Origin of the sequence: Zhongshania sp., from assembly GCF_041623545.1 — a bacterium.
Classification (GTDB): Bacteria; Pseudomonadota; Gammaproteobacteria; order Pseudomonadales; family Spongiibacteraceae; genus Spongiibacter.
In genome coordinates, this window is the sequence record NZ_JBFJWS010000006.1 from 1 (window position 1) to 52,960 (window position 52,960).

At 46.0% G+C, this 52,960-nt stretch carries 34 protein-coding genes; 22 read left to right on the forward strand and 12 right to left on the reverse strand.

The window, feature by feature from the left end:
- Positions 1 to 299 precede the first annotated feature (299 nt).
- The 3 genes from umuD (at position 300) to ABYT30_RS01945 (ending at position 3,089) form a co-directional block, all read left to right on the forward strand.
- Positions 300 to 728, forward strand: coding sequence for a translesion error-prone DNA polymerase V autoproteolytic subunit (gene umuD, locus ABYT30_RS01935; RefSeq protein ID WP_373094986.1), 429 nt, complete (start codon positions 300 to 302; stop codon positions 726 to 728).
- Positions 728 to 1,996 (forward strand): translesion error-prone DNA polymerase V subunit UmuC, encoded by a 1,269-nt coding sequence (gene umuC / locus ABYT30_RS01940; RefSeq protein ID WP_373094988.1) that lies wholly within the window; start codon positions 728 to 730, stop codon positions 1,994 to 1,996. The genes umuD and umuC overlap by 1 nt, the downstream gene beginning before the upstream one ends.
- Positions 1,997 to 2,579: 583 nt before the next feature.
- Positions 2,580 to 3,089, forward strand: coding sequence for a transglutaminase-like cysteine peptidase (locus ABYT30_RS01945; RefSeq protein ID WP_373094991.1), 510 nt, complete (start codon positions 2,580 to 2,582; stop codon positions 3,087 to 3,089).
- Here ABYT30_RS01945 and ABYT30_RS01950 read toward each other — a convergent pair.
- From ABYT30_RS01950 to ABYT30_RS01970, 5 genes are all read right to left on the reverse strand, one after another.
- Complete coding sequence (locus tag ABYT30_RS01950) at positions 3,068 to 3,715, reverse strand: hypothetical protein (RefSeq protein WP_373094993.1); 648 nt, start codon at positions 3,713 to 3,715, stop codon at positions 3,068 to 3,070. The genes ABYT30_RS01945 and ABYT30_RS01950 overlap by 22 nt on opposite strands.
- Before the next feature lie 76 nt (positions 3,716 to 3,791).
- Positions 3,792 to 4,526, reverse strand: a complete 735-nt coding sequence (locus ABYT30_RS01955) for a tyrosine-protein phosphatase (RefSeq protein ID WP_373094995.1) — start codon at positions 4,524 to 4,526, stop codon at positions 3,792 to 3,794.
- A 36-nt stretch (positions 4,527 to 4,562) separates the two neighbouring features.
- The gene (locus tag ABYT30_RS01960) at positions 4,563 to 6,737 is read right to left on the reverse strand and encodes a GumC family protein (protein WP_373094998.1); all 2,175 of its coding nucleotides are present in this window, start codon (positions 6,735 to 6,737) and stop codon (positions 4,563 to 4,565) included.
- Positions 6,738 to 6,744: 7 nt separating this feature from the next.
- Positions 6,745 to 7,308: a polysaccharide biosynthesis/export family protein gene (locus ABYT30_RS01965; RefSeq protein WP_373095000.1), complete on the reverse strand. Its 564-nt coding sequence runs from the start codon at positions 7,306 to 7,308 to the stop codon at positions 6,745 to 6,747.
- A 72-nt stretch (positions 7,309 to 7,380) separates the two neighbouring features.
- Positions 7,381 to 8,565 carry an outer membrane beta-barrel protein gene (locus tag ABYT30_RS01970; RefSeq protein WP_373095003.1) on the reverse strand — a complete coding sequence of 395 codons (1,185 nt, stop codon included), beginning with the start codon at positions 8,563 to 8,565 and terminating at the stop codon, positions 7,381 to 7,383.
- A gap of 293 nt (positions 8,566 to 8,858) precedes the next feature.
- Between ABYT30_RS01970 and ABYT30_RS01975 the strand changes: the two genes are divergently transcribed.
- The 16 genes from ABYT30_RS01975 (at position 8,859) to ABYT30_RS02050 (ending at position 27,354) form a co-directional block, all read left to right on the forward strand.
- Positions 8,859 to 9,518: a hypothetical protein gene (locus tag ABYT30_RS01975; protein ID WP_373095006.1), complete on the forward strand. Its 660-nt coding sequence runs from the start codon at positions 8,859 to 8,861 to the stop codon at positions 9,516 to 9,518.
- A 397-nt stretch (positions 9,519 to 9,915) separates the two neighbouring features.
- Complete coding sequence (locus tag ABYT30_RS01980; protein ID WP_373095009.1) at positions 9,916 to 11,031, forward strand: DegT/DnrJ/EryC1/StrS family aminotransferase; 1,116 nt, start codon at positions 9,916 to 9,918, stop codon at positions 11,029 to 11,031.
- The gene (locus ABYT30_RS01985) at positions 11,028 to 11,690 is read left to right on the forward strand and encodes an acetyltransferase (RefSeq protein ID WP_373095011.1); all 663 of its coding nucleotides are present in this window, start codon (positions 11,028 to 11,030) and stop codon (positions 11,688 to 11,690) included. The genes ABYT30_RS01980 and ABYT30_RS01985 overlap by 4 nt, the downstream gene beginning before the upstream one ends.
- Positions 11,691 to 11,863: 173 nt before the next feature.
- On the forward strand, positions 11,864 to 12,508 hold the full coding sequence (locus ABYT30_RS01990; RefSeq protein ID WP_373095014.1) for a class I SAM-dependent methyltransferase: 645 nt from the start codon (positions 11,864 to 11,866) through the stop codon (positions 12,506 to 12,508).
- A 178-nt stretch (positions 12,509 to 12,686) separates the two neighbouring features.
- Entirely contained in the window at positions 12,687 to 14,201 is a 1,515-nt protein-coding gene (locus tag ABYT30_RS01995) for a hypothetical protein (RefSeq protein WP_373095017.1), read from the forward strand.
- Entirely contained in the window at positions 14,194 to 15,132 is a 939-nt protein-coding gene (locus tag ABYT30_RS02000; protein WP_373095020.1) for a glycosyltransferase family 2 protein, read from the forward strand. The genes ABYT30_RS01995 and ABYT30_RS02000 overlap by 8 nt, the downstream gene beginning before the upstream one ends.
- A 234-nt stretch (positions 15,133 to 15,366) precedes the next feature.
- Positions 15,367 to 16,350 (forward strand): Stealth CR1 domain-containing protein, encoded by a 984-nt coding sequence (locus ABYT30_RS02005; protein WP_373095023.1) that lies wholly within the window; start codon positions 15,367 to 15,369, stop codon positions 16,348 to 16,350.
- A gap of 113 nt (positions 16,351 to 16,463) precedes the next feature.
- A complete protein-coding gene (locus ABYT30_RS02010; protein ID WP_373095025.1) occupies positions 16,464 to 17,654 on the forward strand; it encodes a hypothetical protein in 1,191 nt (396 codons plus the stop codon).
- A gap of 105 nt (positions 17,655 to 17,759) precedes the next feature.
- Positions 17,760 to 18,914, forward strand: coding sequence for a glycosyltransferase (locus ABYT30_RS02015; protein WP_373095027.1), 1,155 nt, complete (start codon positions 17,760 to 17,762; stop codon positions 18,912 to 18,914).
- Between the two features lie 10 nt (positions 18,915 to 18,924).
- Positions 18,925 to 19,962: a polysaccharide biosynthesis protein gene (locus tag ABYT30_RS02020; protein ID WP_373095030.1), complete on the forward strand. Its 1,038-nt coding sequence runs from the start codon at positions 18,925 to 18,927 to the stop codon at positions 19,960 to 19,962.
- Between the two features lie 23 nt (positions 19,963 to 19,985).
- Positions 19,986 to 21,104, forward strand: a complete 1,119-nt coding sequence (locus ABYT30_RS02025; RefSeq protein ID WP_373095033.1) for an NAD-dependent epimerase/dehydratase family protein — start codon at positions 19,986 to 19,988, stop codon at positions 21,102 to 21,104.
- A gap of 12 nt (positions 21,105 to 21,116) precedes the next feature.
- On the forward strand, positions 21,117 to 22,247 hold the full coding sequence (gene wecB / locus ABYT30_RS02030; RefSeq protein ID WP_373095036.1) for a non-hydrolyzing UDP-N-acetylglucosamine 2-epimerase: 1,131 nt from the start codon (positions 21,117 to 21,119) through the stop codon (positions 22,245 to 22,247).
- Positions 22,247 to 23,404 carry a hypothetical protein gene (locus ABYT30_RS02035; protein WP_373095038.1) on the forward strand — a complete coding sequence of 386 codons (1,158 nt, stop codon included), beginning with the start codon at positions 22,247 to 22,249 and terminating at the stop codon, positions 23,402 to 23,404. The genes wecB and ABYT30_RS02035 overlap by 1 nt, the downstream gene beginning before the upstream one ends.
- Before the next feature lie 10 nt (positions 23,405 to 23,414).
- Complete coding sequence (locus ABYT30_RS02040) at positions 23,415 to 24,362, forward strand: UDP-glucose 4-epimerase family protein (protein ID WP_373095040.1); 948 nt, start codon at positions 23,415 to 23,417, stop codon at positions 24,360 to 24,362.
- A 16-nt stretch (positions 24,363 to 24,378) separates the two neighbouring features.
- Positions 24,379 to 24,927 carry a sugar transferase gene (locus ABYT30_RS02045; protein ID WP_373095059.1) on the forward strand — a complete coding sequence of 183 codons (549 nt, stop codon included), beginning with the start codon at positions 24,379 to 24,381 and terminating at the stop codon, positions 24,925 to 24,927.
- A gap of 423 nt (positions 24,928 to 25,350) precedes the next feature.
- Positions 25,351 to 27,354 (forward strand): polysaccharide biosynthesis protein, encoded by a 2,004-nt coding sequence (locus ABYT30_RS02050; protein WP_373095043.1) that lies wholly within the window; start codon positions 25,351 to 25,353, stop codon positions 27,352 to 27,354.
- 43 nt (positions 27,355 to 27,397) lie between these two features.
- Here ABYT30_RS02050 and ABYT30_RS02055 read toward each other — a convergent pair whose 3' ends face one another.
- The 5 genes from ABYT30_RS02055 to ABYT30_RS02075 all read right to left on the reverse strand — a co-directional run bounded on the left by ABYT30_RS02055 (position 27,398) and on the right by ABYT30_RS02075 (position 37,540).
- The gene (locus ABYT30_RS02055) at positions 27,398 to 28,549 is read right to left on the reverse strand and encodes an O-antigen ligase family protein (protein ID WP_373095046.1); all 1,152 of its coding nucleotides are present in this window, start codon (positions 28,547 to 28,549) and stop codon (positions 27,398 to 27,400) included.
- Positions 28,550 to 29,806: 1,257 nt separating this feature from the next.
- Positions 29,807 to 34,921 carry a hypothetical protein gene (locus tag ABYT30_RS02060; RefSeq protein WP_373095049.1) on the reverse strand — a complete coding sequence of 1,705 codons (5,115 nt, stop codon included), beginning with the start codon at positions 34,919 to 34,921 and terminating at the stop codon, positions 29,807 to 29,809.
- 384 nt (positions 34,922 to 35,305) lie between these two features.
- The gene (locus ABYT30_RS02065; protein WP_373081396.1) at positions 35,306 to 35,782 is read right to left on the reverse strand and encodes a pyridoxamine 5'-phosphate oxidase family protein; all 477 of its coding nucleotides are present in this window, start codon (positions 35,780 to 35,782) and stop codon (positions 35,306 to 35,308) included.
- Positions 35,775 to 36,491 (reverse strand): heme-binding protein, encoded by a 717-nt coding sequence (locus ABYT30_RS02070; RefSeq protein WP_373081395.1) that lies wholly within the window; start codon positions 36,489 to 36,491, stop codon positions 35,775 to 35,777. The genes ABYT30_RS02065 and ABYT30_RS02070 overlap by 8 nt, the downstream gene beginning before the upstream one ends.
- A 260-nt stretch (positions 36,492 to 36,751) precedes the next feature.
- Positions 36,752 to 37,540, reverse strand: a complete 789-nt coding sequence (locus tag ABYT30_RS02075) for an SDR family NAD(P)-dependent oxidoreductase (RefSeq protein WP_373081394.1) — start codon at positions 37,538 to 37,540, stop codon at positions 36,752 to 36,754.
- Between the two features lie 442 nt (positions 37,541 to 37,982).
- On the opposite strand from ABYT30_RS02075, the gene ABYT30_RS02080 reads away from it, so the two are divergent.
- Positions 37,983 to 40,358 (forward strand): neutral/alkaline non-lysosomal ceramidase N-terminal domain-containing protein, encoded by a 2,376-nt coding sequence (locus ABYT30_RS02080; protein WP_373095052.1) that lies wholly within the window; start codon positions 37,983 to 37,985, stop codon positions 40,356 to 40,358.
- Positions 40,359 to 40,908: 550 nt separating this feature from the next.
- Entirely contained in the window at positions 40,909 to 43,461 is a 2,553-nt protein-coding gene (locus tag ABYT30_RS02085) for a TonB-dependent receptor (protein ID WP_373081388.1), read from the forward strand.
- 281 nt (positions 43,462 to 43,742) lie between these two features.
- Here the strand turns inward: ABYT30_RS02085 and ABYT30_RS02090 are convergent, their stop codons facing one another.
- Entirely contained in the window at positions 43,743 to 44,762 is a 1,020-nt protein-coding gene (locus tag ABYT30_RS02090) for an AraC family transcriptional regulator ligand-binding domain-containing protein (RefSeq protein WP_373081385.1), read from the reverse strand.
- A gap of 115 nt (positions 44,763 to 44,877) precedes the next feature.
- Between ABYT30_RS02090 and ABYT30_RS02095 the strand changes: the two genes are divergently transcribed.
- A complete protein-coding gene (locus ABYT30_RS02095; RefSeq protein ID WP_373095055.1) occupies positions 44,878 to 47,952 on the forward strand; it encodes a parallel beta-helix domain-containing protein in 3,075 nt (1,024 codons plus the stop codon).
- An 88-nt stretch (positions 47,953 to 48,040) separates the two neighbouring features.
- Here ABYT30_RS02095 and ABYT30_RS02100 read toward each other — a convergent pair whose 3' ends face one another.
- On the reverse strand, positions 48,041 to 52,843 hold the full coding sequence (locus ABYT30_RS02100; RefSeq protein ID WP_373095057.1) for an NAD-glutamate dehydrogenase: 4,803 nt from the start codon (positions 52,841 to 52,843) through the stop codon (positions 48,041 to 48,043).
- Between the last annotated feature and the right edge of the window lie 117 nt (positions 52,844 to 52,960).

Consider the following 52,960-nt stretch of genomic DNA (forward strand, 5'->3'; position numbering starts at 1 on the left):
ACTCCGCCAGGGTGTGCGTAGAGCCCCTGGCTAATGAATACCAGAGAGATTGCGGCGACGTTCCTGATAGCTCTTGGCCAATACAGCACTAAATACCTCGATTGATTACAATTTTGTGGGCGGCGCTACAGCTGACTGTAAGTGTTTACTACCACTAACCTTCCTTAAAACATGAACATCCATGTATTGCTAAGCCAGAACCCAATCACGCAGCGGTGATAATTCCGCTGAAGTTACTTGCCTGAATATAGCGATTCATAATACTGTATATATAACCAGTTATGCAATCAGAGGCAACTATGGACGTTTCATTAATTAGCCGGGGCGCTCGATTTAAGCGTCAACTTATCCCCCTATTTCTCGACCGGATTTCAGCTGGATTTCCATCTCCGGCGCAGGATTATATAGAGCGTACGCTCGATCTCAATGAGCTATGTGTAAAACATCCCGCCGCAACATTTTTTGTTCGCGTGCAAGGTGACTCTATGAGTGATGCCGGTATTTACCCGAATGACATACTTGCCGTAGACAGATCTTTAAAGGCAGTTCATGGAGATATCGTTATCGCCTGTCTTGATTCGGAAATGACAGTAAAGGAACTCGCCCTAAAGCCAACGACCAAACTCATTCCGAGAAACGCCGCCTATGAAGCCATAGAAATTGGTTCCGGCAGCGACTTAGAAATCTTTGGCGTGGTAACAAACGTGATTAGGACGATACGTCGCTAATGAGTGGAAGCGTCTTTGCATTAGTAGACTGCAATAATTTCTACGCGTCCTGTGAGACATTATTTCAGCCCAAATACCGTGGATCGCCAATCGTTGTACTCTCGAATAATGATGGCTGCGTTGTCGCTAGGTCTAAAGAGGCAAAACTACTGGGCATTAAAATGGGCGTTCCGTTCCATCAAATATCTGCAATGGTTAAGCAGAAGAAGGTTGTTGTTTTTTCATCGAACTATGCGCTTTATGGCGATCTATCCCATAGGGTGATGTCCGTCCTTGGGGATATAGCCCCAGACGTTGAAGTTTATTCCACCGACGAGGCATTTCTGTCGCTGGCCGGAATGGAGCGAAACATAGATTTAGTCGCGTATGGCCAGGCTATTCGAGAGCGTGTACAGAACTGGACTGGAATTACTGTGTGCGTGGGTATTTCAACGACGAAGACATTAGCAAAACTAGCCAATCATGCAGCTAAAGCTTATCCAGCCACCGGTGGCGTAGTGGACCTCACTGATCGTCACCGTCAACGAAAACTATTAGCGTTAACACCGGTTGGTGATGTATGGGGCGTTGGAAGACAGCTTTCGATAAAATTACATGATCTCAATATCCATACAGCACTAGATTTAGCAGAGGCTGATCTAAAGACGCTGCGAAAGCAGTTTTCGGTCGTTCTTGAGCGCACGGCTCGTGAATTGAATGGCGAATCATGTCTAGCCCTTGAGGATGTTGTCAGTGCTAAAAAGCAGATAGTTTGCTCGAGAAGCTTCGGCACAAGGGTTGAAGAGTTAACACAGTTACGTGAAGCAGTCTCAAGCTACACTGCTCGTGCGAGTGTAAAGCTACGTGCAAGTGGCCAGCTGGCAAAACAAGTTACCGTGTCTGTACGAACAGGCGCTTTTAACCAAAATGAAACGCCATATAACAATATGGCATCTACAACACTTGCCGTCCCAACAGATGACAGCTCGGTACTTTGCAAGGTCGCTAATAGCCTATTAGGCAAAATATGGCGACCGGGTTACAGGTACGCCAAAGCAGGAGTAATGCTTTCGGATTTATATGGAAAAGACACCATTCAGGAAGATCTATTTTCGCCACAAGGCACAGCAGATAGAGCCAAATTAATGGCAACACTCGACAATATTAACAAAAGTCGACATGGCCAGGTGTTCCTAGCGGCGCAGGGAATCAAGCAGAGATGGGCCATGCACCGTGACTACTTATCACCTAGCTATACCACTCAGTGGTGTGATATTCCTTTGGTCTAGTTGTAATTCTATGTCTGTTTTGAGTTTCTAGGCTGTGTTTGTCAGATTAACGCTGCGTTGAGACGGCTAGTATCGCTTTCTGCCGATACGTATTTGTATTTATCGATCGGTGGATATCCCCAATTATAAGCTTTTACTCAGTTACGTAAGCTATCCCCATACTGCACGTGGGAGTGCAGATGGGGAGTGAAAAGTGGCTATTACTAGTAACGTATTCGAGAAGTGCATAAGAATATCAAGATTGGCAATATTGTTACCCCTTACGATGGTTGCGTGCATAGGTTGCGCAAATACTGGGAGTAGCGGCACGTACCTGATTGGAGATGAAGCACCCGCTCCGTTGGGGTACAGCGACGCAGTTTTGGCGAAGCGAATAGTGCCTCTATATAAGAGTGGCGCGTAGCGGTAATTGGGTAGCCTCCCTAGAGACCTTGAGAGCCGGCAGATAGGATTCCCTATACAATAGAGCCCTCTCATATTCCAGCATAATAAAATTAGGATTTTCAGGCGTTGCCTTGTCGTTTTCGGGCGATAGTCTATTCTTTACCTTTACATAATTGTCTACCCATAAAGTACGTCGAGCATGCTAATCACGCGCCGAGAAATTTCACTTTACTTTTTGTTTGTGCCTGCCCTGTTTTTATTAGGGTGTGCAACTCCGCCTAAGCCATTTCGAGCGAAAACGGGGCTTTTAGCGCAACTTCAGGGCTCACCTGAAGATTTGAAGCCAGTTTTGGACAAAGTCCTACAACGTGTAAATGATAAATTTCAGTATGATTCGGACTCATCGACTTACGGCGAGAGCGACTACTGGATTCCTGCGAGCGAGAGCAATGGTTGGCGTGGAGATTGTGAAGATCATGCTTTGCTGTGCAGAGAACTGCTGCAGGCTAAAGGGGTATACGGCAGTTTGTTGTTGACTTGCTGGACAGAAACCGAACAATATCACTGCGTTTTGTATATGGAGGGTTGGATTCTCGATGTGCGTTTTTCTAGAGTGATGTCAAATACCGATCTTGAACGAGTTGGATATAAATGGCACAAGGCGGGTTTGGAAGATGGTCGCTGGTTCTATGTGGACTTGTCGGCATAGCCCTGGCGGTTACACCATTTTTTAAGATAGGCGTACTCATTAATTGAGCGATTGCAGATAGAGCTTCGTTGCTCAAGCTGTTCGAGGGATTTGGCGACGAGCCCTGCCGTATTTGAGTTGCTCGCCAGCCCCCGATCAATCGACGCAATGACGATTTTTTTACCTCGAGTAGGAAGCATCTCCCAAGCAAAAACCCCTGTTTCGGTAATTTTGAGTAATACATCAGGTCGCCATTGCCCAGCGTTGAATGCGTTTTGCAAGGCATCTAATGCCTCTTGATCAATGATACCTAGCCGGGTTTTTACTAGTGCGATATCGATCCATGTATAGGGCCAGCTTGGCTGAAGCTTCGCTGCACGGCGATAGTCCGCTAAAGCAAGTAAGCGTGACTCGGCCGCAACCGGGTCGCCTATTTGCTTCTTGTAATCGCGCCAGTCATGGATGCGGCCGCGATTGATCAATAGATTTGGATTTACTACTGGATACCAATTAATTGCACGCTCAATAGCGCGGTAGGCGATAGACCAAGCTTGTGGTTGGGGTTCCTCTTTGCGGAACATCCAGTCGCTAAGGAAATGCTCAGCTTGGCGTGAATATAGTGAAGAGATTGAAATGCGTGCGCCCATAATTAAACACAATATGCAAAATAAGCAAATGCAGATCCAGAGCGTAGGTCTTCGTTTTTGTGTTTCTATCATTCGATCAGCCTGAGATGGGGAAGTGAGATTTGGTGATTCCCCAAGGGTTGCTGATCATTAGCGCTTGCGCAGTCGCATAGCCTTGGCGCTTGCATACAATATCGTAGGCTTGGCGGAGTAGCGGGGGTCGCCGTTTGGTGTGATGAGAGTCTGAGGCAACTACGGTTACCAAGCCATCGGCGACAAGCGATAGCGCCATTTTCTCGGATTTTGGACCAAAATTTCCGGTTAGTGATGCGGCAGTCACCTGCAGTAAGCAACCTTGCTCCAGAAGCGGTGCCAGTTGACCTGGCCGCTCGAGTAAACTTTTATTTCGCTCTGGGTGGGCGATCATGGGGCAAACTCCATGGTCAAGTAGCCATCGGGTTAACTTCGCGCTGCCCATCGGAATTGCGCCATGTGGGAACTCTAAAAGGAGAACTTTCTTGCCATGCCAATTACCGAGAAAGGGTATGTCATTGCGTTCGATCGCACTTATTATTTCAACATCAAATCTGACTTCAGCTGCAGCACCAATGACCAAGTTGATGTTGTGCTCATTTAAGGCGCGTCGTAGGTTTTCGCAGGCAAGCGCGATTGTATCTGCTGTGTTGTCGTAGCGACCGAAATGGATATGGGGCGTGCAAACGGCGTGGGTAATTCCATTTTCAACGGCGGCTTTTGCCAGAGCCAAAGAATCCTCTATTGTTTGAGCGCCGTCATCGATCCCGGGAAGGATGTGGCAGTGGATATCAATCATTTATACACCAGATGGTGATGAGCAACCCCTTGTTAATTAGCTATGGTATTTTCCGTATCGATAGTACTTACTTTTTTTGTCGTTAACTTGGCTAAACACGATACCTGAAACCCGCAGCCTGTTTTGCAACATTTGACCAATACTTGATTCCACGATTTTTCTCGAAGTAGATTCACTGCGCACCACTTGTAATAAAATGTCGGCGTTCTTGGCTAATACAAGAGCGTCGCTAACGGCCTGTATGGGTGGTGTGTCAATTACAATATAATCAAAGCGGCTGCGCATTTGAGTGATAAATTCAGCAAACTGAGGCGATGACAGTAGGTCCAGCGGATTCGGCGGCACTGCACCCGCACTTATAATGTGTATGCCATCTTTTTCATACAAGCATTCCTCTATAGTTGCAGTACCTGTGAGTATGTTGGCTAATCCGGGCGAGCCAACTGGTAAATCGTAGGCTTTGCCGAGCACCGGTTGCCGCATATCTGCGTCTACCAAAAGTGTTTGTTTTAACTGTCCAAGGGCTAGCGCTAGATTGCTAGCAATAATGCTCTTACCCTCGCTTGGGACAGACGAGGTTATGTAAATAAGCTGCTGGTTGTCATCGTTGGTTGCCAGCAATGTACTTGTGCGCAGCCCGCGGATTGACTCAGCAAATGCACCTTTTGGGGTGTTAATGAAAGACTTTGTTAGCGCCTTCCTTTTTTGGCGTTTTACAAAGGGAATCACGCCAAAAACGGGCAGGTTCAGGTAATCTTCGATTTGTTTAACGCTGCTAAAGGTATTGCCAAGTGCGTCAGACAGCAGTGTTATCCCGACGCCGATCATGAGTGCTAGTAATGCAGAGAGCGTTACAATAAGCGCCTTCTTTGGCTTAACTGGAACGCTTGGCACGGTAGCTGGGTCAACAATTCTTGCATTGGCCATTTCCATATCGGTTGTAGCCGAGGTTTCTTTCAGGCGGCCGAGAAACGTATTGTAAAGGGAACGGTTTGTATCAACTTCGAGTTGAAGCTCTCGTAGTGTGAACTCTTTTTTTGCAATTTCTTTTATTTCATTCCTGTTATTATTGTAAGAGCTGCTTAGCGACTCCTCATTCGCTTTCGCCAATAAGTAGTTTTTCTCAATACTAGAAACAACTTGGCCAACCTGGTTACGTAAACTCTGATTAGCAGATGCCAACTCTGATTGCGCGCTAATCATCGTAGGGTGTTTAGGGCCGTAACGGCGCGAAAGTTCCTGCACTTTTGAAATTGCTTTGGCTTGCTCGGTTTTAAATTGTTGTACCCCACTATTACTCAGTACAGCTGGTACAGAGCTGAGCCTTTCTAGATCATCGCGGTGAATTTGGCTAACCTGCTGGAATTCACTTTGAGCGCTGGCAAGTTCCTTTCTGGCATCAGTGAGGCGGCTGCTGATGCTACTTAAGGTATCTGCAGACAAGGTCGTTATACCTTCAAGATCCACAAGATTTTCTTTCTCTCGGTAGAATTGCAAGCGGCGTTCAGAATTTTTAAGTTTGTCCTTAAGGTCAATCAAGCGTTCTGACATCCACGAGGTTGCCGTTTCACGCATGCTGAGCCGAGCATCAAGCTGACCGCTAATGTAATTGTTCGCTATGCTGTTGGCCACTCGCGCAGCTATGTCCGGGTTGGTCATGTCAACATGAATTCGAACCAACTGTGTTTTTGCTAATGGTGATATTGTCACCTGCCGCTGGAGCGCTTTGAGCGTGAAATCGATTTGTTCATCTAATGTCGGTGGGGCGGCGGGGGCGAGGTCGCTAGGCCGTATGAACGGCAAATATTCACTTAACTTTAGCGATTTAATAAGGGAGTCGAGATTGAAGTGGGTTTCCGACTCCACTGTGAAGTCTTGTTGTTTAGTCAATCCAAGCTTTTTGACAACTGTCTTCAATAGTTCGCGGCTTTCTAGGAGGGCAAATTGCGTAGACAAATATTCCCCTCTTGAGGTGTCTAAGCCAAATAGCTCTTCTGCAGATACCATTTTGTTTTTAGTGGGTTCAATAAGCAGTGTTGTAGTTGCTCTAAAAACCGGCTGTACGGATAACACCGCGAGTGTGCTCAGCATGACTACTGCTATCGTTAAAAAAAGGATGCTCCACTTTGCTTGATTTAGTACGCTCCAAATATGGAGTAAATCAAGTTGATTGGCGACGACAGGGCGTTGATTATTCGATTGCATATTCATAGGTCGCTTAAAAAAAACTCTCGTCAACGGTGACGATATCGCCGGGGTAGATGTTGGAGTCTAGGGAGCTTCGAACGGGCTTTCTTTTATTGTCATTGTCTCGAATGATATAAAACTTGCTTCGAGACGCGCGTTCGGTAAAGCCTCCCGCAATTGCAATAGCTTTGCGTAATGTTAAGCCTGGGGTGAAGGGGTAGCCCCCGGGTTTTTTAACTTCGCCATTGACAAAAAACGACCGGTATTCGAGAATTCGTACCGTGACTTTTGGGTCAATTAGGTAATCACCCAATAAGCTGGCTTTAATTGTAGATTCAACTTCCGCGCTTGTTAATCCCTTGGCTCGAACTTCGCCCAAAAAGGGGTATGAGAACGTTCCTGCATCGGTTAATCGGATCTCTGCGAAACTTAGGTCGGGCTCGCCAAATACTTGTACGCTGAGCAAGTCTCCCGCACCAAGCCGGTAAATGGAATCTAGGTTCGTGCCTGCTGTTTTTGAGGTTTCTTGGGCTAAAATAGGTGCTGCGGCAACTAACGATAAACAAACTAAGATATAGGATAAAAGTCTTTGCATTGTTTTTTTTTCAGATCCAGTTTGAGAGCTTAGGTGGCTAACGATATAGTTCCAGTAAGCGCCTAGTATGCCTTAAATCGCGAAAGTCACGCTAATTTCTACAATATTGCTATCGAACTCTTCTATTGGCGAGTTAGATTCACGCTCTTTTCGGCTGTATCTGCCGCTAAATTCCACATTCCGAGTCATTTTATAGATTAGGGCGGCCGACGCAGTATTGGTGTCGTCTTTACGCCCATTGAACGCCTTGCCCTTATAATCCTCATTGATCGAATTGTAGCTTAGCTGGGATTCAATTTGGTAGGACCAGTCATGGGTCCAGCTGAGAGTGGTGTTTGTCGTCTCAATGACATCAGATCTCACGCTACCTTCGGCTGCTCCTTTGCCGGTTGTAAGGTTAATCCGTGAATAGCTCCTTGGTTGCCACGTAATATTTATATCCCAAGCTGGCTCAGAGGTATCTATGGCATTGGCACTATCGAAATTCTTGTCTTCTTGGCCGAGGCGGATGTAGCTGCTTGTTTTGGCCGTTGCTTCCCAGGTCACGCCGGCATAGTATTTTGTGGCATTATTGTTTAGTAGGCTTTTTGCGTCTTCGTAGTCAAAGTCGGTGCGTATGACTTCGAGTAAGATTCTCGTCTTGGGGGCAACCCGGACGTAAAAGGTGCCGCCCTGGGTAATCATGTCGCGTTCTTTTAGTCTGTTTTGGGACAGTGTGTCAAGGTTGTTTAAATAGCTAAGATTACTTGCGCCGAGATTTAGTTCAAGCTGAGCGCGGGCAGTATCAGCACCGAGGCGATATCGGCCTGCTAAATTTGTAAAGCGTGATTCGTCACCTACCTCTTCATCGGTGGCCGCTCGGTTGATACTAGTTCTGATGTCTTGCTTCTCAATATAGTCGAAGGATAGTGATGCGTTGTTACTGGCATTAAAAGCAAATTGGCTGCCTAGCAGAAGTTGGTGGTCTGTATGGTTATCCTTAGAATCATACTCATAGGACTCATTGGTCAGTGTGTAGGCGCCGTCGAACGAGACCTTTGGGCTGCCTACTTTAAACAGGAACGCAGGCTGAACGATGGCTATCGCCGACGAGTCTCTTGGTTGTGATTTCGGGTCTTGGGAGATGTTGTCATCGTGGCGAGCGCCAAGTGTAAGCAGCGATAGAAAATGATCGCCATCCTCTAACTGAAAGTCTGCGTTTGCTGCTGAGCAAAGAGATGCAAGCAGTGTAACGCAGCAAATCATGCTGCTCTTCATTTCATTTCCCCATGATTTTGCGTTTTTAGGAGTCTTTAATTGTTGTGGGAATTAAGCAATCTGCCATCTATCGCGATAAGGTATGCTAATTTAAAGAATTAAAATATTGAATCCCTTCGCGCTACGATTTTTGGCGGTTTTGTACAAAAAATAATATTTCTCAGTGTAATGCATTTGTATATTAGATTCTATAGACTAGCTTCCAATCGGTAATAGTAAGCCATAAATAATTCAACTAGCCCATGCGTATGCATTGATCGCGCGTTTTTCGTGACGTGCTTTAGGAGTCTGAAATGAGAAAAATAATTAGAAACCTAGCGGCTGTCTGGGCATTTTCGGCCGTGTGTGTCTGTTTTTCATCAGTTGCAATGGCTGATCAGTCGGCTGTAACGGCGTTAAACCAGGCAGGAATCGCCTTGACAGAAGAAGAGTACGTTGCGTTTTTGCAGGCTGAGCCGGCGCAAATTGCTGCTGTAGCCGCTAAATTACTTGCAAAAAGGCCGGCCGTTGATGTTGAGCTAGTTGCAAGTCTAGTGGGTACATTGGTAGCGGAGTTTCCCGATTTTGCTGTTGCAATAACTGAATCGATAGTTAAGGCGCTTCCAGCGATGGCGCCAGTAGCTGTTGCAGCTGCAGTAAAGGCTGCACCTTTGCAAGCAGTCGAAATTGTCGCCGCTGCGGTCGCCGCTGCGCCAAACTACGCGCGCTCAATTGTGGCTGCAGCTGTGGCCCTGCAGCCACAATTGGCGGAGCAGATCGTGCGAGCAGCAGTTAAGGCTGCGCCTGAGCAGAGTGCGGCGATCAACTCAGGTGCCAGCGATGGTCGCAGACAGGCGGCGAATAAAGCCGGAGGCAGTGATCAAACTGCTAGCGGGCCATCTAAAGCTGCGCCCGGAAATAATAAGACCAAGAGTGGTGGCGGGGATACTAATGGGGCTGCCAGTCCGAGCTAACAATAGCTTTATTTGATATCCGTTAGCTTGGCTGCCTTTGGGCGCTAATTCGGCGTTTTTTACAAGCTGGGTGTGTTCCGGTTTTCGATGTGGCTCCGAAGTGTTGTGGATCTAGCCGATGTATATTTGCTCGTTGGTTAGGTCAAAACTGGTTTGGTAAAGCTCCTATTGACAAATAAGCTCTGGCCATATCCATTTCCGTAAAAGCGCCTCATCAACTGCTGGTCTAGAAAGGCTTAGATTTTTGTGTCCAACGGGCGACTTTAGATGTTTGAGCGCCAGTAACTAGCAGCTGGTAGAGTATTAATCGTGAATTTGGTTGTTGCTTAAAAGTTGTTGAACCTACATGCAGTACGCGTTTTAGGTGCCAGTTATTAATTAAAGAGTATAGTTGTTCATGCCCAATCCGATTTTCGTTACACAGCCCTACCTTCCTCCGCTGGAGGAGTTCATACCTTACTTAGAAGAAATATGGGCCAGTAAAACCCTGACAAATTGCGGCCCATTTCATCAGCAGCTTGAGAAAGCTCTCTGTGACTATCTGGGTGTTGAGCACCTAGCTTTGTTTGCCAATGGTACAATTGCTTTGGTTACGGCACTGCAAGCCTTGCGAATCACTGGGGAAGTTATTACTACGCCGTATTCGTTCGTGGCTACTGCGCACTCCCTGTTGTGGAACGGGATTACCCCTGTATTTGTGGATGTGGATCCTAAAACCCTTAATCTAGACCCTGCGAAGATCGAAGCGGCTATTACACCTCAGACTACAGCGATCATGCCAGTGCATTGTTATGGACATCCCTGTGATGTCGAAGCTATCCAGAAGATTGCTGACAACTATAACCTGAAGCTTATCTATGACGCCGCTCATGCCTTTGGTGTAAAAGACAAAGGTGGCAGTGTGTTGCGCCATGGTGACCTTTCTGTTCTGAGTTTCCATGCTACAAAGGTATTCAATACTTTTGAGGGTGGGGCCATCATCTGTCCCGATGCCAAGACTAAGTTAACTATCGATAGACTCAAAAATTTTGGTTTTGTTGATGAAACCACGGTAGTGGCCTCCGGTATCAACGGTAAAATGAGTGAGATCAATGCCGCTTTCGGAGTGTTGCAGCTCAAGCATATTGATGGCGCTCTGGCGTGTCGTAAAGAGATTGACGCAACGTACCGAAGTGAACTCGAAGCTGTTAAGGGCATTCGTAGTTTGAAAAACTCAGGCGAAGAGGTGGTTAACTACGCGTATTTTCCGATATTGGTAGAAGACGATTATCCGCTCAGTCGAGACGAGCTTTATGAAAAGCTGAAAGCACATGGCATTTTTGCTAGACGGTATTTTTATCCGCTCATCACTGATTTTTCCATGTATAGAAACATACCCTCAGCGGACCCAGAAAATTTACCAGTGGCGAATACGGCCGCTAAAAAGGTTATCTGCTTGCCGATCTATCCGGCATTAAGCCAAGCAGACTTAAGGCTAATTATCGAAGTGCTTAAGTGTGGAGATGTATTGTGAAAAGAATTCATTTTGGTTTGATGGGGGCAGGTGGCTTTGCGCGGGAGGTAATGCCATACGTCCGCGCTAGCGTAAGTAAATCTATAAATTGTTCTTCCGAAGAGATAGAGCTGTATTTTGTAGAAACTTGGGAGCCTAAAGTCAGTACGGTGAATGGCTACCCATTAGTGTCCTTAACTGATTTTTCTAAGCTACCTGGGCATAAATATTTTAATGTAGCCGTTAGTGACGGCCGTGCACGAGAGGAGCTTGTGCAAGCTGTAGGTGGTAGTGCTGAAGTCATACAAATTCACGCTCCACAAGCGGTTATACTCGAGGCCAATGAAATTGCTGATGGTTCGATCCTTTGCCCTTTCACCGCAGTAACCTCAAATATTCGGATTGGACGTTATTTTCAGGCAAACTTCAATGCGATTGTAGGGCATGATTGTGTGATTGGTGATTTCGTCACTTTAGCGCCAAGTGTTAACTGCCTTGGTCGCGTGCATATTGGAGATTACGCATATATAGGTACAAATGCGATGATCAGGCAGGGGGCGGCGGATAAACCGCTCAGAATTGGAACGGGTGCCATTGTTGGGATGGGTGCTGTTGTGACGAAGGATGTGCCTGATGGCGCAACAGTTATTGGTAACCCAGCTCGGGTAATGTCCAAATGAAATGCCTTATTTGTGATGCAAAGAGTACGTATTTTTTTTCAAAACAGTATAACGAGTACCCGTTCAATGAGTTTATGCGTGGGATAGGTGATGTTGAATACTATAAATGCTCGCATTGTGGATTCGTCATATCTAAGACGCATAGTGAGCTAAGTAAAGACAAGTGGAGTGATTTGAACGAAAAATTTCATCATTTTCATGAAACTGAAGAATCTGACAATAAAGTAAACCAGCCGCCCTACGCAGAGCAGGCTATGATGATTTCAATGCTGGTAAATAATAGGATAGTTGATGCAACTAATATGCTTGACTACGCGGCGGGATATGGAACGCTGAGTAATATATTGCACCGATATTTTAATATTGAATTACCTGTGTACGATCCATATGTAAAAGCTTCTGGTAATACACGATATATAGAAAACCCGGTACAGAGGGAATGCGGCACGGTCATAAATTCCGCAATGTTCGAGCACGTTTTGAATCGAGCGGATTTAGACAGTGTTAATGACTTAGTACATGAAAACGGTAGCCTGATAATCCACACCGTAGTATGCGAAAATATTCCTAAAAATCCAGATTGGTTCTACCTTCGTCCTCCCGTTCATACAGCATTCCATACCAATAAAAGTATGGAAATACTTATGCAGCAATGGGGGTATAAATCTTCTGTCTATTGTTTACCGGCCAAATCATGGATTCTATTTAGAGATCCCGTTGACTGTATGCAACCTAAAATTGAAGCGATAAATAAAGAAATTCAAAGTAATTGGTTTTATAGCAAAGAAGGTTTTGTAGATTACTGGAAAGGCTTCTAGCGTGTTAGTTCGTTGAATCCCGCCAGAAAAACGCTGTACTGGGATAGCTTAAATCGTTAGCGGTATTAGAGTTTTCCCAATTCGCTCAGAAAAAAATCCTAAAATTAAGTCGATCTTTTGTCGTCGACAGAAGTAAATCGAATATGGTCCTAATTTTATTAAATAGTGAAATATACGTTTGAAAATAAAATCCATTAAAATAAACACGTTGGCTAATTATGTGGGCCAGCTATATGTGATGTTAATTGGTTTGGCGGTTACACCTTTATTTTTGCAGTATCTTGGTGCGGAAGCGTATGGTTTGGTTGGTTTTTTTGCCTTATTACAAGCTTGGATGAATTTACTCGACGTTGGGCTAACTCCAACGCTCGGAAGAGAGATATCGTTTGCGCGCGGGCAAATTAATGGCTTTGATGAATTTAGGAAGCTGTTGAAAAGTTTTGAGCTCATTTTTATTTTTCTTGGTGTTTTGGTTTTTCTTGGAATATATATTGTCAGCGGCTGGTTAGCGGTAGGCTGGATTAATGCAGAACAATTAGAATTCGATATTATAAGCTATTGTATCGTGCTGATGGGGGGCATGATTGGTATCCGTTGGCTAGCGGGCTTATTTCGCAGTGGTATCAATGGGCTTGAAGATCAAGTATGGCTTAATATTGCTAATATTATTCTAATTAGTCTAAGGTTTGTTGGGGGGCTGGCTCTGCTTGCATTCATAAGCACAGATGTCCGTCACTTTTTTGAATATCAATTATTGGTCGGTCTGGTTGAGCTATTGATTTTGATGGCGCACTTCTATAGCAAGTTACCCCCATCGACTGCTCCTATTGCTGTAGTTTCATTTCATTTGGGAAGTGTTAAGCGGGTGGCGCCTTTTGCGTTAAGTGTGGCCTATACGTCAGGGATTTGGATATGTGTATCGCAAATGGATAAGTTGGTGTTATCAAGTGTACTACCGCTAGCGGAATTTGGGTATTTCAGTTTGGTTGCCTTGCTGGTTGCTGCTATTGCTGGGCTTACAGCTCCAATATGTATTGCTGTCCAGCCCCGTATGACATATCTATTGTCTAATGGCCAGGAAGAGGAAATGCTTGCACTTTATCGTGGCGCCACTCAACTTGTTACTTGGGTTGCCACGTCGGTGTCAGTGATGGTGGCATTATTTTCAGAAACTTTGATGTACTCTTGGACAGGTGATAGATTGGCTGCCGCTTGGGCGGAAGATATTCTCTTTTGGTTTTCGCTAGGTAGCGGTGTTTTAGCGGTACTGTCGTTTCAATATTATCTCCAGATAGCACACGGAAAGCTAAAGCTACATATACTTGGTGCTACGATCTCCATGGCTATTGATGTGCCGATTACTATTTACGTCGCACTAAACTATGGTGCTCTTGGTGCAGGAATAGCATTGTTTGTTTTTAGACTTTTTTGGATGCTGGTCTGGACGCCTATAGTTCATCATAGATTTGCACCCGGTTTGCATATGAAATGGCTTATTAACGACGTTTTGATTATCGCTTTAACAGTAACTTTGATGGCTGTGCTTATGCGCGCATTATTTCCTCTGATTCCAGAGCTGTCACGAGCATTAACCTTTGCAACACTGATAATAATGGGCCTTATAGTTATGATTGCAAGCGGGCTATCCTCCAGCTTTATGCGAGAATATTTCATGAGAGTGCGTTGTGCGTAATTTAAGAACAGAACGAGAAATAACAAGCCGTTGGGGGCCTGTCAGTGAAAATCCCGCTGTAAGTATCTGCTGCATAGCATACAATCACGAATCTTATATCGAAGATGCGTTTGAAGGTTTTTTAATACAAGAAACGAATTTTCCGTTTGAAATAATAGTCCATGATGACGCATCGACAGATAAAACTGCGGATATTATCAGAGAGTATGCTGATGCATACCCTAATATCATTAAGCCTATAATTCAAAAGATAAATCAATACAGTATTAGTCAATCGCAGCCGATTATAAATGCAGTAAGAGTAAGTCGCGGTAAGTATGTTGCGGTGTGTGAAGCAGATGATTACTGGCTTGATCCTAATAAAATACAAATTCAGCATGATTACTTGGAAAAAAATCCAAGTATAGTTATCTCTGGGCATGACGCGAAGATCGTAAATGAAAAAAATGAAGTCGTAAGTAAATCTAAGCTTCACGATAGCATGAAAAAAGACTTTAGCCCGGAGGATCTTGTTACGGGGAAGTGTTCGGTATTAACACTTAACTGGTTTCATAGAAATATTGATGTCTATAGCTTGCCGGAACAAAGGCATGTTTTAAATATGGATAATTTCGTACTTTCATTATTAGGGCATCATGGTGGAAGTCACTATCATAGTGATATTGCTTCATCAGCTTATCGTGTTCATAGTGGCGGAGTTTGGTCAGGTGTCTCTAATAATAGAAAAAATGAAGCGCAGATAAATACATTTTTTTGGATGTACCAATACTATTCAAGAGTAAATATGAAAAGTCAAGCTCGCTGTTACTGGCAAAAGTACCTAAGAGTTGTGTTTTTACAGATTAGCTATTCTGATTTGGTGATAGAGGTCTTTCGTAAGGTATTTAGATCGCCATATTCAAAGATTAGAAGGCTCGTTGCTGGGCATTAAGTGAAAGAGAAGCTGGCCTTTAATGTGGCAGCATAAACTGAGTAGTATATTTAGATGGTGCAGAGCCATTTCACAGCAGAATAAGGCTTAGTGGATACAATTAGTTCTCTTTATTTAGTACGTAATTTTTTTATAGTTATTCAAGGAGCGAAACTAATTCTCCAGTACAAGTCATGGGGGTATTTTTCGATCAGGGTTTAGTTTGTCGATTTTAGCTAATTTTGGATTGTTGTTATGGATTTTGTCGTTACATGGGTAGATAGCAGTGACCCGAAATGGAGAGCTGATTTTGAAATTACAAAAGAAAAGAAAGATGGGTGTGGTGATTTTAGTGCGCCTCGGTTCAGGGACTGGGATAATCTGAAATATTGGTTTAGGGGCGTGGAGAGGTATGCGCCTTGGGTTCGGAAGGTGCATCTCGTCACTTCGGGGCACTATCCTGAGTGGCTCAATTTAAGTTGTGATAAATTGAATATTGTAAGGCATGAGGACTATATTGATCCGCAATATTTGCCAACATTTAATTCGCGAGTCATAGAGAATAACCTCCATAAAATTGAATCATTGGCTGAAAAGTTTGTTTTATTCAATGATGACTTTTTTATTATAGATAAAATGGATCCAAAAGATTTTTTTAAAAACGACTTGCCATGCGATTGCGCTATTTTAAATGCTTCGTCAGGCGATGGAATATCTTACATATTAATGAATAATTTATCCTTAATAAATAAAGTGTTTGATAAAAACACCGTCATTACAGAGAATTTTTTGAAGTGGTTTAACCTGAGGTATGGGAAATCTATTCTTAGAACGATATTGTTGTTAGCTTGGCCTAGGTTTACCGGATTTTATGAGCCGCATGCTCCGCAATCGTACCTGAAGTCTACTTTTGTTAAGTGTTGGGCGCTTTACGGCGAGGAATTGGAAAACACTAATAAATCAAATTTTAGATTGCATAGTGACGTTAATCATTATTTGTTTAGGTATTTTCAGCTCGTTACCGGCCGCTTCTCGCCGATGAATAGGGCGTCTAAGTCGATGATGTTTCAAGCTGCAGATCATAATTATCTCGATATAGTTGATGCAGTTATTCTAAATAAAAAACCAATTATTGTTATTAATGATGATGATTCAATTAGGAATTTTTATGCGGTTCGGTCTGCTGTAAATGGGGCATTAGAAAAAAAGCTCCAGGTAAAGTCGCAGTTCGAAAAGTAAGCAACGTTGAGTATATTCATATTGAAGATGTGTCTGGATGCTCTCGAATAATTTCTATGCGTGAATGTCAAATGTGTTAGTTAGTATTATTGAGCTAGGGGTATGTTTTCATCATGTCGATTAAAGACGCTGGTAGTGGCGGTGATGAAGAAAAAGTGCTAAATGATTCAATGTTTCGGTTTGGTAGTTTAGTGCCTATCCTAGCATTGACATTGTTTTTTGCGGCGGTTTTGATTGGACAGTCTAGGCAGTTTTATGGTGCGCTTGGGTCGTTAAAGTATATTTCTATTGTTGTTTTTGCTTTATCTTTGGCTAGATTTAGAGGCGCGACGATACTCGATTTTTTTTCCATATTCGGTCTGGTGTGGTTTTTTGTGTTTTCGGCGTTTTTTACGCTATTTAATTTATTTGGTGCTAGAGATATATTGGTTCTTTTTGGTTACGGGGTGTGTATTCTTTGTTATATTTTCGCGGCAACAGGATCTGAGGATGTTCGAGAAGCTCTCCGAAATTTTCTTTGGTTGTCTAGTGTGGTATTTGTACTGATAAATATTCCGCAGCTAAACGAGTCGGCTGCGTTTAGTTTTTATAAGCAACAATTTTCGGGTGTATTGTCGAACCCCAATATATTTGCCGGTTTGGCAGGTTTTTATTTGGTTTTCCTATTCGAGTCTATTTTTAATATGGGGCGTTCAAAAACATATGTGCTCCAGGTTGTGGTTATACTGTTTTTGCTAGTGTTTTTGTTTGCTGCTTTTAGTCGTGGTGTATTGTTGGCGGTTGTATTTTCGTTATTATTTTCTGTAGTAAAAAAAGGTAGCATTCGGTTAGCGATAGCATTGCTTTTGATTTCGTCTTTGGTGGGTTCCTTCATGGTAGTATTCTCGGTGAATAGTGTTGGTGCTATGGGCTCGCGAGAGCTATTTGAGGATACTGGACGGTACGATATTCTACTTGCGTATATTGATGAGATTTTAAATAGAAAATTTATACTAGGAACGGGAGTTTCTATTGACGGCGGTCGAATTAAGAGTGAGCTTTCCTATTTTGATATCATTTTATTCTCAGGTATTGGTGCTGTTGGTTTCTTTGCCTTTCTTTTTAGATCATTGTATTTCGCTATAATAAGCGGCCGCCAGCGTGATGGTGATTGGGTCGCGGTGTTGTTTGTATATATATTTATTTGTTCGACTTTTGAGGGTTATGCGGCAAATGTCGCTAGCTTGCCTTCTTTGTTTTTATATCTTTTGGCGGGGTTGTTGTATTCGGATTACCTTTGTTCTCTCCGTTTAAAATCGAGGTAGGAAGCTCTTGTTTTATAGTTATAATATAATATTATTTAAAATATTTGTTAATTGTAATGATCTTAATTATACGTTTTTTGGTTTTATCATAGGTGGGTGTTAGTTGTGGTTGCTAAAAAACTAAAGATATTGGTTTTTTCGCAATTCTATCTTCCCGGGTACAAGGGGGGCGGGCCCATAAAAACAATTAAGCAATTGTTTGACTGTGCAGGAGAAACGCTATTATTTAAGCTCGTAACTAGTGATAGAGATCTTGGTGACACTCAACCGTATGCTGATGTACGTACCGCAGTTTGGAATAAGGTAGGCTCTGCTCAGGTATTTTACGCTCAACAAGATCTAATTGGATGGTGGAAGATTGTCAGGATATTTTTTGACGAACGTCATGATATCATTTATCTAAACAGTTTTTTCTCGGTTCGCTTTTCGTTTATCCCGTTATTGTTAGCTAGGTTATTTGGCATAAAGGTTGTTCTAGGGCCTAGAGGGGAATTCTCAGAAGGCGCATTAAGTATAAGTTTGAAGAAGAAGCGCGTTTATATATTACTGTATAAGTTTTTTTGTCTTCATCTTAAAACAGTATTTCAAGCCTCTAGTGATTTTGAGGCAGCGGATATTCGACGAGTCTTAGGGCAAAATGTAGATGTGCAGGTCGCGGAAGATATCGGTGGGATAGATTTTATAGAAGCTATACCTGCTCGGGCCAGCGGTATGCGCCGGGCTGTTTTTTTGTCTAGGGTATCTCCAAAAAAAAATCTGTTAGGGGCGCTGAGTATGCTTCGCGCTGTTCAGAATCCATTGATATATCATATTTATGGTCCAATTGAAGATCTCGACTATTGGGGGCAATGTGAAACTCTAATAAATTCGCTACCTAGCCACATTTTGGTTGAGTATAAAGGTTCGCTAAATCCGCAAGATGTTGTTAATACTATTTCAGAATATGATTTTTTCTTTATGCCAACTCAAGGTGAAAATTACGGGCATGTGATTGCTGAGGCATTGTGCGCGGGGTTACCCTTACTGATTGCCAATACTACGCCATGGCGTGGCCTTCAAGACAAAAAAATTGGTTGGGACTTGGCACTGAGTGATCCTGCTGCATTTAGTGAAGTGATTGACCAGTTGGCGATTATGCCTTTAAGTGAGCTATTGCATATGCGTGAAACAGTGTTGGCGTGGGCAAGCAAGAAGTTCTCGAATCGTGATTCTATTGATGCGAACATAGCTATGTTCCATTATACCTACGGGAAAAAGTAAGGATTATCTAATGCCGTTTAAAAACAAGACCCTTTTAATCACTGGTGGCACAGGGTCATTTGGAAACGCAGTGCTCAAGGGATTCCTGAACTCAGGCATTGCTGAGATTCGCATTTTCAGTCGGGATGAGAAAAAACAAGACGACATGAGGAAGCGGTACGCATCAGATAAACTCAAATTCTACCTAGGTGATGTCCGCGACTACCGAAGCGTACTAAATGCTACGCGCGGTGTTGATTACATATTTCATGCGGCCGCACTAAAGCAAGTACCTTCCTGCGAATTCTATCCAATGGAAGCAGTAAAGACGAATGTGATGGGTACGGACAATGTGTTAGAAGCGGCGATTCAGAACGGTGTAAGTCGGGTGGTCTGTTTAAGTACTGATAAGGCGGTTTACCCCATCAATGCAATGGGTATATCTAAGGCGATGATGGAAAAGGTTATGGTTGCTAAGTCGCGCAACTTAGAAAATAGCGGTACCGTGATTTGTGGTACTCGTTATGGCAATGTTATGGCATCTCGCGGCTCTGTTATTCCCCTCTTTATTGAGCAAATAAGGGCGAAAAAAACAATTACTGTGACCGACCCATATATGACGCGTTTTATGATGACGCTGAAAGATGCGGTTGATTTGGTTTTGTATGCGTTTGAAAATGGTAATAATGGTGATATTTTTGTCCAGAAGGCGCCGGCGGCGACAGTGGAAACTTTGACTAGCGCACTAAAAATCTTGATTAATGAGCCAGATCACCCGGTGGAAATCATTGGCACTCGTCATGGAGAAAAAGCCTTTGAGGCGCTGCTGAGCCGAGAGGAAATGGCGTGCGCTGAAGACCTCGGTACGTACTTTCGTGTACCGCCAGATTTACGTGACCTTAATTATGCAAAGTTTGTAGAGCAAGGTGATGAAAAAATTTCCCGCAGTACAGATTATAACTCCGACAATGCAGAACGCCTAGATGTTGAAGGAATGAAAAAATTACTGCTAAAGTTAGATTTCATGCGCTCAATTCAACGGGGTGAGTACGCGACTCCCGAGGAGTAAGTGCTTTAATGAGTGATATGTAGATGAAAGTTTTGATTACTGGTGCCAACGGCTTTATTGGTAAAAATCTGGTTGCGCATTTTGCGGAGCGTAAGTGCGACGAAGTTGTTGTTTTTACACGGAAAAATAGCGTCTCGGAGTTGCCTAAACTGTTAGGCGATGTTGATTTTATTTTCCACCTAGCAGGGGTTAACCGTCCAATAGAACCCACGGAATTAGTATCTGGAAATGTTAGTCTTACACAGGCTTTGTGTATTGGTGTTGCCGCTTCTGGGCGTAAAATTCCTATCATTTATACATCTTCAACTCAGGCGGGCCAAGATAACGCCTACGGTAATAGCAAGCGCGGGGCAGAAGAAGCTTTGCTGGCTTTATCTAAAGAGTATGGGGTTCCTGTTCATATTTTTCGCCTACCTAATGTTTTCGGGAAGTGGTCTCGGCCGAATTATAACTCAGCTGTAGCGACGTTTTGTCATAATATTGTTCGTGATTTGCCTATACATATAAATGACCCTTCAGCAATTATTACGCTCACCTACATTGATGATATAGTTGAAAGCTTTATCAAAGTCATGGAAGGGGTAATAACAGACAGCCCCTATGTTGAGGTGCACCCGAAATATGAATCTACCGTCGGGCAGTTAGCCGATCAAATACAAGCATTTAAAGATAGTCGTGCAACACTTATTACTGAGCCAGTAGGTACAGGTTTGATTAGAGCATTGTATTCTACTTATGTTAGTTTTTTGCCGCCAGATAACTTTTCGTACCAGGTGCCCCAATACGGCGATTCGCGCGGCGTTTTTGTGGAAATGTTAAAAACAAAAGATGCCGGACAGTTTTCTTACTTTACTGCTCATCCAGGCATTACCCGTGGCGGTCATTACCATCACTCAAAAACAGAAAAATTTTTGGTTATCAAGGGTGACGCGTGTTTTCGTTTTCGTGATATTCAGTCTGGTGTTTTTCATGAGTTACATACCTCTGGAGAGAATCCTCAGATTGTTGAGACAATCCCTGGGTGGTCTCACGACATTACTAATACTGGAAATAGTGAGATGATTGTAATGCTATGGGCGAATGAAGTTTTTGATCGTGAACGCCCAGACACCTTTGCCTGCCCAGTTGGGGTGGCCACTTAATTGAGTAGTAATATGAAGAAGATGCGAGTTGCTACTGTTGTTGGCACGCGCCCAGAAATTATACGCTTATCGCGTGTGATTGCTGCCCTGGATGCTCACTGTGAACATATATTGATCCATACAGGTCAAAATTATGACTATGAGTTGAATCAAATATTTTTTGATGACTTAGGGATTCGGAAACCGGACTTTTTTCTAGAGGCCGCAGGCCGTTCTGGTGCCGAAACTATAGGTAATGTGATAATCAGTGTGGACTTGGTACTTGCCGAGGTTCAGCCTGAAGCACTTCTTATCCTAGGTGATACCAATAGCTGTATGGCGGTGATTGCGGCAAAACGCCGGAAGATTCCTACGTTTCACATGGAAGCTGGGAATCGTTGCTTTGATATGCGCGTGCCGGAAGAGATTAATCGTCGAATTGTTGATCATACGGCTGATATAAATTTAACTTACAGCACAATTGCGCGTGATTATTTGTTGCGAGAGGGGTTGGATCCTGACAGGGTTATTAAAACTGGCAGTCCAATGTTCGAGGTGTTGAACTATTATCGTTTACGTTTTGATGAGTCGAATATTCTACAGCAACTTAGCCTAGATTCGGGTAAATTCTTTTTAGTGAGTGCTCACAGGGAAGAGAATGTCGACTCAGATATCAACTTTCGGGCCTTAGTTGATACCCTTAATGCGCTAGCTGAAACCTACGGTTTCCCCATAATTGTTTCGACACACCCTCGTACTCAGAACAGGATTGATGTGTCGTGTGTCGAGTTTAACCCTTTGGTGAGATTGTTAAAGCCGCTTGGTTTTATCGATTATAATAAGCTCCAGCTTGAAGCTAAGGTAGTACTTTCCGATAGCGGTACGATCAATGAAGAGTCATCTATTTTAAACTTTCCAGCACTGAATCTGCGTCAGGCGCATGAGCGCCCTGAGGCGATGGAGGAGGCGGCTGTAATGATGACCGGCCTAGAAAAAACGCGGGTACTGCAAGCTCTGAATCTGCTGGAGAGTCAGGGGCGAGGTAGTGAGCGTACATTGCGTTTAGTGCCTGACTACAGCATGCCTAATGTGAGTGAGAAGGTAGTGCGTATAATTCATAGTTACACCGATTATGTAAACCGCGTGGTCTGGAAGAAGTACTGATGCTGTTCTCAAGATCGGATTTTGCGATAATAAATCGTAGTTTTTGGCCGATTTATCCGGTAATAGGCGAGGCTTTGTTGCAGCTAGCAGAAGAGTTGGCAAATACGAAAAACGTTTGTGTGATTATGCAAGACCATGTGGGCATAAAGTCTCAGTTGGCGTTGAAAAAGCGTGGGCGTGGCGTCAAATTTTACCCTTGTGTGTCATTTTCGGTATCGAGTAGTAGTGTTTTTAAACGTATTCTTGATGCTGTTTTTTTTATGTTCTGGGTCTTTTTTTGCTTATTAATGACACGGCCCCGAAAAGTGTATGTTTCAACTGACCCACCAGTTTTAGTGCCTTTTATCGTATGTATTTATTGTTTTATTTTTAGGTCATCTTATATATATCACCTGCAGGATATTCATCCAGAAGCAACTAATACAATTTACCCGGTAAATAAGGTTGTTCTGTGTCTGCTAAAAAAAATTGACACAGTTACATTAGGCGCTGCAGACATGTTGATTACTATTACCGGTGAAATGGCCGATCAAATTTGTAATAGAGGTTTGAATGTCAAAAGACCTGTATTGATCAATAATCCTGCTGTTGCATTTGACACTGTGAGTTGGCGAAGCGAAAAAATAGATGGCTTCGCTTTTTGTGGTAATATTGGGCGACTTCAGCGGATCCCGCTTATAGTTGATGCCATCGAAATGTATATTCGAAGTGGTGGTCGGCTTGAGTTTGTTTTTGCTGGTGCTGGTATTTATTCAGCGAAGTTGAGTAAGCTTTCTCAAAAGTATGAAAATGTAAAATACCTTGGCCAAGTTTCTGCCATAGAAGCAGCCCAACTTAATGCGGATTATCGTTGGGCGTTATTGCCGATCGAGGATGAAGTTACACGATATGCATTTCCAAGCAAATCTTCGTCTTATGTTTTTTCTGGTGCTTTAGTTGCTGCAATATGCAGCGAAACTACGAGTGTTGCTAGGTGGGTGATTTCGAATAGGTTGGGTGTTGTTGTGGCGCCAACTGCGGAGCTAATTTGTGACTTTTTTTGGCGCATTGAAAAAAAAGAGTTAAATGAGTCGGGATTTGATATGAATAGGCACGAGCTGAAAGATAAGCTTAAGTTTGAAACTTTTCTTCAGGAACTAAAGTCAGTTATTCTATGAAGATTGTAATGTGAAGAAGAAAATTCTGATTACCGGTGCAAATGGGTTTGTTGGAAGTCATTTGATTTTACGGCTGTCGAAGTTTGAGTACCCCGTTGCCGGGGTGGTAAGAGCTTACCGGGTAAATTCACCCGATTGTATTGTGATCGGCGATATTGATGAAGATACTAAATGGCGTCCTGCACTTGACGGTTGCGATGTGGTTATACATGCCGCGGCCCGAACTCATGTGATGAACGAGGAGTCAGGTGATGTGTTGGGGAGGTTTCGAAAGGTAAATGTGCAGGGAACGATTAATCTTGCGAGGCAAGCTGCGGAAGTAGGTGTTCAGCGGTTTATTTTCATCAGTTCCATAAAGGTAAATGGTGAAAGTACCTCTGTAGGTGACCGCTTCGATGAGGCGTCAACAGCATCACCAATAGATCCATACGGAATCTCTAAGTACGAGGCTGAGCAAGCGTTATTCGAAATCTCTTCTGAAACCGGTATGGAAATCGTTGTTATTCGGCCTCCCCTAATTTATGGCTCTGGCGTTAAGGGAAATTTTGCTATGCTGTCGCGTGTTGTGAGGCGCGGGTTACCCCTTCCGCTAGGCGCCATTCAAAACTCTCGGACAATGGTAGGTATAGATAATCTAGTAAGCCTTATTATTGCTTGCATAGAACATCCGTCTGCCGCTAACCAAATTTTTCTGGCGGGCGATTGTGAAGACCTTTCCACGACTGAATTACTGCGCAGAGTAGCGAAGTCTATGGGGAGGCCATGTCGACTTTTCCCAGTACCGAAGGGCTTTCTAGTTTTTGCCGCTAAGTTGCTAGGGAAGAACGCGGCAGCTCAGCGATTGTTTGGCTCGTTGCAAATAGATATATCTAAGGCTCGCATGTTATTAGAGTGGGAACCAACCGTCTCTGTGGACGAAGGTTTGCGCCGCTGCTTTGTAGGTTCTAGTGACTCGTAATATAGAAGGCTCATTTGTGATTCGATTGTTGGATGTTCTGTTTGCTTCATTTGGCTTGGTCTGTTGCTCTCCCTTGCTGTTGTTCATCTATGTATTGGGTCTATTTGATACAGGTTCGCCTTTATTTCGGCAGGAGCGAGTGGGGCGTCATCTTCAGTCTTTCACTTTAATAAAATTCCGAACGATGAGAGTAGATACTGCGTCTGTAGCAAGTCACTTGGCATCCCAGTCGGCAATTACGCCTTTGGGCAAGTTCTTACGGAAAACAAAAATGGATGAGTTGCCGCAACTGTGGAATGTGTTGGTTGGGGAGATGAGTTTGGTCGGGCCCCGTCCCGGATTATTTAATCAGGAGGAACTCACCGCTGCGCGATCGAAGTTAAATGTGTTTGATGCCCGTCCAGGGATTACTGGTTTAGCACAAATAAGCGGGGTCGACATGTCTACGCCACAACTACTTGCTGAAACTGACCAGCGAATGCTAAAGAATCTCACGTTAACTTGTTATTTTTCCTGCATTTTACAAACAGTGATAGGCCGGGGGGGCGGTGATCGTATTGGATGATCAAGTCAAGGGGGGCTCGTTTTACTCCAATCAATGATAGTGCAGGAATTTTGTGGGCTCTTCGGCCTTGTCCGGGCGAATGCGCTAGTGACTTTGGCAAAGTGTTTAGGAGCGGCTATTTTGTCGCCACAAGTGATTAGTCAGTCCTTACATGTTTTCGTGATATGGCCTGTGCATAAGTGTAATTCCCCATTAAGACACACTTGTCTTAATGGGGGCTTCTCTATACAGATGATTATGTGGAGTCTTGCACAACTGAAATTTCGGAAACTTTCTCAGATGTGCGCTAGTTCTCAAATTCAAAACATAGTATATTAGTCGCAATTGGACTAATTGATTCCGCTCTCGGCAATGGATTGCTGCACTTTTTCTACTTCAAGGTAGCAACAATTATTACAACAATTCAATTGTTGGAGTGAAAAATTGGATAATCCTAAAAATAAGGGCGCAGCAGCATTTCTATTGCGCGCGTTACTTTCTGCCCCCCGCTCGGTCAAATTGTCGTTGGTAGTTTCTCTAGATGCGATTACGCTATTCATGTCAGCGTGGCTTGCATTCTATGTTCGCTTAGGGAACGCTGACGCGCCGCTTGAGCAGTATGGGCCCGCCTGCCTACTTGTCCCTCTCATTGGCGTGATGGTGTTAGCTGCATTTGGCACTTATCGCTCAGTGATTCGTTATTTTTGCGCTGATGATGCGTGGGTGATAGGTAAAGCTCTTAGCTTCTCAGTTATGGCATGGGCCGCGTGTTGTCTGGTTTTGCAGTTCAGCTTGCCTCGCTCCGTCCTGTTGATTCAGTGGTTATTGGCTATTCCGCTTTTAGTGGGTTTGCATTTCGCAATGCGGCTTGCTCTGCGGGAGTTGTCTCCCTTTGGGTATAGAGCTAAACGTAAAAATGCACGTAATGTCATTATTTACGGCGCGGGTACTGCAGGAGTGCAGTTGGTGCAGGCACTCGCAAATGACGCGAACATGCGTGCTGTTGCATTTGTCGACGATAACTTTGCGTTGCAGGGCCGCAAATTAAACGGCTTGATGGTTTACTCTTTCGAGCGCATGGAATACTTGATCAAGGAGCGAGCGGTTGATGATGTTTTGCTCGCGATGTCGGCTATTTCGCCTCAACATAAAAAGTTATTGCTAGAAAAGCTAAGTTTATTTCGGGTTCGGGTGCGTGTATTGCCAGCTTTAGAGGAACTAACTGGTGAGCGTGTAACGCCTGATGATATTAGAGATATCGATATCACCGATTTATTGGGGCGCGAAGTCGTAGCGCCAAATGAATCACTCCTCGGCGCTAATATCGTAAACAAAGTTGTGATGATCACGGGTGCGGGTGGGTCTATTGGTAGTGAGCTCTGCCGTCAAATTTTCAGTCAAATGCCAGCTACTATTGTTTTGTTTGAGCTGTCGGAATACAACCTATATAGCATTGAGCGTGAGCTTATAGCTAGTAGAGTAGAAAAGTGTGAGTTTATTCAAATCATCCCTATACTGGGCAGCGTTCAGGACCGAGAGCACCTAACGCAAGTCATGAAGTCATATTCGGTAAATACCGTCTTCCATGCTGCTGCGTATAAACATGTTCCAATGGTAGAGCACAATATGGTGTCTGGCTTACGGAATAATGTATTTGGCACCTTATATGCGGCCCAGGCTAGCGTAGCTAGCGGTGTTGAAAATTTCGTTTTAGTGTCGACGGATAAGGCTGTACGTCCTACCAATGTAATGGGGGCAAGTAAGCGGTTTGCTGAAATGATTTTACAGGGGCTCGCTGATCGGGATTCGGATTCGCGTACCTGCTTTACTATAGTTCGATTTGGTAATGTGCTTGGGTCGTCAGGATCTGTGGTTCCGCTATTCAGGGAGCAGATAGAAAAAGGTGGCCCCGTTACTATTACTCATCCAGACGTTACGCGTTATTTTATGACGATTCCCGAGGCTGCTAATTTGGTGCTACAAGCGGGATCGATGGGGCGAAGCGGTGACGTCTTTGTATTGGACATGGGCTCGCCTGTACGTATTTTGGACCTGGCATTGCAAATGATTAAGCTTGCGGGCTATTCGATTTACAATGAGGTGGATGGTTCGGGGAATATCGAGGTGGTTTTTTCTGGCTTAAGACCTGGTGAAAAGCTTTATGAGGAGCTCCTAATTGGTGATGGAGTCACGAGCACGGAGCACCCGATGATTATGAGCGCGAGCGAACGCCATTTAAGTTGGGATGAGCTGGAGAATGCCCTTTGGCAAATGGAAATTCTGTTGCGTAGCGGTGATGCGGCGAAGTTGCGGGAGCTATTAAAGCAGTGTGTAACGGACTACGAGCCCCAAGGTGATATTGTGGATTTACTGCTTGGGGATATTGGTGATCCGGATGCGAGTGCAACTATGCCGTTGAGCCAGCTTAACTATATTGGTGCCGCTTAATAGGTGGAGGTATCTTTTTAGCTTGCGTTTGAATTACGGCCGCTTAGTTTGTGCGAGTATGGAACCTAGCAAGTAGTCCCGAGGTAGATAATATAATTACCGTTGCCGCGTTTGCCGGAATCTGCAGGTTAAAGTCTGCCATTGAGTGTATAGCTATCGCAGTGAGGCCCATCACGCAGGCGAATCCAATTCCACTTCGGTAGGTTGAGCCGGGCAGGCACAGCGCCTTAGTTCCATTGTAGAAAGTGTACAAGACGAAGAAAATAAGTGCTGTCGAGCCAGGTATACCGTACTCGATTGCAAATTGAATAAAATCGTTGTGGGCGTGCTCAAAATGGTGAGTGATATCTGGTCCGGCAACCGATGAAAATATCACTTCAAAGCTGCCTGCTCCGCTACCGATTAAGGCATGCTGCTTTAATAGAATAATTGAATAGTCTAATACCTCATCTCTATTAACATTCTGTTTGATAAGTACCTCGCCACCTACGACTTTGTCATCGATCTGAGTGTTCACTATTCTTTGCTGTAGCTCGTCGAGGCCAAAATATTGTGACACGATGAGTAAGTCAATGATCAATAAGCTTGCAAGAATAATCGCTAATTTGAAGCGATATTTTGGGTTTGCGAGGGCCAAAATAGCGCCTGTTATAAGCATTGATGAAACAAAGGCGATGTTGCCCATCCTAGAGCGCGTCAGGACGAGTCCTATGACCATAATGGCAAGCGCAATACGAATGAGTGCTTTGGGGCCTGTTAGCCACGTTATTATTGATTGAAGTGAAAGTGTGCGGTGGTCGCGAAGAGCGAGGAGTAAGCCGATACCACAGGCCGCGGAAATCTCCAAGTGGCCGGCAAGATGGTTGCGGTTCACAAATGTTCCTGTAGCAAGGCCGTGCATGTATTCTTTTATCCCGAAAAAACCCCACTCTAAGCCAGATAACACCATGGTGGAGCCATAAAATGCTTGAAAAGTGCCGCTGAGAATGACTGCGCCTAGTAGTAAATTGATTGATCTACGTGTAGTAAATAAATCGAGCACCAGCATAAAAAGAAGTGTGTACGCTGAGCCCATAAGCAAATGATTAAACGTTTCACTTGGAGCGAGGCTCCAACCAGCAAAATATTGTACCGCCACTACGAATTGCACTAACACTAGAGCGATTATTGCTGGCTTGGCTTTTATGAATGCCATAGAGTTTTCTGTTGGACGTGTATATTTGCGAATTGCCCATATAAAGCCTATTGCTGAAATAATCGTGATTGCTAGGCCGTTTGACCAAGGCCTATTGCTGCCTAAGGGCAGCGGAAGCCAGATCAGGAGGCAGCAGATAGCGATTTGTAAGTCTTGCTGGGATTTTCGGCGAGAGCTGATTTGGGAGTCCACGTATTGACCTAAATTTTGTTAGGCATTTAATTGTAGGGGTTATAATTAGTCATTGAAGCAAAAATATAGCCACATTGTAAATGGCATGTACAGTTGGCAGGTGCGTATTTTCGTAAATATGAACACTTTCCCCCGTCCTTTTTGGAGGCACCGCTGTTTACCGCGAAGTATTAGCAGTGGGTCAAGGCCATGATGGATTTTACGTGTGGATTCGCTCTTTAGTTGCAACTTTGTCGCGTGATGGAGCAGACGATCGAGAATGACGGCGGTTCGCCGATGATCCCGTGCCGGTGAACCCTCAATTGCAGAGATTGCGATGATGGCGTATCCAGTCAAACTATACCAGTTTCGCTAATGTGCCTTTGTGTAAACCGCGCGCGCTCTGTAATCAATGTCGTTGGGGTGGTAGGCATTAAGTATCAATTTCGCCTTAAGCGTCCGGCAAACGGTAAATGGATAATTTTTTTTATTTTATTATTAAATTATAGCTTATTCTTATTTATTTTATATTCACCGATCGTGCAGCTACGATCGGCGATGGTAAATTTTAAGTTGTAGTGTGAATTTAAAAATTTAATAAATCTAATTCAGGCTTAGCGGCGGAATGTTTATGCCTGCATTCGCATTTAGAGGTAGCTCAGTAATTGAGGAATGTTGCTTTTTTATTGTAAGCGAATAAATGTAAAGTCAATTGATCTTTAGAGGCAGAGTCGCAATAGATAATTTTTGTTTCGGATTTTTCGGTGGCAAGGCTACGTGAGAATAGTAAATTTAAGTCGGGTAATAAAATCGCGGTGTTTTATTTAGCTTATAATTATTTATAAATGAGTTTTAGTTGGCTCAAGTTTAATGTGTCAATTATCAAATTATTTTAATTTTTTGTAAATGGGGCAGGCCACAAGTTGATGCTTAGCTAATGTTAAAATGTATAATTTATTTTAAATCTGATATGTGCATTAATAGTGTATTGGCAATACTGATGACAGTTATTAAACTTAAGGCCAGTAGGCAGTCGGTAGTAGTCTTTTACTGCAGTGCCTGAATCTGATATGGCGTGACCGATCGTCAATTATTTATGATCGAAAACATGCCATACCCGAATAACATCAACTTAATTTCATTGACTGTGTGTTTGGTCTGCGGCCCGTCTAGCAGTAAGATCTCTAATTTATCTGCTTGGTCGCTTTGTTGAGCGACACCGATAGATAGTGGGCGGAGTGCTTCCGCCCAGTTCTGAAGACTGTCGTCTACTTTTCTAATGTAAATTTTTCCCCTGCGGCGCCAAGATATCATTGCAGCAATTTGGATAACCTGTATTTTTGTTGCTGGTGCAATATTGCAATGTAAATGCTGGATGGCGCGATCAACCCATGGGCTCGGAAATCGCTTGTGCCCCTTTCTGGCTCTTGTTGTTAAGCGTTGATTTTTAGATAAATCTTCTAGGTCCTGTTGTGCAATGTGATCTTGGATGCAACGCCATTTAACCATCTCGGCCCAGCGATTGTTCGTTTCTAATAATGATATTACTGTTTCAATATTAAGGTTCAATCCAGTCGCGGCTTTTAAAGGGGATTCGCCGCGTGCGTAGCGAGTTAACCATAGTAATATGGTCTTCAGGCTGAGAACTTTTGATTGATATTTAAACTGGTTGGGTAGCGGTATAGATTTTATAGGCCATTGCTTAATTTTGTATTTTTCCCCTCTAAGTAATCGGGTATATCTAGCGGCTAAAGGAAGCTGTCTTTGTTTTGCGCGGGTCCGATGTTGACGTTGCAAGTCAATCTCTTCGTTAAAGAGGTTGGCGAGCAACCTATTACTGAGTGATTCGACAGAATTTATTTGCCGGCAGGATAGAGTAAAAAATGTTGCATGGCTGTAATGGGATAACGTAGTTCTTGGGCTGGCGTGACCTAGATCAGCAGATGCTCTAGTTATCAAACGAATTTTTTGGATGGGGTCGTCAGAGGCGAGTCCTGTTTGCATTTCTTTCGTTGCCTTACTGTGCCGAAAGTGGTGAATCCTGAAGGAAGTACTTCCCGTCGCTATTTGTCCAGAAGCTGTAATGATGTTTAGACCTAATGCTTTAGCTCCGTCGCTGGTGTTTAGACCGGAGAACAAGTGACGTCCTTTTTCTAGATTAATTTGAATTGGGCTGGGCAGTGGTATAGTCCGATGGCTGGCCTTCGATTTTATTGTATGGTCCTTGTGCGGACGGATGATGATATAGGTCGCTAAGGGGTCGTTGATAACATCCTTCGTTCGCAAATTAGCCGCTTCATTTCGCCTGACTCCGCCGTTGGCGTAAATGGGGTGTATGGCGCAGGTGTCACGAATGGCCGGAGAGTACGAAGAATTGAATTCTGTGTTGACCTGCCAGTCAGCGATCGCTTGCCTAGAAAGGACAATTTCCCTGTCTGTGATTATGTAAGCTTCGATGTTGCTTTGGGCGTTACCTACAGTTGGGAGGCTGATAGGCGGGAGTTCGTATAGTTGGCTCATCTCTGACCAGAATCGATTAAAGCGATTGATCTCCGCTTCTTGTATCGATTTTGTGTCAGACAAAGCGCTTTCTATCTGTTCTGTTGCCTCGTCCGACTCTAGGCTATTTATGTCGTAACCAGCAAAAGCGCTTGATAGTACTCGCCACACGATTTTTATGTACTTTCCTACTGTCGCGTAAGTTAGTTCATTGCCCGTCTTATGGTTGGCCCCGGCTTTTAATAGCTCTAATGACCAGGCTGTAATCATTGTCATTAGACCTGATAATTTACGATTTGCACTCCAGTGTTTGATCGCCACAGAGGCGCTGCGTAGTCGTTCCGGGTTATCACCTACCGCAGATTTTGGCGGGTTGGTCGTAAGTTGCCATAGCTTTTTAAACAGCTCTGCGTCTTGGCTTGGAGTCGACTCGTTACGAGGGAGCGATTCATGTAATTCTAAAGAGCTTTCGATCGGTAGCGGTTTTCCGGTGAAACCAATGTCGTTGGTGTTGTATTGGCGAAGTCGCTCTACTGGGAGTTCCTTGCTTGGCAGGGACCCATTGATTAAATCTGTTGCGATCCCTGAGTGTACGATTGATCTAGCAAATTTTACGGTAGCATTAAGCGAGTCTACGTTGGCGCCTTTGCCAAGTATTTTCTGTAGGGATACATTAGTTTTTACGCTGTTAAAAGGTCGGTTTAAGTAGGCGGCAACAAATACAAAAGGGATGCCCGCAATAGTCCGCGCCTCAGCATGGGGGGGTGATAAGTCGATTAATATGTACGGTTCGTCTTTGATGATAATTGATGATTCGGCGGCCTCCATCCATTTAAGTGACTCGTCCCAAGTCTTGCAGTCCGCCCACAGCACCAACGCGCAGCGAGCTAGTATGAATAGGGAGCTAGCGTCTGCCGTTTCGGCGTAATCAAGTAGCTGAGTACGGTAGTGGATCAATTGGTCCGCTGCCCTCATATGAGCGCGGGTGATATTAAGTGGTGGGCGGATATCCCAAACCACGGGCGCTGGAAGCTCGACTTTCCAATTGTGTCGTTTTTTGTGCCGTTGTAGCCTGCCTCGTAGTGCTCGACAGAGTACATGTACGGCTATAATGTCATCGTCGCAGTCTCCAATTAAATTGTCTCGAATCTCGAGAGCTGTATTTCGATCTATAGACACATTTTCTGGTGCATGCACTCGCGCATAGTTAGGAACATACTCTGATATAGCGTTATCGATTCGCTCAGGCCGTGAGATTTTACGCGTTGTACTTGTTAGCTGGCTTTTAATCCGCTCTCTTAGTCGTTCCTTGTCGCTGATCATTTCCTGTTCATGCAGTGCATGAAAGTCGCGACTGCCTTTTATGTCGCGCTCAACGCCTTTCCTTGGGGGGACTTTTAGTGTGTACCCTGCAGCAGTCATCCAAGTGTCAAGATAGGGGCGCAGGGTGTCCGCTAGTTCCTGGGGTGAAATCAGGCCATTGCTGCCGAAGATAAATGATTGGAAATTGTGGCCTAAGTGGGCTTCAACCAATAAGGCTGGGGCGCCGAAATCACGAAGTTTGCATGATTGTAGATGGCGTGGAATCCGAACAGGGATGTCAGGGAGCAGTTCGTTGAAAATACTTGAAATTGATATTGGGCTAGTTTGGCTATCCTCTATTAGGAAGAGCAGCGGTCGAGTTCCTTTTAAAGCGCCATCTGCTGCTTCGTACGCGGACTTATCATTGGATTGAGTTATTAGCTTTTTTAGCCAGGCTAAATAAAATGCTACCAGTTCGCGGGTGATTGTCGGCATGACAGCAATCCGGCGGAAAATACTCGAATCCGATGGTTTGTCTCTGTACATGATGATACCGAACGCGAGGCAGATATCATTTATCGTCAGCTCACAAAACTCCGCGGTCCCCCGATGGGCGGAACCGACCGCAAGGGTGTGAGATACGACTTTGGTTAGCAAGTTGTGATAGGTTACTAGGTCTAGTGGATTTTTATTTCTTAGTAGCCATTGGAAGGAATCTGTCACCCAAGTTGTGGCAGGTCGAAAGATCTCCAGAGGTAGTGCAGAAATTGGAGCGCCTACAAGTCTGTCTGTTCCCATGGGTTGTGCAGGCAGCAGATCACCATATAAGTCCTGGAGCGTTGCATTAAATTCGCTTTGAAGCTCTTTCTCGCTCCAATGTAAGTAGTGCAGCGCAGCTAGACTGCTATCCAAACCTTCACAAAATGTTAGTTGTGTAAGCGGGAGGTCCATTTTGCGCTGAAAGTGCGCTTGGACAACTGACCCTCGAAGTCGTGTTTGTGTAAAACGGCCAGTTTCATGGTTGCGGATGTGCGTTTTGATTCGATCTCGCTCTTCTAGAAGGGCATTGAGTTCGTCGCTATCATTTCGACATTTGCGTAGATAATCCCAAGCTTTGTCGCTGCCTTTAATGGGCGGCAGCGCCACACTTAGCTGAATGACGGCAGCTGGGCTCTCATTTATTATTCCTGCAGGCAATTCTGCAAACTTATCTTCTGCTAAAGTGTGGTGGTAGGTGATCGTGTAAGTATCACCTGAGCGAGATAGCTTAAAGATTCCGGAGGGATAATCGGCGTCCTCACCGCTGCAAGCGAGTGCTAATTCTTTATAGTTCCGTCCAAAAGTTGCATTCAATAGCCATAAAATCAGCGCTGCGGTGGTTAGATGACTGCTATTTAGTGGTTGGTAATTTATCAGGGCCGCCAGACTTTTGCGGCTCTCGACCACAGTGAACGCCTCACTACTCCTGCCTGCATATAGATTAGTAGTGCGAAGATTGTGGCCTTTCCTTCCTTGAGCTTTAGTTGCGTTTTCGTCGCCAACGTTCTCATCAGATTGGCCGCTGAGCATCGCGCCATCTACGCCGCTATGGGCTTCGTCCGGATCGCGATTATTTGATTGGTATTCATCACGTGTATACCGCGATTCTGGTGAATTATCAAAATCGTCATCTAGGTCTTTGGCGCGCTCTTTCCTTTGGCGCTTGATCTGGTTTGTATGCTTTTTTCGGCGCTTTACTCGGTCACTAGGTGCCCCTAGGGAGTTTTTTTGAGATTCTAGCGATAGCAGTACATCTAATAGTATTTCAGTTGCTTTAATAAGCGCTTTTCTTAGTTGGTTGATTTCCGAGGTTTTGGAGGTATTTGGCTTACTTTTAGTCTTAACGAGATCTTTCAATTTCGCGGCGGATTCGCCAAGGGCGTCGGGTTTCAGCCACTTGGGTATCAGCGACGATGTGCCGGTGAGGGCTTCGCTCTCTAGATTTGCGATGCCTATACACTGCTTGCTCAGCTCGACAATGTCGCTCTTATTCGTGGCGGTAGTACCGCAGTAGGCGAGAAGTATCGCTAAGTGTAGGAAGTGGGGGATATTGGGTTTCGATGTTGGATCAATATTTATCGCGAGTGCACTGTAAATCGGTGAGTGTATGCTTAGTTTCTTATAAATCTTTGCCCTTGTTTGCTTAGTTTTAGCGGTTTCCTGTTGCTCAATTATCTTTTCGTACTGCTCTTTAGTTGTTAGGCCTTTCAGTTCGCCTAGTACGGATGCGATGTTCGTAGCGACCAAGTCACCTCGCGGGGCACCAGAATCCGTGGCATTACGTGGTAGGTCGAAAAGTAAAAATGACTGCTTAGTGGCGATAAGATCGTCCTCAGCGGCACATATAAAGTGGTATTTCAAACTTGTAAAGCGTGACAGTTTTAGCGTAGTCTATTTTGGGAGGTCGTCAAGATCGTTCAAATTGACACGATTTTAGATATTGAGTAATTGAGATTAAATTACTTTAAATACAATGATTTACTGTTTTTATTGAGCAAATTTTTATATTTAAAGTAAGTTTTTGTCGGTTAAGGTATAGCTATATAGTGCAGATACTTTTAGCTACGAACCAGGCGGATAAAAAAACCTAGACCTTTGGTCTGGGTTTTTTTATGCCTGAAATTTGGCTGTGCCCAAATCGTGGGCTCTACCCAATAAACGGGGGATGGCACTCATTAAACCCTATTTATAATCCCGTCCCACCCGCAGTGGACCAGCACTCGTAATCGATAATTCTCAAAGTTCCTAAAACGATACGCTATCTAGGTTGCACCACCGGACTTCATTGGTGCTTGTGACGAGTTGATAGTCGGATACTTCCATTACAATCAATGCGCACTCTGGCGATGAAAAAAATTCCTCAAACTCAGGGTGGCGCTGGATGTGCGACTTGAGCATGGATTGAGCGGAGTTGATAGGAGCAGCAAAAACATTCCCGTGTGCGGTGACAATAAGGCCCGCACGTTGTTGTTCGAAAGGCTCAATCCCGCTGCCAATAAGTAACGCGGCACGACCGTCCTTAATCAGGCTTTCATACTTCCGAGTCTTGCGGTAGGTCGCAAATACCAAGCGCTTTATGTCATCCACGGGAGTAAATGCCATCAAACTCGCATGAGGCTGACCATCCGACTGCGTTGCAAGTACCGCAAGCTTTCTCCCAGCAAGATGGGCTCTGATTTCTTCGCAGACCGTCATTGTGTCGGGCTCCGGCAGGTCACTCATGCTGAGTTGAACCCGCCACAGGCACTAGAACCTCGTTGCGCCGAAGAAACCAGGGCATGAAAGGTGGGTTGTACCTTGCCCAAATAGGTTCACCAGACACACTAAGGCCGCTTTTCGTAATCCAGTCCAGCAACTTTTCCAAGTTACGACGATAGCTTTTTTCGCTCCAAAAGCCCGAATATCGTACTGCTGCGATGTGACGTGCTGGAACCTCGCGAATATACACATTCGGGTCTTGCGGCTCTGGCGTACCTTCCAGGGTGAATGTCGCGGGCATCATGAAATTGACAACCCATTTCCCATCTATTTTTTGCTGCCCTACCGGCGAAGTCATTGCAATCTCCTCATTCCTTGATTCCTGTCCAACAGGCGATGTCATCGCGACTTTCTGCTGTTGCTTGTTGTTGCCAGAAATATATTTAAATAACCGACCAAAAGCCTCGTTTCCGGCACCGTCGAAGTCACCATTTACTGTTGTTTCAGCGAGAATATGCGGATCGTATCTTCGTAATTCGAATCGGCCTTCTTCACGAATTACAGTGTATTTTGCTTCCTCCACGGCCATAGCATTTCCTGTCAAAAGCAATACGACAATTGTGATCCAACTCAATCGACCTGTCTGAAACATTCTGGAAATATCCCTTTTAAACTGAACATCGCTGGACCACAGCTCAAATTCGCGAGCTTTACCAACACGCTGACCTGACATGATGACATTGGTCTTGCCGCCCAACGACTTAGCGTTTATCTGCCGTGCGCAATGAAGGCCGAACACCGCAAGCGACGTTTTTATAAGTTAACAAACCTCAGTCATTTCGAATTGAAAATCATTGTGTCGGCGGTTTGGTTAAAATTGCAATACAATTAAACGCTCTATTGTGACAGAGCGGGCGGAGTAACTGGCGTCCACCATACGACATGATAGCTGTTATTGATTAACACTAAGCATGTTGCTAACAGTCTGTCTATTTAGTTATCTGTAGTGTAGCGTCCAGCAACGCCGGTTATTCGTCTGAGCAGCCATTTAGGTATTGCTCGGCCAGCGAGTATTGCCGCTAAGTTCATTGCGCCGGGCACCACAATCACCTCGCCTTTCATGCATGCTTTGTAGCCATCAGCAGCTACATCGTCCACATCCCCAATCAAAAAATCAGGAATATTCAGGCCGCCGCTATTTTCTTGTGCCGTACTAACCATGTTGGTGGCCGTAATGCCCGGGCACAGCGCTGTAATGCTTACACCACTGCCCTTAAGTTCTTCAGCCAAGGACTCGGTCAACGATAGCACAAAGGCCTTGCTTGCTGCGTATATAGCCAAGCTGGGTATTGGCTGAAATGAAGCAATAGATGCCACATTAAGAACCCGTCCGCTACCACGCTCTACCATGGCAGGTAAAAAATAATCTAACATTTCAGTTAGGCCGCTAATATTTAAATCTAGCATGCGCCGGTGAGCCTGGGTGCCAATATCAATAAACCTACCGTGCTCTAACACGCCGGCATTATTCACTAATATATCAACTTCGATATCTTGCCGAGCGAAGCTTGCAGCTAATTTTTTAGCCGCACCGGGTCGGGATAAATCTGCCGGCTCGACCCAAACTGTAATTTTGTGCTCTGCTTGTAGTTGTTTTGCCAGTTTTTCAAGTTTTGCTTGCGAGCGCGCTACCAGTACCAAATTGCTGCCGCCCCGCGCGAACAATGCGGCTAGCGACTTGCCAATACCAGAAGAAGCGCCAGTAATAAGGGTCGTCTCCATTTTTTGCTCCATGTGGGGGCGAGGCTAGGAATCTAGTTCTACGAGAGATTGCCACAACATACTCTTCTAGTACTCGCATGTGCGTCCATATTGATATGACTAAACGTCGAGTCCGGTATTGATGCTTATATTAGTCTTACATCGCGAATAGCGCCACTGGGCTCCTAAAGCTATCCATCGCTAGCCTAAACCGGATTGTATTGTCACTATCGGCATTGGGCATCGCATCGATAAGTTTCTGCTACTCGCTACGGCAGGATTTTGTGTTATCAATCTGTTTAAGTGCCATCCACTATGATCAAAATGATGTGATTTATTTAAAACTTTATTTGATCTTCTTGATGATTCTGTCCCTAGGGGATAATCAAGTCGCAGGTATTTACGCGCGCTAGGTGAGGTATACTGCTGCATTACGTATCCCACAAAATTTAGGTGAAGTAGCATGGTGCTTACCAGACCCGCATTACTGATAATCTTCGGCTTGGTGTTAGCCGCATGTGGCGGTGGCTCTAACAATAATAGCAATACAGTTGCCATCGAGCCCCAGACACCATCACGGCTAGTCGATGAGCCTGCTGCACAATGTGTAGTGAATGACCTGCGTAGGTCTGTTGGTGAGGGATTAGATGCTCCGGGACGATTGGAGGTGGACGTCATCGCAGCACTTGGTAGTCCGGCGCAGTGCTCAAGTAACGATGAGTATTTGATCGGCACCGGTCTACACGATGTCACCGGCCCAATTGCCGACACCGCCAGCCTTGCTTGGGTGAATCCACAACAAGTGTTCAGCGCACTGCACTCGCGCGTTTATGCCCGAGCGTTTGCCATTGCTTCACCCTGCAATAACAAACGGGTGATGTTTGTTTCAATTGATACTGGCCTGATGAGCGCCAGCGTTCGCGATGCGGTGCTAGCCGAGATTGCTGCCAATGAAGAGCTCAGCAGCCTCTATAACGCGAACAACGTTATGCTCTCGGTGACGCATACCCACTCAGATCCCGGCACTGGGCTGGCCGGCGTCGGTAATGGCCTTGCGGTTATCGCTGGTGGCATTGTTCAAGCCATCACTAAAGCGCATGCCAATCTGCTGGCCAACCCGGAACCTGCCGCTATCATCTTGTCTTCGGGTGAGTTACTGAATACCAATATAAATCGCTCCAAACCTGCCTACGAGCAAAACACCGAAGCGGAGCGAGGCCTATTTTTAAACGCGCGCGGCGAAGAAACCAATGTTAATAAGCGCATGGTGCAGTTGGAACTGAATCGTCAAGACGGCACCGCTGCCGGCTTGATTAATTGGTTCGGTGTGCACCCGACCGTCATTGGTCCCGCTCAGCACTATGTCAGTGGCGATGTAAAAGGCTACGCGTCCATTGGCTTCGAGCGATTAATGGGCACCAACTATCGCGCCGACCCGGCTACAGGGACTTTCGTGGGCGCCTTCGCCCAAGCCGATGAAGGCGATGCCTCACCCAATATTGCCATTGAAGAGTTTCCCTATCCCAGTCCCAAGCGTGGTGGCGGCGAAAATGATTTAGACGCCAACGCTATTTCCGGTATTAAGCAGCTGGCGCGCGCGATTGAGCTTTATGGCACCGGCAAGCAAGTTACTGGGCCGGTGGATTATCAGTTTTTGCGGATTCCCATTACCGATATTACCGTCGACGATCCTGTCGTACTTGCGAGTTTGAAACACCCTGCCGAGTTAGATGAGGCGGAAAAGAGAACCTGCGACGGTATTCTTGGCGCATCTTTTGGCGCCGGTGCAGAAGACGGCCCAGGACCTACGCAGGAAGGCCTAAAGTGCAGTGACGATCCAGCCGTTCTCGACGCGGCTTTGGTTGATATTGCGACGCTGACGGGGTCACGACTTGAAGGCTTTCCCGGTGGCTGGCCCAAGGATTTAATTCCCGGTCAAACCATGTCAGCCGTCGTTATGTGTAACTCGACAGAGCTGCTGGCATTTTCAGGGGACTATTCTTGCCAGGCCGAAAAGCCAGTCTTGTTGCCACGCGGTGGCTCGGAATTGCCGATTCAATTATTCCGTGTGGGTAACTTTGCGTTACTCGGTTTGCCCTGGGAAGTGACTACCATGTCAGCACGCCGTATCCGCTCGCTGCTCCTCGAAGAGCTGGCACCGGTTGGTGTCGATACCGTGGTTATTGCCGGGCTGGTTAACGATTACGTTCACTATCTCACCACCCGCGAAGAATATTCATCGCAACAATACGAAGGTGCATCCACGCTCTACGGCCCATGGACACAGGCCGCCGTCGCGCAAGAATCTTTGAAGCTCGCGCGCGCAATGCGCAGCCAAACCGCTGTTTCTGAGCCCCCGGTGCCCGGCGCTCGTGCAGATTTAACACTGCAGTCCGGTCCTCGTGAATCAGCTCATCCCAGCGGGGCTGCGGGCACGGTTGTCACTCAGCCGCCCAATTCCATTAACGCCGGAGAGGTACTTGAAGCTGAGTTTGTCGTGGGCCATCCCGGAAATGACCTGCGCATTCAGCAGAGCTACGTCTACGTCGAAAAGGAATTGGCGAACGGGGAGTGGCTGGTCGTTGAGGAAGATCGCACACCAGAATTACTCTATGAATGGAAACCCCTAGTGCAACCACCTGCGGCACTAGAGCGCCCGCAGACGAGTAGCGGCGGTACCGGCCTAGTAACTTGGAAGATGCCAATGAATACCCCAAGCGGCACTTATCGATTGCGGGTAGAAGGTGCATCCCTTGGTTTTATGGCTGCGGAGGCGCAGGCCTATCAGGCTATTTCAAACACCTTCACCATTGTGGGTGCTGACAGTATTTGCCCTTAAGGTATTACAGAAGTCGTGCCGAAAGATTAAATGGAAGCGGGGGGGCTTGGTTTTTACTCGGATAATCGCCCAGCAATGATAGAGATAAGTCATTGCTGGGCTTTTTTATGGCTCCAAGAAAATAGTGAAACACCCAGCCATCTAGCGGTAAGTGGCTAATTTTAAAGTGGAATTAATGTTTGCACAGGAATATTTCTGCGTGAAAAAGCGGGTACAATTTACCATGTAATTCAACAACTCTGGTTCAATAGGGGATCGCTGGGCGGTTACAGGCTGCGAATATGGTGAGTTATTATCGATCTTTGCCAGTAATTTCTTCTCATTGGCCGAAAAACCTAATAAAAAGCCCCTAGTGGCCAATGTTTTAGTATGCTCTTCCTTGCAAAATCTGTAGTGAAAAATATTCAATGAACAATGTTTGAAGTGATTTCACCATCACCGGAGCTGCGTAGTCATTTTAATAATGGTAGCTAAACGTATATAACAAAAAAAATCTGCCCGAGTTTATGCCTAGGGCAATGCTTTTACTCTTAGACAAATGAGGACCACAATGGGAAAAAGAATTAGTGTCTTATCTTCCTTACTGCCATTGAGTTTACTTGCTAATCTCGCCCATGCCGCGCCAATGCTTGAAGAGGTTGTGGTTACGGCCCAGCTGCGTGCGCAAAGTCTGCAGGATGTACCGGTTTCCGTGAGCGCCATCGGTGGCGAGAAAATGATGGAGGCGGGCATTGCTAAGATCGAGGATCTGCAGGCCTATGTACCCAACTTCACCATGTCGGAATCCGGCATAGGCACCGATATTTATATTCGCGGCATCGGCTCAGGTGAAAACCAAGGCTTTGAGCAATCAGTGGGTATGTACGTTGATGGTATTGCCTACGGTCGCGCTCAGTTGGCACGTGCGCCTTTCCTTGATTTGTCACGGGTAGAAGTTCTGCGCGGCCCGCAGAACATCCTGTTGGGCAAAAACAGTATTGCTGGCGCCATCAGCATCCAAACCGCTAACCCAAGCGAATACGCTGAAGGCAACGTTCAGGTCACCTATGAGCCTGAACAGAACGAGCGTATTATCGATTTGGTGGTCAGTGGCCCGATCAATGATCGCCTCGGCTACCGTTTTGCCGTGCGCAAGCGCGAGCTAGACGGCTTTATGGAAAACTTGGTGCTGGATCGCGACGAAGCTCAGCGCGCCGAAGAAACCTTCCGCATTAAGCTGGCTTGGGACGTCAGCGACAATGTCACCGCCAAGTTTAAAATCGAGGCGGGCAGTTTTGATGTGGTCGGTCGCAACTCTGAAATTATTACCAATTACGCCTCTGACTCCGATGTCTTCTTGTTCCAAGGTCGCACCTACGGTGAGATCATGGATCGCACAACATTCCCAGAAGCCGGCGGCACAGCGGCATTGACTGGCGTACTGCCGGCGCCGGTGTTGAATTTTCTACAGCTTCAGCCCAATGGCTCGATTATCGATATCGACTCCGATGAGGGTGTACTGAACAATACCGCTGATCGCAAGCGCCACAGCAACGGCGACTACAGCAATAACGACACCTATAACCTTACAGCCAATGTCGACTGGTATCGCGACGATCACCAATTCACCTCGATCACCGGCATAATGGGTTATGAGTACGATGAAGACTGCGACTGCGACTTTACCGGTGCGCCGCTGTTCCAAGTTGAATTCCAAGAAGAGTACCAGCAGTTCAGTCAGGAATTCCGTTGGATTTCCCCAGCTGGCGAAACTTTTGAGTATATTGCGGGTGCCTATTTCCAATACAGCGAACTGGACTTTTTCGACTCGCTATATTTGCCCTCCGACATTATTCCGCAACTGGTTAACGCCGCTGACCTACTTGAAGGTGGCGCCCGCGGTGATGCTGACCCCGGCGCTGACGGCTCCAGTGGCTTTGAACTGCTAGGTATTGGTGACGCCGGTAACGCGCTCCGTGGCATCCGTACACCGCGCGACTTCAACAGCGAATCAACCATCGCCTCAACCTTTATGCAGGCAACCTGGAATATGGCGGACACCTTCCGCCTGACCCTTGGTGGTCGCCTGACTTGGGAAAATAAAGAAGGTGCACGTAAACTCGAATTTGGCTTTGAGGACGGGACAATACAGCCTCTTGGTGAAGTCGACACCGCTGCTGCGGTAAGTTTTGCCGCCGAGCGTCACGACCTGAAAGGTGAGCGCGAAGAAGTGCAGTTCGCACCGCTGGTAAACTTACAGTGGGATGCCACTGATGACTTAATGACCTACTTCTCCGCCAGCCGTGGTTACAAGTCAGGTGGTTTTGACGCGCGCTCCAATTCGTCGCCCAGCGCAGACCCCACGCCGATTAACCCTAATGCACCTACAGGCACTAATCAGAAAGTGTTGATTGGTAGCTTTGAGTTTGAAGAAGAGGAAGCGCTCAGCTTTGAATTGGGTGTGAAAAGCTCCCTTCTCGAAGGCGCCGCCGAGCTGAATGCGGCACTGTTCCGCACCGAGTTCGATAATCTGCAGGTCAGTGTTTTCGACGGCACCTTAGGTTTTAATGTGGGCAATGCTGCCAGCGCGGTTTCTCAGGGTATTGAGCTAGACGGGCGGATGGCCCTGACCGAAAACTTGATTCTGGCCGGCGGCTTGGCCTTCCTCGACTTCGAGTTTCAGGACCATCAGCTTGGCACCTGTATTCAGGATCAGACGCCTGACAATGCCAATGGCATAAACTGTGACTACAGTGGCAAGACTAACCAATACGTTGCTGACTACTCCGGTAATTTGATGCTGGCCTACGAGCGGCCACTAGCTAACTCACTGATGCTGCGCGCCAATATTGATGTAATTTTTACCGACGACTATCACCCATCGCCGAATTTGGATGATCGCATCAAGCAGGACGCCTACCAAACCTTTAATGGTCGACTTGCTCTGTCATCAATAGACGGCGAGTGGGAAGTGGCATTGCTGGGCAAAAACCTTACTGATGAGTTGGTTGTGCTCTACGGCGTAGATGCGCCGACCGCGAAAACCATCACGGGGGCAACGACCCATCACGGCTTGGTCAATAACCCACGTACTTTTGCACTGCAAGCCAGCTACCGCTGGTAAGTCTGTCCTCTCGGTGCAGCGGCTTGTCGCTGCACCGAACTAGCTACCGGTACCGCCTCTGCGGCAACTGCAAATACCAAAAATATCACACTCATTTCGTACTCAGCTTACGACTAAGCTACCTTTAAACATATTGCCTCTGAAATCAAATTGCTCAACTACGCGGGTTGGACACTGTTACAGTGCTCTGCATACGCTGGTCAATGCGCTGCAGCATCTTCAGATAAATAATGACCTCTAAGCCAAATTGCTTCTACCTCATAGAGGCGGGTAGCACTTATCTATGCGCCTTTACTCCTTGCCTTGAGCTCACGAACTCCTAAGCCGGTGCGCCGCTTTAGCATTTTTCCTAGGGACTTGGCATCCGAATAGCCCAGTTTTTCGGCTATCGCCGCCATCGATTCACCGCGCTGGAGCCAGCGTAGGGTGAGCTTTTCAAAGACCTGTTCTTGCACTTCTTTATATGTGAGGTCTTCTTCTTTTAGTCTGCGCAGTAGAGTGCGCTCGCCCAGCTCTAATTTTTCCGACACGGTATGGCGGGAGGGGGGAATACCTTTATCGACAAGTCTTAAGATGATTTTCTCGATAGTTTCACTGAGGCTATTTAGGTGTCTGACTTGATGGGCGAGACTTGAGTCGAGTGAATCGTAGAGTTGTGGGTCAGCTGACTGCAGTGGCAGGTCTAGCAGCTTAGCATCTAGGCACAGGGCATAATCCTTGGTATTGAAACGACAGCGGGTATTGAGCAGGGATTCGTATCTATCTTTTAAGCCGAAGTCGGGGTGGGCAAACCAAATTTCCGCGTAATTATAGGTGTCGCTTGGGAAGCAATCTTGCACTACACGAACACAGGCGCAGATAAAGGCGTCGTAGGAGTAGTGGGTAACTTCAATATTTGGATCGCTCAGTCTGAAGCGCATAACGCCTAAGGAGCGCTCTTCAGTTAATGAAAAACGCCAGATTTCGTTGACTAATGAAATCTGGTCTAGCGCTTCACGAATGGATTGCCTAAAGGTTTTGGCCACCATCATTTTAAAGGCCAGAGAGCCGATGGTTCGAAAGTGGAAGTGGTCTAAAACGTCTAGACCTAAATCAACTCGGCCGCAAAGGCGCTCCGCGGTCTTCCACAGCGCGGTGAGGTCTTCTTGATTTACCCTATTAAGGCTATCCCAGGAGTTTAAAGGGATTCCTGCTTCTTTGAACAAGGCCTCACGATCTAAATGGCAAGCCTTGCCAGTGACGTTAGCGACCATCTGGGCCCACTGAGGGTGTGCGGTAATCGGTAAGGAGCTTTTTGTCACAAATTAACCCGTTCAAGACACATTTGCGCATTGTACCTAATTCTTCACAGGGTAGCATAATCGTCTGATAGCGGGAGGCCGCTCAATTGTTCACAGACGTCGCAGATGGAATGTTATGTTGAAATTAAAGCCAAGAACCGTATCTCATTATTTGCTACTACTGCTGGTGCTTATCCTCGCAGCTTGTGGCGGTAGTAGTAACTCTAAATCGAGCTCCAGCTCGAATGTGGGCAATCCTGATACGGGTGTTAAGCCTGGTGTCGAGGAAGGACAAGGGCGTACCTTTTTTATTGCTGCGGGCCCTAATGCGACAACTCAAATGGTCTTGGCAATGATTAGTGCCAAACCCAAAGATGTTATTGAATTTGGTGAGGGCTATTTCGAGCTTAGCTCTGGAATTCAAATATCCGGTACTGAAAATATTCTGGTCAAAGGTCAGGGTATGGATAAAACGGTACTGTCTTTTAAGAACAGTGGGTCACAGGAAGGTTTTCTCGCGACCACCGTGCGTGGCATTACAGTTCAAGACTTGACGGTGCTCGACTCACCGGGTGATGCCTTCAAGCTACAGGGTGTCGATCACGGTACACTGCGCCGAGTTCGCGCTTTTTGGTCTAGCGGTCGCAACACAGCTAACGAAGACACTGTAACGGCGGACAACTATAAAACTAAGCTGCACGTAGCGTGTACGGATCCTGCGCGGCACAATCCTGATAACCCCAATCCGCTTGAAATGGACACAACGTCACCTGACTATAACGTCAGTAAGCTGTCGGGCCGCTATGGGGTTTACCCAGTAAACTCAAAGAATATTTTGGTTGAGTATGTCGAGTCTGTTGGTGCATCTGACGCGGGTATCTACGTAGGGCAAACCGATAATGCGATTATTCGCAACAGCCGCGCCGCTTTTAACGTATTCGGTTTTGAAATTGAGAATGTTCGCGGTGGTGAGTATGTCGACAACTTGTCGGAGTGTAATACCGGCGGCTTCTTGGTTTATGACTTAGATGGCCTAACGCGTTACGGTAGCCGTACCCGTATGTACCGTAACACTTCGCGTAACAACAACACTTACAATTTTGCCGAACCCGGTAGCATCGTCTCTAACGTACCGCGTGGTACGGGTATGTTGACCATGGGTTACGACAAAATCGATATATTCGATAACACCTTCGAAGATAATGGCACTGCTGGCATTGTGCACACTAGCTACAAGTTGTTTGGTGTACCCGGTGATCGCCGTTTGGATTTATACAGTGAAGGTGTCCACATTTGGAATAACACCTTTAAAAACAACGGTAACGATTTACCTAGCCCAGATTTCGCATCAATTATCGATACTGGCGGTGAACAGGTCACATCAGCATTCCCGATGTTAATCGGCCTGAAAATGGTGGCGGGCACCGGTGAATACCGTGGTGCGCACATCGCGTGGGATGGCTATGTAGACGAATACAACGCTGACTGTCCTTACCCAACCGACGGTAATGGCAATCCGGTTCCTGCCGATGCCGAAGGCAAACCTATTTCAGGTAACCAGTACCCCAATCCGTCTTGCCGTTACAATGCCTATAAGTTTAACGAAGCCGGTGAGCGCAAGAACCCGCAATGGTGGTATTCCTGTATAGATGAAAGTAACAACTTCGACAGCGATAGCGCTACTTTCGCCAATTTTCACGGCACCGAAGGCCTAGAAGCGCTGCTATATCTGCCACCCCAAGGTCCAGAAGACTTAATCGACATTGTGACCAGTCTTCCGAATTTCCCTGTGGATACTGATATCACGCCGCATCTCTGTGATGATGCCTATGGCAGCAATATGGCGCCACTTCCAGCTATTGTGATCCCAGAGTTTGTACCGTCTGGTGCTATTGATCCTGCGCCGTCAGACGCCTTGGTGGACCAGCTATGTAATGCCAGTGTCGCCGCTGGCGAAGTTAATGAGGCCGCCTACCAAGTAAACTGTCCGCGTCTGGATCAGTATCAATTATTTTCCGACCCACAAGACCCAATGAGCTTGCCAAACGGTCGGGGTGTACCCTTTGTTTTGAATACAAAGTTATTTTCCGATTACTCCACTAAATACCGCGTGGCATATATACCAAAAGATGAACAGGCGATTTATCGCGACGGAAATGACAATGCCAATGCCGCAATACTTTTCCCGGTTGGGACTATTCTCGCTAAGACCTTCGCGTTTACCGACGAAGCCAATAAAAAGGAAACCGCAGTAGAGACGCGTTTGATTATTAAGCGTGAAACCAGTGGTGGTCAGGTTTATTGGGATGGCTTGGAGTATGTCTGGACAGAAGAAAACGGGAAGAAGATTGCTAAGTTGACCCAGCAGGGTGGTGTAGTCAGTGCACGCTGGGATTATCGCGATGTAAATAGCGGCGATCACTATCAGGGCTCAACAGACGCCTATGTGCTTCCGAACGCCAACCAGTGTCAAAGCTGTCATGCCAACGACGATGCCGAAACTGGTTCGGCACCAATTGGGCCCAAAGCCCGGAATCTTAATCGTCCCTTTAGTAGTGAGTCTCCCTTGCCGACGGGTATTGATAAGCATGCGGTAAACGGTAGAAACCAGCTGGTATATTGGTGTCAGAATGGCTTAATGAAAAACTGCCCTACGGATCTGCGCCTTGATGCTGCAACGCAGTATTTGAAGGCGGTGGAGCGCAACCCGATTTTTAATATACCGGGGGATTCTGGTTTTGAATCAGGAAGTGATAAAGATGTTGAAGCGCGAGTTCGCTCTTATCTCGAAGTGAATTGTGCACATTGCCATAATCCCCGAGGTTTGGCGCAGAATACGGGTTTCTATCTGGATGTATTCCGCTCAGTGAACGATACCTTCGGTATTTGTAAAGGGCCGACGGCCAGTGGCAGTGAAGGTCGTGGTGGCCGTGAATATGATATCGTTCCCGGTAACGCTGCTGAATCGATACTCCCTTATCGCCTTGGGCCTGAAGCGACTACCTTGGCTGCACGCATGCCGCCAATTGCGCGGAGTACTGTGCACGCTGGGGCGTTTGATTTGGTCACTAAGTGGATCAATGAAGTGGTTGATGACAGTTACGACAATGCCGATGCATGTAAATCAAGCAGCGGCACGGGCGGTGCAATGTGTCTTCCGGGTGAAATCCCCGCGCTGGGCGGTACTTGTATACCCGCCGGTAGTCTTTGATATTGCGTGAAGAAACTCATTGAAATGCACGCCACCTGCGGGTGGCGTCATAAAACTTCTCGTCGGCGGTATTGGCCGAAAACCCCACTTAAGCCGATAGTCTTCCCAACTGCCGCAATATAACAGAGAGGCTCAAATAGTCGGCTTGCTGGGTACTTTTTACTTCAGTAATTAAATTGCTTAAATACGTGGTTTGCACCTTGTTACATTCCAGCCAGTTGTCGAGCTCGGTCGCGATATGGCCATTAAGGTCAATGTCCTTGGCGACCTTTGCGCAGAGTTCGCGGTGACGCTGATATAAGTCATCACGCAAGGCATTTCGAGCAAGGGCGTGCCAACGGGATTCGGCAGTGAGTTTGTCGATGTGCCGGCGGACCCAGGTTATTTGCAGTGATTCAGCTAATCTGAAATAGATTTCACTCAAGACTTTTGCGCTAACGCCAGTGTGCTCCTTCAGCCAGGTTATGTCGGGGCTAGCAAATAGCGCCTTGAGTAAAACGACCCGCTGCGCGATTTTTCGTGGAATACCGCTGCTACAATACTCTGCTATACGATGTTCAATGCGCTGTAATTCATCAGCAGATAAATAATGTGGAACGTCCTCGCCTAGCTGCTTTATATCCGCAGCATAGCGATTAATTAAAATCTGAATATTGTTTAATTGTTCTTTGTTATTAATTAACCACAGGGTGACGTGTTTTATTAGCCGCCGAATTTCTACCATCATGCGAGTTTGAAGTTCATCGGGAACTTTGTTGTCCAGTTTTTCAATGTCCGCCCATAACGAGCGGATATCAAAAAGGTCGCGGGCAACGGTATAAGCGCGAGCGATATCTTCGAAACTGTTGCCGAGTTCGTCATTTAAGCGGTGGGCAAATGCGTTACCCATACGGTTCACGAGGCTGTTGGTTATCACCGTGCAGATGATTTCCCGACGTAAGCGGTGCTCGCCGATTTCATTGGGGTAACGTTCGCCCAGTTGCGGGGGGAAATAGCGATATAACTCCTGCGCGAGGTAGGGGTCTTCAGGTATAGAAGAATCCAGTAGTACTTTGTTTACATGTATTTTTGAATAGGACAGCAGGCATGCTAGTTCCGGGCGGGTGAGCCCGAGCCCGGCGGTCCTGCGACTCTGAATGGTTTTTTCGTCGGGTAGTGACTCCAGTTTTCGATTTAATCCTGCGTCCCGCTCCAATATACGGATCAATTCAGCTTGTTCACCTAATCGCTCAGGCGATTGGGAGGCAACCATGCTAATAGATTGAGTTTGTAGATAGTTATTACGTAGGACTTGGCGCTCGACATCTTTGGTCATGCTTTTCAGAAGTTTATTTCGATCAACAAAACTTATTGCTTGCTTTGCGACCAGTTCGTTAAGCAGTATTTTTATGTTCACTTCATTGTCAGATGAGTCGACGCCGGCTGAATTATCGATAAAGTCAGAGTTGCAGCGACCACCGTTCAAGGCATATTCAATGCGCCCAGCTTGGGTCAAGCCCAAGTTGCCACCTTCGCCGATAGCCTTGCAGCGTAATTGCGAGCCGTTCACTCGCAAGTTATCGTTGGCGCGATCTCCGGCTTGTTGGTGGGATTCGCTCTCTGCTTTGACATAGGTGCCAATTCCTCCGTTCCAGAGCAGATCCACTGGTGCTCGCAGAATATGATGAATTAATTCATCTGGGGTATAAGCACCCTGTTCTATGTCCAGTGCCCTACAGGCTTGTTCACTGGGTGTAATACTTTTCAATGAACGGGGGTAGATGTCACCGCCTTTTGAAAGTAGCTTCTTGTCATAATCGCCCCAATTTGAACGGGGCAATTTAAATAGGCGTTTGCGCTCTTTCCAGCTCAATTCGGTATTGGGGGTGGGATCGAGGAAAATATGCAGATGATTGAAGGCCGCTAGCAATGCGGTCTTTTTAGACAGTAGCATGCCGTTGCCAAACACGTCGCCGGCCATGTCGCCTATACCCACTGTGGTAAATTCTTCCCGCTGGATGTCTTTGTTCTGTTCGCGAAAATGCCGTTTGACCGCTTCCCAGCCGCCTTTAGCGGTAATGCCCATTTTTTTGTGGTCGTAACCGTTGGACCCACCGGATGCAAAGGCGTCGCCAATCCAAAAGCCAAAGTCTTTGGATACGCCGTTGGCAATATCGGAAAATGCCGCTGTGCCTTTGTCTGCGGCAACCACAAGATAGGGATCTGCGTCATCGTGACAGACCGATAACGGCGGGCGAATAACGCGGTCGCCCTGCAGGTTATCGGTCAGTGATAACATTGCCCCGATAAAGTCTTTATAACAACTGATAACTTCCGTTTGAATGACGTCTCTAGGTCCGTTCTCGGGTAAGCGGCGGCACACAAAGCCGCCCTTGGCGCCGACGGGGACAATAACGGCATTCTTCACTATTTGCGCTTTCACCAAGCCGAGGACTTCAGTCCGAAAATCCTCGGGTCGGTCAGACCAGCGCAAGCCGCCGCGCGCGACTTTATCGCCGCGTAGGTGCACCGCTTCAAAACGCGGGGAGTGCACCCAGATTTCAAATCGCGGCCGCGGAGCCGGCGCTTCTGGTATTTCCCCAGTCGATAATTTAAAGGCGTATATACTACTGCCTTTGGTATGGCCGCTATCGTTATGATAGTAGTTACTTCGTAGAGTCGCCTTAATGAGGGTACGTAAGCTGCGGAATAGACGGTCGGCATCGAGACTTTGGACCGCTTCCAGTGCAATATCCAATTGCTCATTCAGCTTGTTTTGGAGTGTGTCGCGTTCTGTCACTTGCAGATCGAAACGGGCGTGGAATAAATCGATTAATAGACGACTAATCGCGCCATTGTCTACCAATAACTTACTGAGATAATTTTGTTCAAAATAGCTGCCTAGCTGTTTGAGATAGCGACAGTAAGCGCGAATGAGTCCGACTTCTCGCCAGTTAATGTCGGCGCTGATAATTAAGCGGTTAAAATCATCATCGTCACATAACTCTTTGTGAATAGCGATAAAGGCTTGCTCAAAGTGGCTGGGTTCGTGCCAAAATACGTGATTTACATTGACGGCGGTCTGGGCTCGAAAATCTTGGATCCAGTACGTTTCATCGCCGTTAATGCTTACCGGATATAAATCTTCCAGCACGAGGCGCAAACCCAGGTTGCTAAGCCGCGGCTGAATGTCGGAAAGTGATAGAGGTTGATGTTTAAAATAGCAACGTAATTCAACACGCTCTTCGGGACGAGATGCATCGCGATAAATTTTTACAGCTAAATTATTGTCGGTGCTTTTTAGTTGCTCCAGTTGCTCTAGGTCCGCGGCCGCTTTGTTAATATCGGTTTTTGCAATATAGGGAGCGCTAAATGCATCGGCATACTGATTAAACAATTCGTGGGCAGCTTTGCGTGAATAGCTGCTATAAAGTACCGATTTTAGTTTTTCTTGCCAGCTTTCTGTGGCGCCGCAGATTAACTCCTCTAGGGCCGTATTATCTAAATTTTGGGCTTCATCAGTGCGAACTTGAACGATGAGATGTAAGCGCGCCATTCGGTTGTCGGTGAAATAAATAGAAAAGTCACTGCTATCCGCATTTAATTTCGCCGCTATTAATGATTGTATGTTTTCGCGAACGTGCTGACTGTACTGCTCCCTTGGAATATAAACCAGAATAGAATAGTAGCGATGAAACGGGTCGGTGCGGCTGAACACCCGAACTCGATTCTGCTCCTCGATGGTGATAAGCCCCATGGCAATTTCAAATAATTTTTTGGCACTGCTTTGAAACAGTTCATCGCGGGGAAAGGTTTCTAATATCTGCAGCATGACTTTGCCGTTATGGCTGCCCAGTGGAAAATGGGCGAGGTTCATTGCCGCATGAATACGGTCTGCCAGTAGGGGGATGTCAAGGGCTCGGCTATTGTAGGCGGCGCGGGTCATCAAACCGTAAAAACGGTGCTCTCCGGTAAGCTCACCCTTGGCGTTATAATCTTTAATGGCGATATAGTCCATGGGTACGAATCGGCGGATGGGTGCCAATTCACTGGACTTGGTAATGGTTAGCACACGTGGGCTATGTAAATAATGTTCCAAAATCTGCTGGCGTTGCTGCGGTGACTCGATGTGCTCCCACGGCGTAGATTCTAATTTTAAGCCGAGCCGTGACGATTCGACTGCTTGTAAACTGCTTTTACCACCTTGTCGCCTAAGCTTCATTTCAACGTAGGCAAGAAAGGTGAGATTGTTGTCAGTAAGCCAGCCAAGAAAATTACAGACTTGCCGGCGCGCCCGCGCTTTCATTGGCGCGGGGCTTTGCGAATAGTATTGTTGAAGGGATTCTGCCTTTTCCCGCATGGGCTGCCAGTGCTGAACAATTAGCTCGATGGTACTAAGTGCTTTGCGGATACGCTGTTTAAGGCGGGTCGGCGATATTGCGCTTGGCCCAGCTTCCAATTCGTAGCGAACAAAGGATTCTGCGCGGTAGTCGGTGTGTTCTTGTTGTTTTCGGTCGAGTGCGACGATATCCAAAAGTTGACCGCGTTTGTCGCGGTTTACCCAGAATATGGGGTGGTTAGATAAGAGTACGTTGTAGCCGGCATCGAAAATAAGCGTAGATAGGGTATCAAAAATAAAGGGCTGATCTGTGGTGATCATTTCAAATACAAGTACACCACTGTCATTTGGCTCACTAATGTGAATTTTTGGATTGTCGGGACGCCTTGACTCAGCGAGGGACAGGTGAGATTGAACGATACCGAGTAGTTCGGCAGCGCTGCGCTTGGCAATCGTCTCGCTTGCGGTAACATCCCAGTAGCGGCTTGCTAATGCGCTTAGCGCTGTCGAGTCAGGGGTATTGCCAAGCTGTTGTTGAATGAGGCGTGCAAGTTTGCCAATTTTTGATTTCATATGTCAGGCTTGCCTAGTGATAATCAAGTTATAACTAAATAGCGAGTTCAGAGTAATTCCGAATAGTAAAACGGACTTTAGTTCAGCTTAGTCAATAAACTAGCGATTTCAAACTTG

Coding starts and splice junctions, on each gene's coding strand:
- ABYT30_RS02100 (WP_373095057.1), bottom strand. CDS start 52,843: ATGAAATCAAAAATTGGCAAACTTGCACGCCTCATTCAACAACAGCTT.
- ABYT30_RS02055 (WP_373095046.1), bottom strand. CDS start 28,549: ATGGCATTCATAAAAGCCAAGCCAGCAATAATCGCTCTAGTGTTAGTG.
- ABYT30_RS02080 (WP_373095052.1), top strand. CDS start 37,983: ATGGTGCTTACCAGACCCGCATTACTGATAATCTTCGGCTTGGTGTTA.
- ABYT30_RS01945 (WP_373094991.1), top strand. CDS start 2,580: ATGCTAATCACGCGCCGAGAAATTTCACTTTACTTTTTGTTTGTGCCT.
- ABYT30_RS02010 (WP_373095025.1), top strand. CDS start 16,464: ATGTCGATTAAAGACGCTGGTAGTGGCGGTGATGAAGAAAAAGTGCTA.
- ABYT30_RS01965 (WP_373095000.1), bottom strand. CDS start 7,308: ATGCAAAGACTTTTATCCTATATCTTAGTTTGTTTATCGTTAGTTGCC.
- ABYT30_RS02085 (WP_373081388.1), top strand. CDS start 40,909: ATGGGAAAAAGAATTAGTGTCTTATCTTCCTTACTGCCATTGAGTTTA.
- ABYT30_RS02070 (WP_373081395.1), bottom strand. CDS start 36,491: ATGTCAGGTCAGCGTGTTGGTAAAGCTCGCGAATTTGAGCTGTGGTCC.
- ABYT30_RS01955 (WP_373094995.1), bottom strand. CDS start 4,526: ATGATTGATATCCACTGCCACATCCTTCCCGGGATCGATGACGGCGCT.
- ABYT30_RS02075 (WP_373081394.1), bottom strand. CDS start 37,540: ATGGAGACGACCCTTATTACTGGCGCTTCTTCTGGTATTGGCAAGTCG.
- ABYT30_RS01980 (WP_373095009.1), top strand. CDS start 9,916: ATGCCCAATCCGATTTTCGTTACACAGCCCTACCTTCCTCCGCTGGAG.
- ABYT30_RS01960 (WP_373094998.1), bottom strand. CDS start 6,737: ATGAATATGCAATCGAATAATCAACGCCCTGTCGTCGCCAATCAACTT.
- wecB (WP_373095036.1), top strand. CDS start 21,117: ATGAAGAAGATGCGAGTTGCTACTGTTGTTGGCACGCGCCCAGAAATT.
- ABYT30_RS02020 (WP_373095030.1), top strand. CDS start 18,925: ATGCCGTTTAAAAACAAGACCCTTTTAATCACTGGTGGCACAGGGTCA.
- umuC (WP_373094988.1), top strand. CDS start 728: ATGAGTGGAAGCGTCTTTGCATTAGTAGACTGCAATAATTTCTACGCG.
- ABYT30_RS02065 (WP_373081396.1), bottom strand. CDS start 35,782: ATGAGTGACCTGCCGGAGCCCGACACAATGACGGTCTGCGAAGAAATC.
- ABYT30_RS02095 (WP_373095055.1), top strand. CDS start 44,878: ATGTTGAAATTAAAGCCAAGAACCGTATCTCATTATTTGCTACTACTG.
- ABYT30_RS01975 (WP_373095006.1), top strand. CDS start 8,859: ATGAGAAAAATAATTAGAAACCTAGCGGCTGTCTGGGCATTTTCGGCC.
- ABYT30_RS01970 (WP_373095003.1), bottom strand. CDS start 8,565: ATGAAGAGCAGCATGATTTGCTGCGTTACACTGCTTGCATCTCTTTGC.
- ABYT30_RS02005 (WP_373095023.1), top strand. CDS start 15,367: ATGGATTTTGTCGTTACATGGGTAGATAGCAGTGACCCGAAATGGAGA.
- umuD (WP_373094986.1), top strand. CDS start 300: ATGGACGTTTCATTAATTAGCCGGGGCGCTCGATTTAAGCGTCAACTT.
- ABYT30_RS02025 (WP_373095033.1), top strand. CDS start 19,986: ATGAAAGTTTTGATTACTGGTGCCAACGGCTTTATTGGTAAAAATCTG.
- ABYT30_RS02035 (WP_373095038.1), top strand. CDS start 22,247: ATGCTGTTCTCAAGATCGGATTTTGCGATAATAAATCGTAGTTTTTGG.
- ABYT30_RS01950 (WP_373094993.1), bottom strand. CDS start 3,715: ATGGGCGCACGCATTTCAATCTCTTCACTATATTCACGCCAAGCTGAG.